Genomic DNA, 55,233 nt, shown 5'->3' on the forward strand with positions numbered 1-55,233 from the left:
AGTGGTGGGTGATGACGGGCTCGAACCGCCGACCCCCTCCGTGTAAAGGAGATGCTCTACCAACTGAGCTAATCACCCCCGCTGTGTGGAGTCGCATTATAGGGAACGCGCGAAATGAGTCAACGCTTTTTAAAAGGAAAACGCGCGTTCGTCTTAAATTTAAACAAGATGTTGCGATTCCAGGCGAAAGCCTCTACGGGCCGTCCGCTTTTACGGCAAAGGCGGCGCGAAAGCGGGGGATTGCCGTTGAGGATTCGCCTTCTGGTGATAGAATGTTGCCCACTTTCTTCTGAATTTATCAGAGCTTCCCGACTCTGAAAGCGTAAAAAGGCAGCTGTTAATGAAAATTAAAACCCGTTTCGCACCCAGCCCGACGGGCTACCTGCACGTCGGCGGCGCTCGCACCGCGCTCTATTCCTGGCTGTTCGCCCGTAGTCACGGCGGCGAATTCGTGCTGCGTATCGAAGATACGGATCTGGAACGCTCCACTCAGCAGGCTATCGACGCGATTATGGACGGCATGAACTGGCTGAGCCTGGACTGGGATGAAGGCCCGTACTATCAGACCAAACGTTTCGATCGCTATAACGCGGTGATCGATCAGATGCTGGAAGCGGGCACGGCTTATAAATGCTACTGCTCCAAAGAGCGTCTGGAAGCGCTGCGCGAAACGCAGATGGCGAACAACGAAAAGCCGCGCTACGACGGCCGCTGCCGCGACAGCGACGAGCATCACGCCGATGATGAACCCTGCGTGGTGCGTTTCCGCAATCCACAGGAAGGCTCGGTCATTTTTGATGACCAGATCCGCGGCCCGATTGAATTCAGCAATCAGGAGCTGGACGATCTGATCATTCGCCGTACCGACGGTGCGCCGACCTACAACTTCTGCGTGGTGATTGACGACTGGGATATGGAGATCACTCACGTTATCCGTGGTGAAGACCATATCAACAACACGCCGCGCCAGATTAACATCCTGAAAGCGATTGGCGCGCAGGTGCCGGTTTACGCGCACGTTTCCATGATCCTGGGCGATGACGGCAAGAAGCTCTCCAAGCGTCACGGCGCGGTGGGCGTGATGCAGTACCGCGATGATGGCTATCTGCCGGAAGCGCTGCTCAACTACCTGGTGCGTCTGGGCTGGTCGCATGGCGATCAGGAAATTTTCAGTATTGAAGAGATGAAGCAGCTGTTCGATCTGGACGCGGTCAGCAAATCCGCCAGCGCCTTTAACACCGAAAAGCTGCAGTGGCTGAATCACCATTACATCACCACGCTGGCGCCGGAATATGTGGCGACGCATTTGCAGTGGCATATCGAGCAGGAGAATATCGATACCCGCACCGGCCCTGAGCTGGCTAAGCTGGTGCGCCTGCTTGGCGAGCGCTGCAAAACGCTGAAGGAAATGGCCGCTTCCTGCCGCTATTTCTATGAAGATTTCGCGGAGTTCGATGCGGACGCGGCGAAAAAGCATCTGCGTCCTGTCGCCCGCCAGCCGCTGGAAGTGGTGCGCGATAAGCTCGCGGCCATCAGCGTATGGAACGCGGAAAACGTTCACCAGGCCATTCAGTCTACTGCTGAAGAGCTGGAAGTCGGTATGGGTAAAGTCGGTATGCCGCTGCGTGTCGCTGTTACCGGCGCGGGGCAGTCGCCGGCGCTGGACGTCACGGTAGAAGCCATCGGTCAGTCCCGCAGCGTAGCGCGTATTGAAAAAGCGCTGGCCTGGATCGCGACCCGCGAAGCTCAGGCTTAATCTTCTCCGCAGACAGAAAAGAACCGGCCCAGGCCGGTTCTTTTTTTCAACTTATGATTTCCTCGCGAAGAGCGGAAAACTACTTCTCAGCCTGAGAAATATCCAGCCGTTGCAACATGCCCTGAATCCCTTCACGTAACAACAACGCGTAAAGCTTTTCCTGCTCCTCGCTATTCATTTGCTGAATGGAAGTCATCAGCAGAGCGGGCAGGGAATTTTGCGTGACGCGATAGGTGGCAGTCGGCTCGGCGACGTGGCGGGTAGATTTTAGGAAGTTTCTTACATTCTCATCGATATGGATCATACGGGCCTTGCCGCCCTGTACGCCGGGCTTGGGCACGGTCGTCCACTGCTCTTTCTTTACCCACTTGTTGATAGTCTGACGGCTGAAACCTGTTTCCTGAGCCAGTTCTTCCGGGGTTAACCATTCCTTTTTCATTATGCAATATCCTTTTTGCGTTGATATGTAACGGACATATATTACAGGAATTTATTGTTCGAACAACTAACAGGCAATACTAATCTGACCAGATAATAAGCGGCGGGGAAAAAGCGGATTTCCCTCTGCCGTTCGGCAGAGGGAGAAGAGATTACTGCGGAGTAACAGCAGACTGAGTTTGCGGGCGATAAGCGATGTAGTAAGCGAGGCCGACAAACACCGCGCCGCCGACCGTATTGCCCAGGAATACCGCGATAAAGTTCGGCAGGTAGTCAGCCCAGGTCAGCTGGCCAGCGAAGATTGCCGCAGGCACGATAAACATGTTCGCCACCACGTGCTGGAAGCCGATAGCCACGAACGCCATGACCGGGAACCACATACCAAAGATCTTGCCAACCATGTCCTTGCTGGCGAAAGCCATCCAGGTCGCCAGGCAGACCAGCCAGTTACAGCCGATGCCGGAGATAAAAGAGTGCAGGAAATCGGCGTGAACTTTCGCAGAGGCGATAGCGACGGTCTTTTTCAGGTAGTCGCCTTCGGTCATGCCGAGCACGTGACCAAAGAACCAGGCTACGGCGATACTGCCGATAAAGTTGGCGATTGTTACCCAGAACCAGTTACGCACTACGCTAAAACCGCTGACCTGACGAGCAAAGAACGCGATCGGCATGGTCATCATATTGCCGGTCAGCAGCTCGCCGCCGGCCAGCACGGTCAGGATAATCCCTACCGGGAACACGGCGGCGCCGAGCAGGCCGCCGAATGAACCCCAGTCGGCAGGCAGTTGGTTAATCACATGCAGATCCAGCAAAAAGCCGGTGGCGATAAAAGCGCCGGCGATAAAGCCGAGGATCAGCAGAGTAGGGACAGAAGAACGACTTTTGGCGATACCAGCCTGAATAGCGACCGCCGCGATTTCTTTAGGTGAGTACAAGGACATAGTGGCTCTGATTCTGGTGTAGTGAAAGAAAGAATGGCCGAATCCGTCGCGTTATACGCGCGCATCCAGCGCTGAGAAGGGTTCGGCATTCGAAAACGCGGGAAGTTTTGCACGAGAATTTAACAAAAACAAGCGCAATTAAGCGTGCAATTAACGCTCTGTTTACAGGATTAAACCGCCGTGGTTGTGATTGCAGCGGGAACGTTGCCGGATTGCGTTCAGGACGCCATTTCATCGTTGGCTTAACGGCGATTAAGGCGATTTATGCTGGGGAAAAAAGCACAGGCGGCCTGTTTTTCATTGCTTTGGCCGCTTTTTCAGCGATCGATCGCAGAATGCTATTTTGCCGTTGACACCATCGGCCCGGTTTCATATTATGCCCGCCGTCAAGACGACAAAGGTTTTTCGGCTCGGGGGTATAGCTCAGCTGGGAGAGCGCTTGCATGGCATGCAAGAGGTCAGCGGTTCGATCCCGCTTATCTCCACCAAATCTTCACCAGACGATTTGGCCGCGAAAAACCGGTTTTTTGTTGTGGGGGTATAGCTCAGCTGGGAGAGCGCTTGCATGGCATGCAAGAGGTCAGCGGTTCGATCCCGCTTATCTCCACCAACTCTTTTCCCGTTCCGCCTTTCTGTTTACTTATCTTGTTTGCACTGCATAATCTGTTCACTCACTTTCTTTGCACTACCTCATCCCGATCGCTTTTTGCCTGCGTTGCCGACAGCCAGCAGACCCTCGGCAACGGAGTAAACTTTACTCGTCGCTAACGTTAAATTCGCCGCTGGCGATTAAAAAATCGATCAGCGCGGTCAGTTTTTGCAGGTCGGCGAGAGTGATATTGTGGAACAGCGCGATGCGTAACTGATTGCGACCCAGCGCGCGATAGCCCTCAATGCCGTACGCCAGCTGCTGCTCGTCCAGATAGCGCGTCAGCTTATCCACGCTGATAGCTTCCGCGACGTCGATTGCGGCGACCGTGGTTGAGCGCGCCGCAGGATCGGCGACAAAAGCGGAAAGATAAGGTTTTTCCTGCGCCCACTGATAAAGCCACTTCGCCTTCTCTGCGGCCTGACGCTCTACTTCCGCAAAGCCGATGGCATTCATTCGTTCAGCCTGGCGCGCGAACAAAAACAGCGTGACTACCGCAGGCGTATTATAGGTCTGCTGCTGCTCGCTGTTGCTCAGCGCCAGTCGCCAGTCGGCGAACACCGGAATATAGCGATCCAGCGCGGCGATCTCGGCAACGCGCGCTTTCGCTTTTGGCGAGAGAATGGCGACAAACAGGCCGCCTTCGCTGGCGAACACCTTCTGCGGCGAGAAGAAAAAAACATCCACGCGCGACAGGTCGCAGGCGATTTGCCCGGCGCCGCTGGTGGCGTCCACCGCCAACAGACAGGTATCGTCCACTTCCGGCAGGTTAATGTTCATCACGCCGGTCGAAGTTTCATTCAGCGTGCAGGCGACCACGTCAAACCCTTCGGTTAAAAAGGTCTGATTGGCCTGGCCATACCCGACCGTAGTTTTTTCCGCCTCAATCCAGGGAATGCGATCGGAGGCCTTAAACCATTTGTCTGAGAACTCGCCGCAGACGTGGTGCGCGATGCGCTGCCTGACCATACCGAGCCCGATCATATCGAACAACATGGTTGCGCCGCCGTTACCGAGCACGATGCTGTAATCTTCCGGCACCGACAAATAGTCCCGCAGGTGCTGCTGGATCTGTCGGCAAAGCGCACGTACCGGCTCTTTACGATGGCTGGTGCCCAACAGATGCGGGCCCTTTTCCTGCAGGCGACTTAAATCCTCCAGCTGGATAAGGGAAGGGCCGCAGCCGAAACGCGGATCGGACGGAATCAAATCTTGCGGAAGGGAAAGAGACACGGATTGCTCCTGAAGGGCCGCAGCGGCGGCATTGCGTTGAAAAATTACTATAAACCCGTTGGTAAAAGCAGCGCTATTGATTTTGCGGGGGAAAAAGCAAGGTTAATCTGAAAGATGCGGATAAAAAGGCGAAGGTTTACGCTTCGCCAGTGGAAGATTAAAGCGAGGCGGCGAATTCCAGCATTAGCCCGGCCAGCTTTTGCGGCGTTTGCAGCGGCATCAAATGGCCAGCGCCCGCGATGACCTCAAGGCGACCGCGAGGCAGATGCGCAAGCGTCAGCCGCTGCTGATCCTGCGGCGAAGGCACCTGATCGTCAACAGAACCGGCGATCAGCAGCGCAGGCACGTCAACCTTGCCAATCCGCGCAGACCAGTCTTCCCGACTGCCTGCTTCGGGCCACGCGCGCCACGCGTCAAGATTTGCGCGTTGAGCGTCGCGGATAGCGATTTCACGTACCACATCGGGCAAACGCTCGCTGGCTGCCGTATCAACAAACTGCCCGGCTTCTTCCCGGCTGCCGATGTAGTTTATCTGGCTTTGACGAGCTTCATCGCTCATCGGCTGTGGGCCAGGCGGCGAGGGCGCCACCAGAATCAGCCCTCGCAGATAGTCCGGCTGGCGCGACGCCAGCGCCAGCGCAACTTTGCCGGTCATCGAGTGGCCGACCAGGATGCAGTTGCTCAGCCGTAAATCACGAATGCTCTGGTCAAAGCGGGTCGCCATCGCCTCCACATCGTAGCCGTCCACCTCGGCAGCCGCGCCAAAGCCCGGCGTATCCAGCGTCACGCAGCGATGCTGCTCATCCAGCCAGCTGATGGTCGGATACCAGGTATGGCCGGAGCCGCCAAGATAATGCAGCAGCACGAAAACCGGGGCGTCGTTCTCTTTACCGTGTTGGGAATAAGGCAGCATCATGACTCCTGACGTAATTGATCTTTCACGTCGCCGAGAAGAGCGATCGTCTGCTCATCGTAGCCGCGCTGACGCAGCGGATTATTCACTTCGGCTTCCAGATCGGGTACATAGCCCACGAGAATTTCTCCCGGCGAGTTAAAGGTGACCTTGCCGAGCGTTGCGGGCAGCAGCAGCGTTTCCGCTTTTCCCAGCGTCCAGCTTTCGCCAGCCGCTTCAATCTGCAGCGGTTCGCCCAGGTTAGAGATAATGCGCGCGCGCCCGAAGCTATAGTCATAAGTGTCAGTCAGGCGCCAGCGCTCCAGCGCGAAATAAGGCCCGGCGCAGCAGAAGAGTCGGTTAACCTGCGCGTTCTCTTCCAGCGTTAATCCCTGATGCGGCCGGGTGGTCAGCTCAGGGCGCAGCTCCGCCAGCAGCGCGTCAATGTTCTTTTCCCGCTCCTGAGGCGAAATCGCGCTGCCGTCTTCCATTCGCCACGGCATCGCGTGCTGTTGGATATTGGAGGTTTGCTCAATTTCATAAATCAGCGTGTCCGGCCCGAAAGAGTGCAGCATCCCGCCAGGAATATAAAAGGTATCGCCGGTGTTAACCGGATGGCGCACCATCACCTCGTCATAGTTTTCGGCAAGCAGCGCAGCGCGCACCTGCTGCTGGCTGACGCCGGGCTTGATGCCTGCCAGGCAGGTAGCGCCGGGCGCGGCCCACAGAATATGCCAGGCCTCGCTTTTGCCGTTGGGCTGCTGCTCCAGGCGCTGCGCGGCTTCATCATCGGCGTGCAGGTGCACTGGCAGCATACCGGAGCCATCGATAAATTTACTCAGCAGCGGAAAATGCGGGCCGCGCCAGCCGGGCGCTACCAGCTCGTCGGGAAAGCGTTCGGTCAGCTCGTGCAGGCTCATCCCGGCGTAGTCGCCGTTTTTAACCGTGGCGCGCATACCTTCCACATCGCTGACTTCCCAGGTTTCCGCAATGCGGCCGTCGGGCAGATCGGCTTTGCCCAACCGGGTTTTAATCAGGTCGCCGCCAAACACGTGCGTGGCGATCGGTAGCGTCAGCCGTAGGGGAGAAGCTTTCATTTTCGCTCCTTAAAACAGAATCATAGCCTGAACAGCAGGCGTGAAAAAAACGCCCGCGTAACAGGTCTAAAAGAACGGATAAGAAGGCTATGGAGCCGAAGCCCCATAGCGCTGGCGATCAGATGATGGCGACGCCGCCGGTAACGGCAATAGTGGCGCCGGAGATGTAGCTGGCTTCGTCGCTGGCCAGCATCACATAGGCCGCTGCCAGCTCGGCAGGCTGACCTGCACGCTGCATCGGCACTTCGCTGCCGAAGTTTTTAACCTGCTCGGTTGGCATGGTCGTTGGGATCAGAGGCGTCCAGATTGGGCCAGGTGCGACCACGTTGGAACGGATGCCTTTCTCCGCCAGCAGCGCCGACAGGCCGCCGGAGAAGTTAACGATCGCCGCTTTCGTGGCGGAATAGGCAAGCAGTTTCGGCTTGGGCTGATCCGCGTTGATCGAGGCGGTATTGATAATAGAGCCGCCCGCAGGCATATGCGGCACGGCCGCTTTGCAGATGCGGAACATAGCGTAAATATTGGTTTTCATCGTGCGGTCAAACTCGTCGTCGTCGATCTCGTCCAGCGACTCGCGGGTCATCTGGAAAGCGGCGTTATTGACCACGATATTGATTTCGCCAAAGGCTTCCACCGCTTTAGCGACGATAGCTTTACACTGTTCGGCTTCGGTCACGTCTCCGGCAACCAGCACCGCTTTACGGCCCGCTTCTTCGATCAGGCGCGCGGTTTCTTTCGCGTCTTCATGCTCGTCCAGATAGGAGATCAGCACGTCCGCGCCTTCACGGGCATAGGCGATAGCGACGGCGCGGCCAATGCCCGAGTCGCCGCCGGTGATAATGGCTTTTTTGCCCTGCAGGCGGCCTGAGCCCTGATAGCTGGCTTCGCCATGATCGGGGACGGGCTGCATTGCGTTAGTTGCGCCTGGCCATGTTTGCTGTTGTTCTGGCAGTGGAGGTTGGGGGCGATTTGTCGTCGACATAAGCTCTCCTCTTGATACCAGCAAAAATGCCGGTGGTTAATGGATTGCGCCGCGTCGGAAACAGAGTGTCTGGCGACAACGGCGTGAATAATAATGAGTTTTACAACGGATTCGGTGATTTTTAACCGTTAAGGAATAAGCATAGTTAAAAAAAACGAAAGTGCTAAACCGATTCGGCGAACGAGGGAACCGCGCGGAAAGAAGCGGGAACGGGCCGCGTTGAAGCGGCCTCAGGCGATCAGGATTGTGGCGTCAGAACGTTAAAACCGTGAGTGCCGTCGCGCTCAAGCTGGGCGATCAGACCATATTCCCAGTCCAGATAAGCCTGCATCACGGCGGCTGAATTGTCGGTGCCTTCATAAGGGCGACGATAGCGATCGTTGCGGGGCTGCAGCAGCCGCGTTTCGCCCTGTTCCACTGGCAGCCCGGCCGCTCGCCAGGCCGCGTTGCCGCCTTTCAGCACCGTGACCGGGCAGGGCGTCAGCGTGGAAAGCTCTTCGACAGCATAGCGGGCCAGCAGGCTGCTGCCGCAGGTCACCACGTAACGCTTCGCTGCCGGCAGCGAAGCGCTGCCCATCAGCGTCAGCAAAGAACGCTGCAGCCAGGCCGCGCCGGGAATATGGCTGGCGACATAATTAGCGCTGGTGGTGAAATCCAGCACCAGGGTATCGCCTGCTTCCAGCCAGGCGGCCAGCTGCTCAGGCGTGGTTTCCGGCAGAGCGGGAAGAGAGGGAACGACGGGTTTCCAGTCGCCGCGTTGGGTCAGATCCACCGCGTTAAGCTCGTCCAGTACCGCGACATCCCAGCCCATCTGCGCCAGCCAGGAAGCGCTCATATCGGCGCGAACGCTCTTCTCATCGGCCAGCACGATCAGCGCGCCGCGCACGCTGGCGTAATGATCGGTTTCCTGCACCAGCTGACCGCCCGGAACGTGGCGGGCGCCCGGCAAATGACCGGCGGCATACTCTTCGGCGTCGCGCACGTCGAACAGATAAATTGTGCGCCGATCCTGCGCTTGTAAAGCGGCCAGCCCGGCAAGCGTAAGGCGTTGCACGCCAGCGCGATCGGCAACCTCTCTGGCAGCACGCGCCGCCTGTAGCTGCGCGGTTTCGTTTGTCTCGCCGTAGCGACGGTTCTGCTGATGCGCCAGCGTCAGTCCGGCCAGCGTCCAGCCGATGGTGCCGTTCCTCAGCGCATAAACCGGGTTGCGGACGCCCGCGTTAACCAGCGACTGCGTGCCGATAATGCTGCGCGTGCGGCCCGCGCAGTTGACGATAATTTTTGTCTCCGGCGAGGGCGCCAGATCTCTGGCCCGCAGCACCAGCTCCGCTCCCGGCACGCTGATGCCGCCGGGAATACTCATGGTCTGATATTCATCAAAGCGGCGGCTGTCCAGCACCACGACCGGCTCGTCGCTCTGCAGCAGCGCATTGACCTCCTGCGCAGCGAGCGAAGGCGTATGGGCCAGGCTTTCCACCAGCTCGCCAAAGGCTTTGCCCGGAGAGTTAACGTCGATAAAAAGTTCGCCGCCCGCTTCGCGCCAACCCTGCAGGCCGCCGGCCAGCAGCGCCACGTTGCGGTAACCCAGCGCAATCAGGCGCTCGGCGGCGATCTGCGCCAGGCCTTCACCGTTGTCATAGAGCGTCACTGGCGTGGTCAGGCGGGGGACGCGGTTCAGGATTTCCAGCTCCAGCTTCGATAACGGCACATTGGCGGCAAAGAGTGGATGACCTTCGGCGTAATACGCCTCTTCCCGTACATCCAGCAGCGCGATCTCCTGGCGCTGCAGCAGAGCGTAACGAATATCGCTGTAGTGCCGTAAAGGCAGTGCGTTTTTAGCCATGTGAAAGATCCCAAATATTCGGTAAAAAAGCGTTGTTATAACCGGAGATAAACGGCTTTTCGCTGCCGTCTTCCGCATAAACGGCGCGTTTCACCGCGCCGATATTGCCGCCATAAACGTGAATGCTGATTGAGGTGCGATCGGTAAAAGCGTTGCTGACGCGATGAATGTCGCCAACCTCAGGCGAAACGGCTTCCACATCGCCGGGATCGAGACGAACCGGCTCGCCCGCGGCGAAAAGCGCGCCCCGTGCGTCCCGCTCAAAATTCTGCGAAACCTCCGCGCCGCGTAACATGCCGATCAATCCCCAGACCCGATGATCGTGCACCGGCGTCGACTGCCCTGGCCCCCAGACAAAGCTCACCACCGAAAAGCGCTGCTGCGCGTCGGCGTGCAGCAAATATTGCTGATAGCGCTGCGGGCTGGGCTGCGTAAAGGGCTCGGCAAGCCAGTCGTCATGGCGGATCAGCTCTTTTAGCAGCTCACCGCCCTGTTGCAGAATCTTCTGCTCTGAAGGATTCGCCTCCAGCAGCTCAGCCAGGCCAGCGACAAAGGCGCGCAGACGATGATGTTGCGGTTCACTCATGGACTGACTCCTGCTTAGCAACGGATAGCGAGCTGGCGCTCTGCTGCGCGGCTTCGGCTACCTGATTAGCCTGGTCTGCCAGCTGATAATCAAAAGCCTGGCGGACATCCACCGCTTTCGGCAGCACCCGATAGCGATAGAAAAAATCGGCAGACTGCTGCAGCGTCGCCGCCAGCGCAGGCGTAAAGCTCACCGGGCGGATCTGCGCGTCGGCGATCCAGCGTTGGGTAATGGTTTGCGGCATTCCCAGCGATTTGCTCAGCGCGGCGGCGAACTCAGCCGGATGCTGAGCGGCCCAGATCTGCGCTCTGGCCAGGCGAGCCTGCAGATCGGCGATAGCCTGACGCTTGGCGGGATCGTTCAACGCCTCTTCACGGGCAAGGGCGTAAGAGTAGCCGGAGAGAATACCTTTGCCGCCGCCCTGAGGCACCAGCACCGCTTTATCCACGACCAGAGCCGAAGAGACATAGGGTTCCCAGGTCGCCCAGGCGTCAACCGCATGGCTGGCCAGCGCGGCGCGACCGTCGACCGGGCCGAGAAAGCGCAGCGTGACGTCGTCAGGCTTCAGTCCGGCGCGCTCAAGCAGTCCCAGCACCAGATAGTGGCCCCAGCCGCCGCGATTGACGGCAATCTTTTTGCCTTTTAACGCTTTCAGGCTGTAGATATTGCTGTCTGCTCGCGTCAGCAGCGCGATGCTGTCGGGATTGTTCTGCCAGGCGCCGACGGCTTTCACCGGCGCGCCAGCGGCGTAAACAAACAAAAAGGGCAGATCGCCGGTAAAGCCAACGTCCAGCGCGCCGGCGTTCAGCGCTTCCTGCACCGGCGCGCCTGATTCAAACGAGGTGAGTTTTAAATCGTAAGGCAAATTCTTCAGCTCGCCGGACTCGCGCAGGGAGATAAAGCGATCTCCCTTAACGTCGCCCAGGCGTAGCGTCACTTTCTCTGCGGTGGCGGCGGTAGCCATAATCGACAGCAGGATGGCGGCGACCAGACGCATCAGGCGCTCCTTGCGATACGGCGCGCCGCGACTTTTTCGCGCGTCAGCGGGATCAGCTCTTTGCCATACTCCAGCGCGTCGTTCAGCGGATCGAACCCGCGGATCAGCACGCTTTCAATGCCCAGATTGTAGTAATCCAGCAGCGCGTCGGAAACCTGATCCGGCGTGCCGACCAGCGAGGTGGAGTTATAGCCGCCGCCAACCAGCTTCGCGATGCCGGTCCATAAATTTTTATCCAGCCGATCGCCTTCATTGGCGGCGGCGAACAGGCGTTCTGCACCGACGCTCTGCGGCTTGGGCAGGCCGAAATCGTGCCCGGAAGCGAGCAGCTTTTTGCGGGCCGTTTCGCGAATATATTCCGCTTTTTCCCAGGCCTCTTTCTCCGTCGCGGCGATAATAGGGCGGAAAGAGATATTAAAGCCGATCTCTCTGCCGTGGCGCGCGGCGGCGCTACGTACGGTGCGCACGGTTTCGGCCGCGCCGGCCAGCGGCTCGCCCCACAGCGCGAAAACATCGGCGTGCTTAGCCGCAACGCTAATCGCCTCTGACGAAGAGCCGCCAAAATAGATCGGCAGCTGCGGCTGCACCGGCTTCACGGCGGAAAAAGCCTGCTCCGCCTGGTAGATGTCGCCATGATGATCGAAAGGCTCCTCGGCGGTCAGGCTGTTTCTCAGCACCTGTAAAAACTCGTCGGTGCGCGCGTAGCGCTCGGCTTTGTTGAGAAAATCGCCGTCGCGGCGCTGCTCGGCATCGTTGCCGCCGCTGATGATATGCACCGCCAGGCGACCCTCCGTCAGTTGATCCAGCGTCGCCAGCTTGCGCGCGGCCAGCGTCGGCGAGACAAAGCCGGGACGGTGCGCCAGCAGAAACTTCACTTTTGAGGTATGCGCCGCCGCGTGAGCCGTCACCAGAAAGCCGTCGGGTTGATCGGACCAGTAGCCCACCAGAACCCGATCGAAACCCGCCTCTTCATGGGCGCGGGCGAAGTCGGCGATATACTGCTTGTTAAACAGCGGGCCGCTGGGCGGAATGATTTCCGAGGCCAGGCGATGGCCGATCATGCCAAGAAACTGAATGCTCATGCTGAGTTCTCCGAAGTAAGGGCCTGAACAGGGCGCAGGAGAAAACCCTACTTTCAGAGACGTAAGCTGTGAAATTCCTATATCTGCTGAGCAAAGCTGAAAAACAGCTATGGCGGAAAAGATGTCTGGCGTAAATAGCGCGCAGGCGCGGATTTCAGGCTGCTGGCGAGACGACAGGCATAAAAAAAGCGAACCCGAAGGTTCGCCTTTATTCTGCTGTGCGGAAGAGGGAGGTTAACCCAGCACCAGTCCCGCGATGGAAGCGGAGAGCACGCTGACCAGCGTTGAACCGTACAGCAGTTTCAGACCAAAGCGCGAAACCACGTTGCCCTGTTCTTCGTGCAGACCTTTGATAGCGCCCGCCACGATGCCGATAGAGGAGAAGTTGGCAAAGGAGACCAGGAATACCGAGAGAATGCCTTCGCCGCGCGGCGACAGCGTTCCGGCGATTTTCTGCAGGTCGATCATCGCGACGAACTCATTGGAAACCAGCTTGGTCGCCATGATACTGCCGACCTGCAGCGCTTCGCCGGACGGCACGCCCATCATCCAGGCAAACGGATAGAACACGTAGCCCAGCACGCTCTGGAAGCTGATACCGAAAACGGTGTTAAACAGCGCGTTCACGGCGGAGATCAGCGCGATAAAACCAATCAGCATCGCGGCGACAATTACCGCCACTTTGAAACCGGCAAGGATATATTCGCCCAGCATTTCAAAGAAGCTCTGCCCCTGGTGCAGATCGTTCAGCTTCAGCTCTTCTTCCTGTTCAACGCGGTAAGGGTTAAGCAGCGAGAGCACGATAAAGGTGCTGAACATATTCAGCACCAGCGCGGCCACCACGTATTTGGGCTGCAGCATGGTCATATAGGCGCCGACGATAGACATGGAAACGGTCGACATCGCGGTAGCGGCCATGGTGTACATGCGGCGCTGCGACATTTTGCCGAGGATATCTTTATAGGCGATAAAGTTTTCTGACTGTCCCAAAATCAGCGAGCTTACCGCGTTAAAAGACTCCAGCTTGCCCATGCCGTTGACTTTCGACAGCACGGTGCCGATCGCCCGGATCACCACCGGCAGAATGCGGAAGTGCTGCAGGATGCCGATCAGCGCGGAGATAAAGACGATAGGGCAGAGCACGTTCAGCCAGAAAAACGCCAGGCCTTTATCGTTCATGCCGCCAAAGACAAAGCTGGTGCCCTGAGCGGCAAAGCCCAACAGCGTGTCGAAGAAACCGGCGAAGCCCTTAACGAAGCCCAGGCCGATCTCGGAGTTCAGGAAGAACCAGGCCAGCAGAACTTCAATCACCAGAAGCTGGACTATAAAACGGACGCGGATGTTTTTCCGATCGCTGCTGACCAGTAAGGCCAGTAGGGTTACCACCACCAACACCAAAGCAAAATGCAGAATGCGGGACATGAGTGCTCCAAATTTGAAGGCTGTTATAATTCGCTGCACATTCTATGTAACAAGTTGCAGAAAAACGAGACTAAAGCCTCAATATAATAAATTCATATCGCGTTAAATTGGCAATCTGCTTTCCTGTCACATCCTGATACTGTTTAAAAAACCACCCGGCAACTTGTAGGGGAATAATTTTTAACCTAGAGTAGAGATGTCGCTTACAAAACGATCACAAAAAGCCGTTTGTAGATATAGCAAAGGCTATACTTTTTAGCGTAGGCTATTACAGCGATAACTTTAACCACTTCAGGTGATGTTGATAATCATTATCATTTGAAAGAGAATACGCTCCTCGGGTGTATTAAGGGGTATGACGATGTTTGAAGGCCGCACCGCGGAGCAAACGGTCCGTAGTTCCCGTAAAATCAAATTTGCGCTGATGGGGCCAGCCTTTATTGCGGCGATCGGCTATATCGATCCCGGCAACTTTGCGACCAATATTCAGGCCGGCGCTTCCTACGGCTACAAGCTGCTGTGGGTAGCGGTCTGGGCCAATATCATGGCGATGGTCATTCAGCTGATGTCGGCCAAGCTCGGCATCGCGACCGGCAAAAACCTGGCCGAACATATCCGCGATCGCTTTCCACGTCCCGCCGTCTGGTTCTACTGGGTTCAGGCGGAGATTATCGCCATGGCTACCGACCTGGCGGAGTTTATCGGCGCGGCTATCGGTTTTAAGCTGCTGTTTGGCGTCAGCCTGCTGCAGGGCGCGGTGCTGACCGGCGTGGTGACCTTTCTGATCCTGATGCTGCAAAGCCGCGGGCAGAAACCGCTGGAACTGGTCATAGGCGGGCTGCTGCTGTTTGTGGCGGCTGCCTACGTGATCGAACTCTTTTTCTCACAGCCGAAAGTCGTGGATCTGCTGCAGGGAATGGCGCTGCCGACGCTGCCGACCGCAGACGCGGTGCTGCTGGCGGCGGGCGTGCTGGGTGCGACGATCATGCCGCATGTGATCTATCTGCACTCCTCTTTAACCCAGGGCTCCAATGGCAGTAGCCGTGCCGAGCGTTACTCCTCTACCAGGCTGGACGTAGCCATCGCGATGACCATCGCGGGATTCGTAAACCTGGCGATGATGGCGACCGCAGCAGCGGCTTTTCACTTTAGCGGCCATACCGGCATCGCCGAACTGGATCAGGCTTATCTGACACTCGATCCACTGCTGGGACGTGCGGCGGCGGTAGTTTTCGGCCTGAGCCTGCTGGCGGCCGGTCTTTCTTCTACCGTAGTGGGCACGATGGCGGGACAGGTAGTGATGCAGGGGTTTATCCACGTGCGCATTCCGCTGCTGGTGCGGCGCGTGATCACTATGCTGCCGTCGTTTATCGTTATCCTGGCGGGCTGGGAGCCGACGCGTATCCTGGTCATGAGCCAGGTGCTGCTTAGCTTCGGCATCGCGCTGGCGCTGATTCCGCTGCTCTCTTTTACCGGCAATCGCGAGCTGATGGGCGAGCTGGTGAACTCTCGCCTGATGCAGACGGCTGGCAAAATTATCGTCGTGATTGTGGTGGCGCTGAACGGCTATCTGCTGATATCAATGGCGAGAGGGCTGTAGGGCCGGAAAAAAGGGTGCTCATATGAGCACCCTTTTTTTATCTTACCAGCGGCCGTCGTGATGACGATCGCGCTCGTGACGCCATTCGCGCTGCCGTTCATGATCGCGCCAGCGCTGCTCACGCCGCCATTCGTGGCGATTACGCATCTCCTGATGGCGCCGCCACTGCTCGTGACGCCACCAGCGGCCCTCGTTGTAGCGGTAGTTGTTGTGCCACCAGCGTCCGTCGCGCCAGTGGCCGCCATCCCAGTAGCGTCCGTGGCGATCGCGGTCGCCGAAATGTAGCGAGACGCCCGGCGCTAACATAATGCGGGCGCTGTCGGCCTGAGCTGTGTGTATAGCCAACGGCGATAAATTTGCCAGCAAAGCGGCAATAAGCAATAAACGTTTCATTTTCTCTCCTTATCGGCGGCACGACTGCTCCGCCCTGATGCCAGTATTATAAAGAGAGCGCCGGGGTTTCGCCTGGCGAATTCCTAAAAACGTCATAAAAGTGTTAAAAGAAATGTCGGGGCGTAATGCCGCCGCAAAGCGCGGCGGCAAGGGGATCATGCGAGGATAGCTTCGATTTTATCCAGCTCCTGCTGGCTGAATTCACGCTGTTTTAACATATCTACGGCATCATCAATCTGGCTGGTCTTACTGGCGCCGATCAGCACAGAGGTCACGCGGCCGCCGCGCAGCACCCACGCCAGCGCCATTTGCGACAGCTTCTGCCCGCGCTGCTGCGCCAGCTCGTTAAGCTGCCGAACTTTCTCCATCTTTTCCGGCGTCAGCTGCTCGCTACTAAGGAATTTGCTGCCGCTGGCGGCACGCGAATCCTGCGGAATCCCCTGCAGATAACGATCGGTCAGTACGCCGCCGGCCAGCGGCGAAAAGGCGATGCAGCCGACGCCCTGCTGCTGCAGCACATCCAGCAGACCTTCTTCCGGCGCGCGTTCAAACATAGAGTACTTCGGCTGGTGGATCAGGCAGGGCGTGCCGAGCTGCCGGAGAATAGCGCACGCTTCCGCCGCCAGCCGCGCAGGATAGTTGGAAAGCGCGATATAGAGCGCCTTGCCCTGACGCACCAGATGATCCAGCGCGGTCATGGTTTCCTCCAGCGGCGTCTCCGGATCGGGGCGATGATGGTAAAAAATATCGACATACTCCAGCCCCATGCGTTTCAGGCTCTGGTCGAGGCTGGCGATAAGATATTTGCGCGAGCCCCAGTCGCCGTAAGGCCCGTCCCACATCGTATAGCCCGCTTTCGAAGAGATAATCAGCTCATCGCGCAGCGACGCGAAATCCTGGCGCAGAATGCGGCCAAAATTCTCTTCCGCCGAGCCGGGCGGCGGCCCGTAGTTATTGGCAAGATCGAAATGGGTGATCCCCTGATCGAAGGCGTGGCGCAGCAGCGCGCGGCTGTTTTCCACCAGGGTGCTGTCGCCGAAATTGTGCCACAGGCCGAGCGAGACGGCGGGCAGCTTTAGCCCGCTACGGCCGCAGCGGTGATAAGTCATTGTCTGATAACGTTTTGCATCGGGTTGATAAACCATACAAGTTCCTGTGCTCAGAGTAGAGGGCGAAACGAGCATAGCAGTGTATACGGTTACACCGAAACGGTACGCGCGGTGGATCGCATCTTGCGGCAAAGGCGTCAGCTTTGCTTGCCAGCGCACGAAGCGGCGGATTTGTTACGCTGCGCAAAGATTCAGCAATACTCATTACAACGCGTATAAAGGAGAAAACCATGCAAAGCGTTGGAGAGTATCTGTTGCTGCGCCTGCAGCAAATCGGCATCGGTCATCTGTTTGGCGTCCCGGGCGACTACAACCTGCAGTTTTTGGATCACGTTATCGCCAGCGAAAACATCGGCTGGACAGGCAGCAGTAACGAACTGAATGCGGCTTATGCCGCCGACGGCTATGCGCGCTGTCGCGGCGCAGCGGCGCTGTTAACCACCTTCGGCGTGGGCGAACTCAGCGCCCTGAACGGCATCGCCGGCAGCTATGCCGAATATCTGCCGGTCATTCATATCGTCGGCGCGCCTTCCAGCGCGGCGCAGGAGGAAAAACTGCTGCTGCACCATACGCTGGGCGACGGCGACTATGGCCATTTTCTGCGGATTGCGCGTGAGGTGACGGTAGCGCAGGCCGTGCTGACGAGGGAAAACGCCGCGGCGGAGATCGACAGGCTGCTGATAACCGCGCTGCGCGAGCATCGCCCCGTTTATCTGGTTATGCCGGTGGACGTGGCGGAGGCGATCGTTCCGTCGCCCGCTGGCACGCTAACTTTTCGGTCGGCATCGTCGCCAGCCAGCCTGGCAGATTTTAGCGCTGCGGCGGAAGCGATGCTGGCAGCGGCAACCAGCGTGTCGCTGCTGGCTGATTTCCTGGCCGATCGCGCCGGAGCGCGCGACGCGCTACGTGAGCTGGTGACGGAAACGCCTTTGCCTTTCGCTACGCTACTGATGGGCAAAAGCGTGCTGCCGGAGCAGCGGCCAGGATTTGTCGGTACTTATTCCGGCGCGGCCAGCGCGGGCGAAACGCAACAGCATATAGAGCATCGCGATGTCATCATTACTGCGGGTACGCTGTGGACGGATACCATTACCGCCGGCTTTACCCAGCAAATCGATCCGCTACGCAATATTGATATCGGCTTGTATCGCTGTCGGGTAGGGGGAAAAAAATTCAGCCAGATTGCCATGAAAGACGCTATCGCCGTGCTGCGGCAGCTGGCGACGCGCTATGGCGAGCGCTGGCGCGATAAACAAGCGCTGCCGCCGGCGCTATCGGAGAGCGACGCGGGCGCGCTGACCCAAAACGCCTTCTGGCGCATCATGCAGGATTTTTTACGTCCCGGTGATATCATCCTGGCCGATCAGGGCACGGCCGCGTTTGGCGCGGCGGCGCTACGTTTGCCCGACAACGTGACCTTTATCTGTCAGCCGCTCTGGGGATCGATCGGTTTTACGCTGCCCGCCGCGTGGGGCGCGCAGATCGCCTGTCCGCAGCGACGCGTGATCCTGCTTAGCGGCGACGGTTCGGCCCAGTTGACCATTCAGGAGTTGGGTTCCATGCTGCGTGACGGTCTTAAGCCGGTTATCTTTGTGCTTAATAATGACGGCTATACTGTTGAGCGAGCCATTCATGGCGAAGGGCAGCGCTACAACGATATCGCGCAGTGGAACTGGACGCAGTTGCCGCAGGCGCTGAGCATGAATAGCGAAGCGCAAAGCTGGCGTGTTGAAGAGACGGCTCAATTGCAGGAAGTGGTAAAAGTGATTGAACAAACCTCGCGTCTCTCGCTGGTGGAGGTTATGCTGCCGCAGCTGGACATGCCGCCGTTGCTGAAGGCGGTGACGGCGGCGCTGCACAAGCGCAACGCGTCCTGATGAATTCAGGACAGATTCAGATTGATGCCCGTGGGAAACTGCGGCCAGTGCAGGTAAGGTAGGCGGTCGCAGCGCGATTTCACGCTCGGCCGGCAGGGTCGGGCGTTGTTGTTTGAGTGGGGGAAATTTATAGTGTGTACAAATGACGTAAGCGGAGCAAAAAAATAATGACTAAGTATGCTTTGGTAGGTGATGTAGGCGGCACCAATGCACGCCTGGCGCTGTGTGAAGTTGAGAACGGCGCTATCTCACAGGCCAAAACGTTCTCCACAGCAGACTACGAGAGCCTTGAGGCGGTCATCCGTTTTTATCTTGCCGAGCAGCAGCAGGATGTCACGGATGGCTGCATCGCCATCGCCTGCCCGATCACCGATGACTGGGTCGATATGACCAATCACGACTGGGCCTTCTCCACCAGCAAAATGAAAGCGAATCTGGGCTTCGATCACCTGGAGATCATCAACGACTTCACCGCCGTGTCGATGGCTATTCCGATGCTGACCGAACAGGATGTTATGCAGTTCGGCGGCGGCGCGCCGGTAAAAGATAAACCGGTCGCGGTTTACGGTGCAGGAACCGGCCTGGGCGTGGCGCATCTGGTACACGTCGATAAGCGCTGGGTCAGCCTGCCGGGCGAGGGCGGTCACGTGGATTTCGCCGCTAACAGCGAAGAGGAAGATCTGATTCTGGAAGTGCTGCGCGCCGAGCTGGGCCACGTTTCCGCCGAGCGCGTGCTCTCCGGCGCCGGTCTGGTCAATCTTTATCGCGCTATTGTCAAAGCCGATAATCGCGTGCCGGAAGACCTGAAGCCGAAAGATGTTTCCCAGCGTGCGTTGGATGACAGCTGTACCGACTGCCGTCGTGCGCTGGCGATGTTCTGCGTGATCATGGGACGCTTCGGCGGCAACCTGGCGCTGACGATGGGCACCTTCGGCGGCGTTTATATCGCCGGTGGTATCGTGCCGCGCTTCCTGGAATTCTTTAAGGCTTCCGGTTTCCGCGCCGCCTTTGAAGACAAAGGGCGCTTTAAGGACTATGTGCAGAATATCCCGGTTTATCTGATCACCCATGATAAACCTGGCCTGCTGGGCGCGGGCGCGCATCTGCGCCAGACGCTGGGCAGCGTACTGTAATAACAAGGGCCGGTTTTCCGGCTCTGTTTTTTTATAGCCGCATTAGCTGGCGAAACTCTTTTACCTTGCTGCGGCTGACCGGCACCTGGAATTCCAGATCTCGCAGCTTCAGCATATAGGTATTATTAAACCATGGTTCGATCTCGCGGATTTTACTCAGGTTGACGCAATAAGACCGGTGGCAGCGAAAAAAAGCTTCTTCGGGCAGTCGGCTGCAAAACTCGGTAATATTCATCGACATCACGTACTCTTCCCGCCGCGTATAAACAAAGGTCATCTTTTCGTGCGCTTCGGCATAGTAAATATCGTTGATATCCGTCACGATAATCCGTTCGTCTTTGACCAGATTAATAGTATGTACCTGGCCGCGCGGGCTTTCCGTGCCGCCCGGCGCGCTCTGCTGCAGCGTGTTTTCCAGCTTGCGCAGCATGGTAATGATGCGCATCTCGTGATAGGGCTTCAAAATGTAGTCGAAAGCTTCCAGCTCGAAGGCTTCCACCGCGTGCTCTTTATAGGCGGTAATAAAAACTATCAGCGGCCGATGCGCGAACTTGCTGATATTCTGCGCCAGCAGCACGCCGTCCAGCGAGGGAATATTGATATCCAGAAAAATCACGTCCGGCTGGTGGTTCTGCAAATATTTCAGCACGTCCAGCCCATCGTCAAAGGTCGCCTCGATCTGCAGCTGGCTGTGCTGACGGATCAGCCAGCTCAGCTCCTGCTGCGCCAGAAACTCATCTTCCACAATAATCGCTTTCACATCGCTTCCCCGGTTAATGCGGCCCTAAGCCGTCAATGAAACACGTTCGGGCAGGTTCGCCCCTTTTTTAATATAAAAAGCGATCTCGGTGCCCGGATTGCGTCGGTGAATATGCAGCCCTTCGCCATAAAGCAGCCTGACGCGATGATGCACGTTCAGCAGGCCGATTTTATTGCCGGGCATCTCGTTGCGCTCCACGCGTTCCATCACCTCTTCGCTGATGCCGTTGCCCGTATCTCGTACCGCAATACGTATCCGCTCGCCCACATCCTGCACGCTGATAGTGACCACGCCTTTGCCGCGGCAGGGATGAATACCGTGGACAATGGCGTTTTCCACCAGCGGCTGGATCAGCAGGCTGGGCAGCGAGCAGCTAATCTCCTCGTCAATCTCATAAATCACCGTCAGCTTGTCGCCGAAGCGCGCCTGTTCGATGGCGATATAATCTTTGATTTGATAAAGCTCCTTGCGGATATCGATAATCTCGTCGTCGTTCAGCTCCAGGTTATAGCGCAGATAGCGCGAGAGATTGCTGATCAGCTGCCGTGCGGTATCGGGATTGATACGGATTGACGAAGAGATGGCGTTCAGCGCGTTAAACAGAAAATGCGGGTTGATTTTGCTCTGCAGCGCGCGCAGTTCAGCCCTGTTGGCCATTTCTCGCAGCTGTTCGGCGCGGGAAACCTCCAGCTGGGTAGAGATAATCTGCGACAGGCCGACAGCCATTTCGCGCAGCGACCAGGTAATGCGATGCGCGTGGCGGTAATAGATTTTCAGCGTGCCGGTGACTTCGCCCAGTTCGCGCAGCGGGATCACTATCATCGAGTGAATTTCCGGCGTGCGGTGCGCCTCATCATTATTACGAATAATGATCTCGCCCTTAGCGATAGCTCTGGCGGTGGTCGGGCTGATGCCGTCGTCGCCTTCGCGGTAGTTCTGCTCGCCGACGCCGACGTAGGCCAGAATCTGATTCTTGTTAGTGATAGCTACGGCGTCCGCGTTGATATCTTCCCGGATAATCTCGCAGACCTTGCGCAGCGAACGGCTGTTGACCTGACGAAACAGCGGCAGCGTTTTATTGGCGATATCCAGCGCCAGCTTGGCCTGGCGGGCGGCGATAGCCTCTTTTTCGCCTTCGACGCTCTGGATCAGCAGCACGATCAGGCCGATGCTGACCGCGCCCAGAATCATCGGCACGGCGATCTCTTCCACAATCGCCAGCCCCAGCGCCGCAGGTTTGGCCCACGCCAGGATCAGGATCATGGTCAGCGACTCACAGAGCATGCCGCCGATAATGCCGACGCTCCAGCGCCGCTCTTTGGCGACCCTGAGATTGATCCAGCCTGAAGCTATCCCGGCGATAATGCTGGTGATCAGACAGGGTACCGAGGTCACGCCGTGTATATCGATCAAAAAGCGGTGCAGGCCCGCCACGACGCCGGTGACGATGCCAACCCAGGGGCCAAACAGAATGCCGCCGGCCATAATGGCGATGGTGCGCACGTTCACCAGTGAGCCGTCAACGTTGATGCCGCTCCAGGTGCCGAAAAGCGCGAACAGTGAAAAAATAGCCGTTACCGCCACCAGCTCCTGACGCGAGTGCTCGTCTTTCTGCAGCAGCTGGCGAAAATGGCGGGTACGAGTCATAAAAAACAGGCAGATAAGCATCAGGGCAGCGCGATCTAAAACCGCAAGCAACATTTCGAACATCGAATGCATGGGCGCCTCGGCTGGCGGAGTAAAGTAGCGATATGATAAGGAAAGCGCACAGGATGCGCCAGGCGGGCACGCCTCACCGGATCAATTTTGTGGTAAATAATGCTGAAATGTAACGACAATAGCTAATCAAAAGCGCCGTTGGGAAAAAAGAGGAAACCCTGGTGGATAAAAGGGGATGTGGTTTTCCCGTCCCTGCGACGCTTTACTTCACCGGCTTACTGCCGGATATTTGGCCTGTCGTCGCGCGACGGCGATTGCACAGTCAGGATTCCTGTTTCGAGGCGTATATGCAACTAATCACCGAAAGACTGCTGCTGGCAAAGCTCCAGCCGGAGGACTGGTCGCTGTTTCATCAGGTTCATACCGATGCCGTCAGTATGCGCTTTATCAGCGCCGTACCGCAGCTGGCGGATATCCGCCAGCGCTTTCAGACGCGGCTGCAGCCCTGGCAAATCACCAGTCTGCATATGCTCTGTCTGACCGTGCGGCTGCGGGAAAGCGGCGAAGCGGTAGGACTGATCGGCGCCAACGCGGAGTGGTCGCCCTGGCGCCAGGCGGAGGTCGGCTACTCGCTGCTGAGCCAGCAAACCGGCAAAGGCTACGGCGGCGAAGCGCTTGGCGCGCTGGCGGATTACCTGTTTAAAGAGTGCCGCTTTCACAAGCTGAAAGCGCAGGTGGTGGAAGGCAACTGGCCGTCGCGGCGCATCCTTGAGAAAAACGGCTTCCGGCTGGAAGGCACGCTGCGGGAAAATTATCTGCTGCGTGGCGAATGGGTCAACGACTGGCTGTTTGGCAAGCTGGAATCAGATTAATTCGACTCGACAGCCTGGCAGACTCTGCGCTATGTTCATTCTTCGACCAGCTTCTGGTCAGCGTCGCTCGGACGGTTCCGGGCGCTAACGTATACAGAGGTTTCTATGGCTGATCTCAGCTCTGCCCGTCGTTTTTCCCGTATCGAACGTCTTCCGCCCTACGTTTTTAATATCACCGCCGAACTGAAGATGGCGGCGCGCCGTCGCGGTGAAGATATTATCGATCTCAGCATGGGCAACCCGGATGGGCCTACGCCGCCTCATATTGTCGAAAAGCTCTGCGCGGTGGCGCAAAGAGAAGATACGCACGGCTATTCGACCTCGCGCGGCATTCCGCGGCTGCGCCGCGCGATCTCTCGCTGGTATGCGGATCGCTATCAGGTAGAGATCGATCCAGAGTCGGAGGCGATCGTCACCATAGGCTCGAAAGAGGGGCTGGCGCACCTGATGCTGGCGACGCTCGATCATGGCGACACCGTGCTGGTGCCGAATCCCAGCTATCCGATCCACATCTACGGCGCGGTTATCGCCGGTGCGCAGGTGCGCTCCGTGCCGCTGGTGGAAGGCGTGGATTTCTTCAACGAACTGGAGCGCGCCATTCGGGAAAGCTATCCCAAACCTAAAATGATGATCCTCGGCTTTCCGTCTAATCCGACAGCGCAGTGCGTCGAGCTGGATTTCTTTGAGCGCGTGATCGCGCTGGCGAAGCAGTACAACGTGCTGGTTATTCACGATCTGGCCTATGCCGATATCGTTTACGACGGCTGGAAAGCGCCTTCGATCATGGAAGTGCCGGGCGCGCGCGACGTGGCGGTGGAGTTCTTCACGCTCTCCAAAAGCTACAACATGGCGGGCTGGCGCATCGGTTTTATGGTCGGCAACAAAGAGCTGGTGGCGGCGCTGGCGAGGATCAAAAGCTATCACGACTATGGCACCTTTACGCCGCTGCAGGTCGCTGCAATCGCCGCGCTGGAAGGCGATCAGCAGTGCGTGCGGGATATCGCGCAGCAGTATAAACGCCGTCGCGACGTGCTGGTGAAAGGGCTGCATGAGGCGGGCTGGATGGTCGAGATACCGAAGGCTTCGATGTACGTCTGGGCGAAAATTCCCGATCGCTACGCGCAGATGGGCTCGCTGGAGTTCGCCAAACATCTGCTGCAGGAGGCCAAAGTTTGCGTCTCGCCGGGCATTGGCTTCGGCGATTACGGCGACACTCACGTGCGCTTCGCGCTGATTGAAAACAGCGATCGTATTCGTCAGGCGGTCAGAGGCATCAAGGCAATGTTCCGTGCCGATGGTATTCTGCCGGCGACAACGAAAAGCGAGGAAGCCGCCGACCAGGCATAACGCTTCCTCTCTGTAACGCCTCAGCCCCTGACGCCGCGCCGTCCGGGGCTTTTTACTCTCCGCTATTCCCACGGCCCGCCAAAATTCTCTTGCCTTACAGAGTATTTTACGTTTATCTATTTAGGAAGCGATCGCTCAATAAATGGGGTAACAGATGACGGCAGGTGCACAACTTCGCGGGCGACCACGGCTTTTTGATGAGGAAAAGGTGCTGGATAAAGCCATCGAACTGTTCAGTTCGTCCGGTTATTCGGCGGTTGGCGTCAATGACCTGACGCGCGCAACCGGGCTTAAGGTCGGCAGCATTTATAAAGCTTACGAAAACAAAGAGAATTTTTTTGCCAAAGCGCTACAGCGTTATATCAGGCTGCGCGAAACGCAGATCGCCAGCTCTCTGGCGCAGCTCAGCCGCGGACGCGACCGCATCGCCCAACTTTTACATCTGTACGTGGCGCTGAGTCAGGGCAGGGAAGGGATTGCGGGCTGCCTGATGGTGGCCGGTATTACCGAGATGCAAAATTTTACCTTCGTGAATGACATCCTGCGTCAGCAGATAGCTGAACGCCGTCAGGTTATCGGCGATTTGGTCGCGTTAGGGCAGCGCGACGGCTCTGTAGGCAACGACGCGCCGCCTGCGCTAATCGCGGATATCTTAATCACGCTGCTGTACGGGATGCGAGTGCTGGGAAAAGCTCAATCTTTTATCAGCGAAGCAGACGCGGAAGCCTGGGTTTCGTCGGCGCTTAAAATTCTGGATTAATAGTCAGCCAATCCCACACACCATTTTGAGGACGTCCTTATGGAAAAAGCCGCTATGCCACCAGCACCGGCAGGATTTGAGCATCACTTTGCGCGCGTCAACGATTTAAGGCTTCACTATGTGGTTGGCGGCGCCGACGCGGCGGAAACTATTGTGCTTCTCGCCGGTTTTCCGGAATCCTGGTATGCGTGGCGCAACGTGATGCCAGCGCTCGGCGAACGCTATCGGGTGATGGCGATAGATCTGCCGGGGCAGGGCGACAGCGATAAACCGCTGGATGGCTATGATACGCAGACCGTGGCGGATCGGCTGCACGCTTTTCTCGCCGCTCTCGGCGTCGCGCGTTATCACCTTGTCGCGCACGATGTTGGCGCCTGGGTCGCGTTTCCTTACGCTCTGCTTTTTGGCAATGAAGTCAGCTCGCTGACATTGCTGGACGCGGGTATACCGGGCGTTACGCTGCCTGAGTTTCTTCCCACCTGTTCGGAAAATAGCTGGAAGACCTGGCACTTTGCCTTCAATGCGCTGCCGGATCTGCCGGAAGTCCTTTTACAGGGCCGCGAGCGTGACTATCTGGCCTGGTTTTTCCGGGAAAAAAGCGCCAGTCCTTACTGTTATTCGGAACAAACCCTTGATATCTATCTGCGTTATTTCACCGCGCCCGGCGGATTAAGAGCGGGACTGAGTTTTTATCGCGCGGCCGCACAATCCGCTCGCCAGAACAAGGCCTTGCTGGCGACCAACAAGCTGACCATGCCGGTATTGGGATTAAGCGCGGATAAGGGATCGATCGCCGATATGGCCGCTGCGATAAAGCCCTGGGCGACAGCGGTCAGCGGAGAGACGATTAAAAACTGCGGGCATTTTCAGCCGGAAGAGCAGCCGCAGGCGGTAGCGGGTGCGGTGCTTAAATTTATTGGTAAAGTCAAAGGCTTCTAGTTTGCACGCTGTCGTCAGTGCCCGAATCCGTTTTTATATTGCGTGCTGTTAGCCTGTATAAAGCGATAAGTTGCATCTCAGGACAGGGAATATCCGTTTTTTTTCCTGAAACCGATATCATGATAAAAAGGGATTTTTATTGTTTCCATTAAAGGGCTAATAGCGTTGATTGACTGCGACTGCAACAGTATCCGGTTCAGAAAAGAGGCTGACCGTTATCGTTTCTTTCGGGTCTTTTCCTTGCCAGCATACGGCTTCAATATGGCAATTTTCTTTTTTTCGATACCCTGTTGAACTCAGATAATTATCTATTTTCTCTGTGTTTTTTATGTTGTAAAACTTAATTGCGTAGACTTGAAACGCCTGACCTGAAATATTGGCATAATCGAAATCATAGCGACTGGATATTCTTGGCATGTTCTTAAGAATGTTAGGTGTATAATAACGGTACTCTCGCTGGTCCTGCTCTGTATAGCTGGCACTTTCCGCAAAGCCCATGACAATATATGGCCAGGCGTATACCAGGAGAGCTCCTGGTACGATGGCAATATAACCAAATAGTTTAAGAAACTTACGCATAGGGCAACGTACCTCCTTCTCCTTTATCCATATAAGAACCGTCAGCAGTGGCTATACAAACTTTTCCCGATCTGAAATCGCTCCATGGTCTGACGGTCTGCATGAAATCGGGTAATGGCCCTTTACGTGGCCTGGCATTGGGAAACCTCTTAGGGTCGGAAAAAAGGTTGGTGTAAAAACCAGAACTTAAAAGGCAGGAATTAGACCTGCCTTTTTCATGATTCATGCAGGCTACAGCATCAGATAAAAGGTGCCCAGCCAGGCCAGAAACAGAAATGAAATGCCCATCAATGCATATTTCACTGCAAACTCCTTTACGCGGTAGCAGACGAAGCCGTCGCGCTTTTCTAATCCGGACTGCCGCACTCTGTGGCAGATTCGCCCGCTAATTTACCCGCTACGCCTGACAAAATAAAGCCGACACGCCCAGGAATTATCTTTTTTTCAGCGACTTGCCTGGCGTATCGGCGCCTTTAGCGGGAAAGCTCCGGCACCACCGACATGCCTACCTTCAGACGAGCCAGCGCGGGCTGGCCCGGTTCCAGCAGAATTTTCACCGGCAGACGCTGCGCCACTTTGGTGAAGTTACCGGTAGCGTTATCGGCGGTGATAGCGGCGAAGGTAGAGCCGGTCGCCGGCGCTACGCTATCGATATGGCCGCGCAGCGTTACGCCGGGCAGCGCGTCGACGGTCATGGTCACCGCTTCGCCTGTCTGCACGTCAGCCAGCTGCGTTTCAAGGAAGTTTGCTACCACATAAGTTTGCTGTAGCGGCACCACGGCCATCAGGCGCGTGCCGGCGGAAACCCAGGCGCCCTGACGCGCGGCGCGTTGGCCAACGGCGCCGTCGATTGGCGCTTTGATCACGGTATAGGAGAGATTCAGGCGCGCCTGATCCACATTGGCTTTTGATGCGGCGATATCCGCCTGGGCCTGGCGCAGGCTGGCCTGCAGCACGCCAACTTCTTTGCGGGCAGCCAGCGCAGCGGCCTGACTCTGGCGCAGCTGCGCTGAAGCTTCCTGCATTGAGGCGCTGGTTTTCTGCTGCTCGTCCGCCGTCGCGGTGCCGCTTTTCAGCAGGCGGCGATAGCGATCGGCATTCTGTCCGGCATAGTTCAGCGTTGCCTGGCTGGCGGCAACGGCGGCGTCGCTTTGCGCGATAGTCGCCTGCTGCTGCTCCAGCTGTGCTTCGACGCTGGCCAGCTTCGCCTGGCTCACCGCCAGATTGGCCTCCGCCGTTTCCACCGCCACACGATAGTCGCGATCGTCGATGGTCGCCAGCGTCTCGCCCGCTTTAACCTGCTGGTTATCGCCGACGTTGACGGTACGAATATAACCGGAAACTTTCGGGGCGATAGCGGTGTAGTCGGCGGTCACGACAGCATCGTCGGTACGCGCCTGGTGGCGGCTCATCGCCGACCAGACGAAAAAGGCGATCGCCAGCAGTATCACCAGCAGCGTGGCCAGCGTCAGGGTTCTTTTTGCAGGTGTGAAGCTCATAGTTATCTCACGGCTTTAGTTATAAGGGTTTGCGGCGGCCAGACGCGTTTGGGTAGCCAGGCGGTCAGCAGCACCAGCAGCAGCGCGAAGCCAATCAGCAGCAGATAGGCGTCGCTGATGCTCAGAATCACCGCCTGGTGCTTTAACAGCGTGGCGAAATGACCGAGATTTTCCGCCGAGCTGGCCGAGCCGTCGGGCAACAGCGGCCTCATGGTTGAGGCAGCGGCGCTGTTCTCCGCGGTCATCAACCACGGACGATTGCCCAGCTGGTCGACCAGGCTGTGCGAATGAAATTTTTCCCGATGCGTCAGAAAATTCTCTACCAGACTACCGGCCGCCACGCTGGAAAAACCGCGTACGGTATTGAACATGGCGGAAGCGTAAGGCCCTTCTGGCGGCTGCACCACGCTGGTGGCGCTCATCAGCACCGGCAGGATCAGCATCGGCTGGCCAAACGCCTGCAGAATTTGAATCAGCCAGAAGTTCTGTCGCGCCCAGTCGTCAGTGAGCTGCATGCCCAGCACGCAGGAGAGACTCATCAACACCGCACCACAGGTCAGCATCCAGCGGCAATCGATCCAGCGAATATTCAGCAGGAAAGCCATTAAAGGAGCGATCAGCAGCTGCGGCAGGCCGATGGTCAGCGCCAGCGGCGCAAACTGCACCGTGCGGAACCCTTCGACCTGGCCAAAATAGGCGGATGGCAGCGCGGAGCCGGATAGCGCTACCAGCAGCACGCCGGCCAGCACCAGCAGACCGTGCGTCAGGTTTCGCCGCGCCAGCATCTGCAGCTTAAACAGCGGCAGCGGATGCGACCATTCATTAATAAAAAAGACCACCAGCAGCGCGACGGAGGCCAGCAACATGCCCGTAATCAGCGGTGAGTTCAGCCAGTCGAGCCGTTCTCCTTGCGACAGCGTCAGCACCATCAGCGCGATGCCGCTGCAGCCGGTCAACATGCCGAAAAGATCGATCTGCTTAAAGCGCTCCAGGCGCTGCGGATCCTGAGGCAGTCCCCAGGCGATCAGCAGGCTGGCGAGCAGGATCGGTGGCACAATCTGCCAGAACACGAACTGCCAGCCGACGGCGTCGGTCCAGAAAGCCGCCAGCGAAGCGGCGACGTTGGGGCCGAAAGTCGCGGTCAGCGCATAGGCGGAAAGGCCGTACAGCTTGATGCCGGGCGGCAGAAAACGCAGCGCCGCCGTCATCAGCAGCGGCGGCAGCGCACCGCCGAACAGGCCCTGAATAACGCGCAGGCCGATAAACAATGCGGGCGTCGTGGCAAAAGGCTGCAGCACGCCGGTCAACGCGAAGCCAAAGGCCACGGCCAGCGCGAAGCGGCGCAGTGAAAAAGTCACGGCGAACCAGGGCGCGATCATCATCGCCGCCACTTCGGCGGCCTGATAGGCCGAGGTAATCCAGGTTGCCCGATCGTAGCTGAAGCCGATAGCGGCGCGGACGTCAGCCAGCGCCAGATCGGTAACGCGATCGTTTAACCCCGATGTCAGCGCAGCGATCAGCACGCCCACCAGCCCCAGCGTCAGACGCAGGGTAAAAGGATGGGTTGCCGGCGCTGCGGGTTGGGCATTCATAGCAGGTGCTCCGCAGAGAAAATTGAATGATGCACTGTATTGCATGGTGATACAGGGGCGCTGATATTAACCTGTGATTAGCTGTATTGCAATGTGATACAGCCACAGAAAAGAGTGCTAAAGTATCGTCATCAACAAGGAAGGAGCCTTCATGTCTGAACCCACAGTTTTGCGCGACGAGGAGCGTACCGGCGGTATTCAGGTTATCTCGCGCGCGGCTAAAATTCTGAATGCGCTGGGCGACAGCCCCAACGGCATGAGCCTGGGCGAAATCGCGCAGGCCGTCGATCTGCCTCGCTCAACCGTACAGCGAATTGTTGGCGCGCTGGATTCAGTACAGCTGGTACGCAGTCAGGGCGCGCGCGGCGTACGCCTCGGCCCGGCGCTGCTGCGCCTGATCGCCAACGTGCATACCGACGTGGTGGCGATTGCGCAGCCCTGGCTACAGGCGCTGAGCGACGCCACGGGCGAAACGGTTTCGCTGGCCCGCGCCAGCGGCCTGCAGCTGGCTATCGTGCACTACGTGGTCGCCGACCGCGAGCTGCGCGTGGTGCCGCGCATCGGGCTGAATCTGCCGCTTTACAGCACTTCCGGCGGCAGGGCGCTGCTGGCGTTGGACAGCGACGAAGAGGCCAGAGCGCTGGTCGGTGACGCCTATGAGGCGATAACCGAGCTCACCGTCAAAGCTTTTCCCGATCTGACGGCCAGGCTGCAGGAGATACGCCGCACCGGTCTTTCTTACGATCGCGGCGAGACGCTGGAAGGGATCTCCACGATGGCGGTAGCGATAGATACCATACTGGGACGCTTTTCCATCAGCTTACTGGTTCCCTCAGCTCGTTTTCAGCAGCACGAATCGCTCTTCCGCGAAGAGATCCTGAAGTGCAAAGAGGCGCTGGTGGATGAGATTGGCAAAGCGGCCTTACGTGACTGACAGGAGCGGCAAATGAAAAAGCTTTTAGTAGCGGTAGATAACTCGGCGCTGGCGCGCAAAGTGGTTTCTCTGGCGACGGAGCAGGCGCGCGCGCTTGATGCGGATGTAGTGGTGCTTTGCTGTGTGGATGCCAGCTACGCCAGTACGACCGCAGATTACGTTATAGAAGCGGGCGAAGATCCCGGCGATTTCGGCAGCGCGCTGGATGAGCAAAATACCGCAGAGGCTGCTGTTCGCTACGCGCTGGCACAGCTGCAAAGCAATGGCGTACGCGCCACCGGGCGCGTGCTGGCGGGTGAATCCGCAGAAACCATAGTGGCGCATGCTAACGATATCGGCGCGGCGATGATTATCATGGGCCGTCGCCATCTCTCTTCCTTTAACCGCCTGCTTAAAGGGTCGGTCAGCGCTGCCGTGATAGAACGCGCCAGCTGCCCGGTACTGGTTGACGTCCGCTCAGACGCCGCTTAATAACGGCACTTCAGGTTAATTTCTCGCCGGGCGCGAGGGTTATAATAGCGCCCGCTTCTTAATCCAGTGCAAAAAAAAGCCCGCTCGCCGCGGGCATAACTACTTGTAATTATAAATAAAATTCCTGGTGTTACGCAGACATGTCGCTGTGTCTGGAATCATATTGGCATTCATTTTCGGCCCGCGCTACACGGTAGCCTGAATCGATTCAATCGGTAAAATATTGCAAAGCACGGTAAAAAAAGTGCAAAAGCGGGTTTATCCGATAGCGTCGCTCTATCGCTTCAGTAACATGCGGCGGCAAAGAAAGGAGTTAACATGAAAAAAATAATGACGGGCGTACTGACGCTTGCGGTATTACTGTCGACAGGCTGCACTTCTGGCAAGCCGGGCGCGTTTGAAAAAGTCGGTGAAGACCCTGCGGTAAATAGTGTGCTCTATCGCTTTGATCCTGAAACCGTAAACAAAACAGCGATGGAACAGGACGTAGAACATTATTGTGCGGAGCGCGGTTTTGATAAAGTGGAACCGATTAAACCGCAGGAGAGTCGACTGCCGGGATTAATGAAGGCCTGGTATCAATGTAATTACAGCATTAAAAGTTAAAAAAAGGGCGGATAACTATCCGCCCTGAAAACTGCATCTTATTTTTATATTGCTGTGTGCAGGCTCTGCCCGCTTCAGGATGAAATCACTTCACCCATTTATAATTTTTTTACCAGCCCCGGTGATGGCCATGATGATAGCCATGCCCGCCGTGGTGGCCGCCGCGATAGCCGTCATGAATAATACAGCCGCTCAGCATAGTTATTACGCCCAGAATAACAACGGATTTAATTAGTCTCATTATGTTCACTCCCTTCCTTTCCAATAGCTAACACTCTACAAAACAAAAGTGGAGGAATAATGCCGCTTTTGTAGAGTTATTAGAGTAAATATTTCTAAATAATTCATGCCTGCCATACTGCTTTTTATTTTTAAAGAAGGAAATAAGAGAAGGCTTAAAACAAACGCTTTTAACACAGAATGTTCTTAAATTAAATGAATTCTCCCGTCTGCGCTGAATTTGACTTAATAAAGGCAAAAAAGCATTTATACGATAGACTTAACACAGCTTTTCATTACAAGGACATGCTATGCGTTATCAGGTTAAAAATGTGCTGGCGGCACAGGCGGAGCTGGGCGAATGCCCGGTCTGGTCAGTTCGCGAACAAACGCTTTACTTTGTTGATATTCTGGCGCCGGCGCTGCACCGCTTCGATCCGCGAAGCGGCGAGCATAAAGTCATGCCGGTGCCCGAGCACATCGGCTGCTTCGGTCTGAACGAGCAGGGCGGCTTCGTGGCGGCGCTGCGCAGCGGCGTTTGCCTGCTGGATGAGGAAGGTAAAATCGTTCGCCGCGTGGCGGAAAACCCTGGCGAAGCGGCCTTAAGCCGTTTTAACGACGGACGCGTGGATCGACACGGACGCTTCTGGTGCGGCAGCCTGTGGGAGCCGCAGGATCGCAACGGCGGCAAGCTGTGTCGGCTGGATGAGCATCTGCGCCTGACCGTCGAGGCGGAAGATATCAAAATCTCCAACGGGCTGGCTTTTTCGCCCGACAATAAGTGGATGTACCACACCGACACGCCAAACGGCGTGCTCTATCGCTATCCGGTCGATGAGAAAGGCGATATCGGCCCGCGTGAAGTGCTGAAGCGTTTTGTGCAGGAAGAGGGCGGTTTGCCGGATGGCGCAGCGGTGGACAGCGAAGGCTTCTACTGGTCGGCGATGTTTGACGGTTCCCGCGTTATTCGGCTGAATCCGGCGACCGGCGAGATCGTCGACGAGATCCCGCTGCCGGTTCGCTGGCCGACCATGATCGCTTTCGGCGGCCCGGATCTCAAAACGCTCTACATCACCAGCTCGCGTGAGGATCGCAGCGCAGAGGAGCTGGCGGCTTATCCGCAGTCCGGTGACGTTTTCGCCGTAGAAGTGGACGTGGCTGGTCTGCCAGAGCCGCTTTATCGTATGACGTAACGGCAAAGGCCGGGCTTGCGGCCCGGCCTTTTACTGCTAAGGCTACCTGTTCACACGGAATGAGTTTGTCATCAACTCCGATCTTGTCTTCCTGCAAAGAACGACAAACTACAGCGTCTGCGCCTGCTGCATTGTTTCCTGCTCCTGCGCGTTCGGCAGGCGGATGGTCAGCGACATAATCAGCGACAGAACCAGCAGCGTCATAATCAGGCTGAAGGTCACCACAAAGCCGCCAAACAGCGAAGCGATCAAAGAGCCGAGCACGCTACCGATGCCGAAGCCCAGATAAATCAGGCCATAGTTTTTGGTCAGGTTGTTCAGGCCAAAAAAGTCGCTAACCAGTGAAGGATAAACGGTGATGGTGCCGCCGAAGCTGAAGGCGACGCAGGCCACGGAAATAAAGAACGTGCTTTCGCTCATATGGGTAAAGAGCAGAATGCTCATTCCTGTTAGCGACACCAGCTGCGCCAGGGTAATTACCCGAATACGCGCTACCCGGTCAGAAAGCACGCCCAGCACCAGACGACCGCTCAGGTTGGCGATGGCGATAACCGTCACGGCGCTGGCGGCGGTTTGCGTGGAAAGATGCACCAGGCCTTCGCCGATATCTTTAGCCACGCCTATCACATAGAGCCCGCTCATACAGGCGGTCAGAAACATGACCGCCAGCATCCAGTACTGCGGCTGGCGCACCGCCTGCGCCAGCGAAAAATCGCGGGCATTGTTGACGCTGCCGCTTGCGGCCTGCTGTTTCGGCGCATCCTTCATCAGCAGCGCGCCAGCGATAATCATCGTCATCGCGATGCCGCCCCAAATCAGGAAGGTGTTTTCAAGGCTGTTGACGCTCAGCAGATAGCTGCAGATAAACTTAAAGCCCAGGCTACCCAGCCCGTAAGCGCCGATAGCGCAGGCTGAAATCACGCCTTTGCGTTCGGGAAACCACTTCACGCAGTTGGAGAGGGTCATCAGATAGCCCGCGCCGTCGGCCAGCCCGACCAGCACGCCCGCGCTCAGATAGAGCATAAACAGGTTATCGGCGTGCGAGGTCAGGAAAAAGCCAAAGGCTAACAGCAGGCCCGCGCCAATAGTGACGTTACGCACGCCGAAACGTTCCTGAAGTTTGCCGGCCAGCGACGAAGCCACGGCCAGCCCGAGGCTCAGCAGGCCGAATGAGAAGGCGACCTGGCTGACCGAGGCTTCCAGCTTTTGGGAGAGCTGGCCGTTGAACAGGCTCCAGGTATAGACCGAGCCAAGCGCGAACTGCGTAATAATGGTGCCGGCCAGCGTGAGCCAGCGAACGCGGGAAGTAACGGGTTGTGTGCTCATGGGATGCTCCCGGAAAGATTAAGAAATTAAGCACAGAATAATGCGGGTTTTTCCGGCGCGGTTGCAGAAGGGCATGAACTGCCGTCATTCGGGAATGAAATGCCGCTAAGGCGGAATAAACGGCAGAGCGAAATGAGCTGCGGCAGCATCCAGCGCTCAAAAAGTCAGAGAGGAGAAGAGGCGGACGCGCGCAAGCGCCCGCCGAAAGGCTTAGTCCGTCGACTGAATACGCAGATTGCGCAGATCGTTGCCGGTCGGCGTCTGATGAACGCGCAGGCCGAACTCCGGCAGCACGGCGAAGATATGGTCAAAGATATCGGACTGGATCCTTTCATACTCCAGCCAGACCGTGGTGTTGGTGAACACGTAAATCTCCAGCGGCAGGCCGTCCGCGCCCGGTGCCAGCTGGCGTACCATCAGCGTCATGCCTTTGTGCGTCTGCGGATGCGCCTTCAGCCAGGCTTCCAGCCAGGCGCGAAAGGTGCCGATATTGGTCATGCGGCGGCCGTTCAGCGGCGTGCTGGTATCCAGACCGGCGTTATGCGCCGAGACTTCCTGCATTTTGCTTTCCAGATAGGGCGTCAGCAGCTGCGCGCGCTTCAGCTTCGCCATCTCCTCTTCGCTGAGAAAATGAATGCTGGTGGTATCGATATTAATGCTGCGTTTGATGCGGCGACCGCCCGATTCCGACATCGCGCGCCAGTTTTTAAACGAGTCGGAAATCAGCGCGTAGGTAGGAATAGTGGTGATGGTGTTATCCCAGTTGCGCACTTTCACCGTGGTCAGCGCGATATCGACCACGGAGCCGTCCGCGCCATATTTCGGCATATCCAGCCAGTCGCCCAGCTTGAGCATATTGTTGGCGGAGAGCTGTATACCGGCCACCAGCCCGAGAATAGGATCTTTAAACACCAGCATCAGCACCGCGGTCATTGCGCCGAGGCCGGTCAGCAGCACCAGCGGCGATTTGCCGATCAGCACGGAAATAATCATCAGCGCCACCAGCAGCGCGGCGATCAGCTTCAGGCTCTGAAAAATGCCGCGTAGCGGCATCTGCCGGGCGATAACGCTCTCTTCGGAGAGCTCCAGAAAAATATCCAGCAGCGAAAAGAACATCAGTAGGCCAAAGGTCATCACCCAGACTTCGCTGAGGATCATCAGCACGCTGTAGATCGGCTCATGACCGGCGAGAAAAAGCTCCAGCTGGATCTGTAAAAAAATACCCTGCATCAGCAGCGCAAAACGGCTGAAGAGCTTGTTGTCAATCAGCGACTTCGGCCACTGACGAGTCGAGTTATCCGCCATACGCCGCAGCAAAGGCAGCAGCACGCGATGCAGCACGCCGTGGGCGATAAGCGAGATCAGTAGAATGATGACTAACACAGCGAACAGCGCGATCGGCGGCGCGTAGGGCACCTTGAAGGCGTTGAGCTGCGCGAGAATAAAGTGGTGCATAGCGTTGAGTTCCCTTTAGTAAGGCTGGTCCGGAGTGGCGCAAAACGCAAAAATCGTGCGTTACGCTCGAAAAACAGGCGCTTTGCGCGGCGTCAGGGTAGCCTGGCCGCCGCGGCAAAATCAAATCGGATTTTCCTCAGAACTTTATGCTGCCGAAGACGCCGCTGGCAGCAGCGGCTCTGCTCAGGTTTTAGCCAGTCGTGCCGATAACCGCAGGAAGCGACGATATCAGTCGCTGATACCTATATCTGCTCGGTTCTGCCGCTGCTTTGACGTAAGGAATTTATTATGCCGGGGATACCAGTTCGTCTGTCAGGGAAATTGATCTTTGGCGGCATTTCGATGCTGCTGTTAACCATGCTATTGGTTTGGTTTGCCATTACCCTGCGCGGACAGCCGCGCGTTGTGGCCGCCAGCGACAGCATGATCCAGCAAACCGGCGAAAATATCGTAGGTCAGCTTAACCAGCAGCTGCTGCGCATAGAGGGCGAAGTGGTGAGCATGGCGCGCCTGGCGGAAGTGCTGCCGCATCAGGAAGCGCTGTTTAAAAGCGTGCTGCCGCAAATTATCGACAGCAAAGGCGATAAAAGCATTGCGGGCGGCGGCATCTGGCCTGAACCCAACGCCTTTAGCGAAGGCGTCGCCCGCCGCAGCTTTTTCTGGTCGCGCGGCGCGGATGGCGCGCTGGCTTACTCTGACGGCTACAACGAAGGCGGCGCTGGCTACCATAACGAAAGCTGGTACACCTCGGCCCGCGAAGCGCCGCGCAATAAATGCGACTGGTCGGAAGTATACCAGGACCCGGTTTCCCAGGTGAACATGGTGACCTGTAGCGTGCCTTATACTCAGGGCGACCGCTTCGCCGGCGTGGCGACTTTTGACGTCCTGCTGGATAACCTTTCCGGCTTTATGCAGAGCCACGGCAATCTTACCGGCGGCTACGCTTTCGCGCTGGACAGCGCGGGCAATGTACTCTTTTTCCCCGGCAGCAAAGATAAGGCGCTGAAAAAATTCAGCGCGCTGGCGGCCGAAAAACCCTGGCTGGCGCCGGTGCTAAAAGGCGTCGCGGAAAACAAAACCACCACCACGCTGAACCACATTCAGGACGGCGTGCTGAACCAGGACGCGCAGGTCACGCTGTTTAAAATGGCGGAGACCGGCTGGGTTATTGGTTTGGTGACGCCAGAGGCCAGAGTGACCGCGCTGGCGGATAATATCCTGCAGGATATCTTTATCGTGCTGATCCCGGCGCTGCTGATCCTGCTGCTGCTGGTCTGGCTGTTCGCCCGTCGTCTGGCGGCAAGGCTGGAGTCTACCCGCGCGGCGCTGGACGAAATCGCCAACGGCGACGGTGATTTAACCCGGCGGCTGGCGACGACCGGCAAAGATGAGCTGGCGGAAATTGCCGTGTCGTTTAACCAGTTTGTCGATAAAATTGCAGGCGTCATCACCAGCGTGCAGGCCAGCGGCGTTAACGTAGCCGCCAACGCCAGCTCGCTGGCGGAAAGCAACCAGGCGTTCTCCGCCAAAATTAGCGACCAGGCTGCGGCGCTGGAGCAGAGCGCGGCGGCAATGGAGCAGCTGAACGCCACGGTGCAGCTGAACGCGGAAAACACGCGACTGGCGGATTCCTTTACTGAACAGACGGCGCAGATTGCCCGCAGCAGCAGCGAAGTCATGAGCCAGGTTATCGCCACCATGTCCTCGATCAAGGCTTCTTCAGGTCGGGTAGGCGAAATCCTTAGCGTAATTGACGGCATCGCCTTTCAGACCAACATCCTCGCGCTGAACGCGGCGGTGGAGGCGGCGAGGGCTGGCGAGCAGGGGCGTGGTTTTGCCGTGGTCGCGTCGGAAGTGCGCGCGCTGGCGCAGCGCAGCGCCTCTGCGGCGCAGGAGATTAAAGCGCTGATCAGCGAATCCGATACCACGGTGCTGGCCGGCAGTCGGCTGGTGGAAGGCGCGGGCGAGCGGCTGGCGGGTCTGGTCAACGACGTGCTGAAAGTCAAAGAGGTCGTGGGCGAAATCCGCGTGGCGGGCGACGAGCAGAGTAAAGGCATTAGCGAGGTGACGCTGGCGGTATCGCAGATGGAGCGCAGCATTCAGCAGAACTTACTGCTGATCACGCAGACGGCAGAGAACACCGAGGCGCTGCGTACGGAAGCTTCGCAGCTGGCGCAGGATATATCCTCTTTCAGAGTCGCTTAAGCAGCCTGTAACAAACCCGGCGCAACGCCGGGTTTTCAGGGCTAAGCGCTTGAAACATAGCGCGGCTGATAAAGCAGCGACTGCATCCAGCCGTCAATGTCTTCCGGCTTCTTCACGCCCGCCAGATCGTGCTTAAACAAATAGCGCACCAGACCCGTAGCGATAGCCAGCTCCGTATTAACGATATCGGCCTGGGAAGGATAGAGCTTGCCTTTCTCCCGATCCGCCTTGCTGACCTGTTTTGCGCACAGGCGCGCCGCCTCGATAAACAGCCTGTCATCCACTCGCGTTGGCCTGGCCGCATAAATAGCCAGACTTACCGCCGGGAAAATATAGAAGTTATTCGCCTGGCCGGGATAGCGCGTTTCATTGCCGATCTTCTCTTCGCCAAACTGTACGCCTGCGGCAAACAGCGCTTTGCCATCGCTCCACTCGTAGGCCTGTTTAGCCGTACACTCCGCATTTTCCGTAGGATTAGAAAGCGCAAAAATAACGGGCCGCTCGTTGAGCTCACTCATCGCTTTCACTACGCCTTCGCTGAAAAGGCCGCCCTGAGTGCTGACGCCAATCAGCATGGTCGGTTTTACCTGTTCCACGACTTTTTGCAGATCCTTTTCCGACGACATCTTACGGGCATAAACCTGCTGTGACGGATTCAGGTCGTCGCGGTCGGCGGTAAGTAATCCCTCTTTATCAAACAGAGTAATAGCTTTCCGCGCCTCATCGCGATCGGCGCCTTCCTGCGTCATTGCCTCCTCCAACATATTAGCGATACCGGTGCCCGCCGAGCCCGCGCCGGCAAACAGTACGCGCTGATCGGCAAGCTCACCGCCGGTGGTTTCCAGCGCGGTCAGCAAACCCGCCAGCACGACGCTGGCGGTGCCCTGAATATCATCGTTATAAACCAGCGCCCGCTGCTGATAGCGCTGCAGATAGCGAATAGCATCGTTACCTTCCCAGTCTTCGAAATGAATACAGCAACCCGGGAAAACGTCTTCTACGGCGGCGACAAACTCATCGAGCAGCTCGTCCAGCTGCTGTTGCCCCAGCTTGGTTTCCCGCAGTCCGGTATAGAGCGGATCCTCCCTGAGCTTGTCATTGCCGGTGCCGATATCCAGATGAATTGGCAAAAGCCCCTGCGGCGGCACGGCGGCGCAGGCGGTATAGAGCTGGAGTTTGCCAACCGGAATGGGCGCGCCGTTGGCGCCGATATCGCCCAGGCCAAGAATACGTCCGCCAGATGAAACACAAATAAATCGCACCTCTTTTTGCGGCCAGTTACGTAAAACTTCCTTCAGGCGGCCCTTCATCTGCCGGGTCAGATACATGCCTTTCGGGCGGCGATAGAGGTGGCCATATTTCCGGCAGGCTTCGGCGATAGTGGGATCGTAAACCAGCGGAATAAAGGTAACGGGATCGGACATCAGCGTGGCGAAAAACAGCGTTTCGTTGCGGTCGGCCAGCTCCTGCAGATAGATATATTTTTCGATATCGTCAGGTTTATTGTCCAGATGCTCCAGCACGCGCTGCATCTGCGTTTCCAGCGAATCAACCGTCGGCGGCAGCAGTCCCTCCAGCCGCGCATCCGCTCTTTCCTGCTGGCTGAAAGCCGTATCTTTGTTTTGGGCGGCGGTGTTTAGCAGGCAATAGTTATTGGTCATCACATTTCTTTCCTGGTCAAAAAGCAAGTCGCATGACCCTAAGCCTGGTTGAAAGCGGACAAGGCTGCAGGAATGGAAATGTAACAAAATCAAAGGAAAGCAACGGCAAAACCTCGCCAGAGCGAGGTTTGAGGAAGCGGACAAATTTAACGTGGGCGCAAAGTGAGGCGAGAGAGCAACTGGCTTATTTGATATAGCTGCGAATCGCTTCCGCGATAGCTTTGTTCGGCCCGCGATGATCTTCGCGCTGTTCCGTATCGTCGGCTACTTTTTGCAGGTATTTATTCAGCTTGCCGCCGGTCGGCACATTGCCATAGGCAATCAGCATCTGCACGATTTGCCTGAGCGCGAGCAGCTCGACGGTAAGACGTTCTACAACAGGATCTTTCTCTGACATGCGGGGACTCCGGTACGGTTTTTCCAGTAAACTTTGCGCCCAGTTTACGCCGGGCGCGCAAAAACCAATCAGCGGAATACCGCAGCAGAAGGGCGTTAAATCCAGGCTGTATCGGCCTCAGGAGAGGTAAAGTACTGCGCCAGGCGCCAGCAGCAGGCTATAAATTTCCGTGGAGGAAGCGCCGTCGAGATCCAGCTGGCGCTGCTGCAGCGAACTGTAGCGCATAACGCGGATCCGCTGTAGCTGATGCCAGACCAGAATGGCGGAAACCGTCAGCGAGCAGGTGTTATCACTTTGTACGCAGAGCAGCGTGTAGTGCCACTCTTCGTCCAGCTCGTTAGAGAAAAACTGCACGCTTTCCGGCGGCAGCAGCGCTCGTAGATCCGGCAGCAGAAACTGGCTGACGTTACGGGTAAGACGTAAAGTAAATGTAGCTGGTCGCATAGAGCATTCCTTGTCGTTAGCCGAACGGTGGCAGGCACAGCGGTGAGAATGAGATCCAATCCTTTGGCGCCGATCGCTATCTTAGAGAATCGCCATTGAAGTTCAACGCTTTAAGCTAAGACATTGCCCTTAATTCATTGTTCTTTACCTGATACCAGGATGCAATCGGAGCCATCCGAACGGGAGTGATATGAGAAAGAGTATGCTGTTTATAGGCGTGTTACTGGCAACGGGATGCGCGCAAAATGCCGGTAAACCGGCGTCGCTGACCATGAAAAACCCGGCGACGGCGTACTGCGTGGCGCAGGGCGGTAAGACTGAAATAGTGACAACATCCAAAGGGCAGGCAGGTTACTGCACGCTGCCTTCTGGCGAGCGTATTGATGAGTGGACGCTCTACCGGCGCGATCACAAAAAATCCTGAGGCTGCCGCAGCGTCATTTACATTCTCAGCCTGGAGTGATGACGCTGATTATCGCAGTGCCGCGCGGTTTTATTGCCCTGCAATATTCCCGGGATGACCTGCTTTAGCCGTGAAAATAAAGCGCACCATTCCCATAAGGGAAAAGCTGTACACCCACAGGACTTTTCAGCAGGCCTGGTGGCATCAATTTTCTTCACTGTGCGCGTGTGGGCATAAATCCTGAGCGATTTGAGGATATGCCCATAACAGGGCGATGTAATCAATCAATGCCGGGTAATGTTGGATAACACCATTTTGCGTAGAGGCCGCGCGATTGCTGGCTTTTGGTAACGTGGGGTAATTCGGGGAAGAGTAAAAATGGTGTCCCCTGCAGGAATCGAACCTGCAACTAGCCCTTAGGAGGGGCTCGTTATATCCATTTAACTAAGGAGACAGCACCAGGATAAACGCTGGCCGTTTATCGTGCTGCGTATGTTACCGTAAGTGGGGCTGTGCCTCAAGGTCTTCATTTCTGAACGGGTTTTTTATTCATCAATGGTTTTTGATTCCCATTCGGTACTGGCTAAATAGTGTCCTTTCCATTAGCAGAAAGAGGGGAGCGGTTGTCTGAGAGCATGTAGGCGATTTCACTACTGTTTAAAAACCGGCCAGAACTGGCCGGCCCAGGCACAGGCTTCACATACAAGGTTCGCCGACGTCGGCGGAAGAGAGCATAGCCAATGATTCCTGAATGACTTTATCTGTCTCAAATGGCAGAGTCGTGCGGTTCACAATAATTTGTTTAACATCTTTCCCTATGGGTTTGAAAATAGTATTGCTTTGCAACGCATCATTGTAATTAATATTGGTTGAATAAAAAATGCTGACCAATTTTTTATTCAACGCGCAGGCAACGTGAACGATAGCCGTTTCCACCGAAATCACCAAATCGGCGTTATTGACCAGGGCGATGGTATGCCATAGTGAGTCGAAATCGCATATAAATACGTTATCTGTATCGCTTACCAGGCTGGCAAGCTTGTGTTTTTCACCGGTAATAAACAGATTAACCCCATCCTGCTGCCGTAATTTAGCAATAAGCTCTTCAAGCTGCGGCAGCGTCATAGATCTTTCCCCGACGCTGGCGAAAGGACTTATTACCACTCTCTTTCTTTCGCCGCTTTTATGTAAGTACTTCGCGATAAATTCGTTGCTGGCCGCCGGTGGTTTTAACCGGTAATGTAGATCGGAAACGGGATGCCCCAGCTTTGTTAACAGCAGCTTCTGCGGAACGGTAATATGAAAATTATCAGGCAGATCCAGCGTCATATGGTAAGGCTTTTTTAGCCATCCGCCGATGTTGATAGCATAGCTATAGTCGATTCTGGATAATAATTCGGTTTCCAGCAGCTCTTTACGCTGCATCCAGGAGTACAGACTGACCACAATATCCGTTTTAATTCTCTCAAGACGGTCGATATTATCGATGTCGACGATAAAAATCTCGTCGATAAAATCCAGACCTCTGAAGAAAACCTCGCTTCGACTCTCTGAGATAATTTGTACGCTATATCCCACCTCTTTTAATTTCCGCCAGAGACCGGTATGGCAAACGGCGTCGCCTATTCCCAGATTAACGAAAGGAAAAAGAATTTTTCGCATCCCTTCAGGAAATCTTTCACTCTTTTGCGCGGTAGGGAGAGGCCTGGCAAGGTATACCAGCCTGGCCCTTCTTTTCAGTTCGTGAAAGTACCGATTACGTTTTCTGTTAAGTTTTTTTAATCTATAAAGCAAACCAGGTGAAGATGACTTCATTCGTACGGACACTCTTGGTAATTGTCAGGCTTATCTTCTTCGGTAAAATACCTGATTATAATAAATCCAATAGCAAGCCAGGTTAAAATAAAATAAGTGGCATACATCTGTTTTACATCCTTACTGATAATTTTTTGCAGATTGCTATGGTAGCAGGTAATAATATCGCCACAAGAATCAAGGCCTGTATTAAGAGAAGGAATAGATGTGCTGTATTGGTGCGGTTTATGTTTGTTCTTTTTGTTGGAATGGAATAATAAAAAGTTGTGAGTAATATTTTTATTATTGATATTTGTTGAGGTTGTTCTTTATAAATTTATTTTTATAGGTTAACAATAAGATGCATGTAAAATTCTAATTGGGGTTAACAAATATAAAACCTGCTAACCCAACCATAAGCAGGCGGGAACCACGTTACCGATCAAAATTCATCCTGTGCGTGAAATCAGAGATAGTTGCGCTGGATCAATAACGGCGTTTTTGGACAGGCGTAATGTAGCGCAGATGCAAGTAAAGTTGCTTTTTTGTTTATGGCTATCAACGAGGTCGCTATGTCTCTGAAACTCTCCCTGACGCTTATCCTGCTGGTGTGGCTGGGCTATGTGGCTTTTGCCAGTAACTTCTATATGCAGACTTTCGCGCTTTTTAATTAAGGGTCTGCGCCAGTAACGGCAGCCTCCGCCAACAGGCTGCCGTTTAGTGTTAAGAGCAAATCTGCCTACTCTTCCGCCGCCGCTTTCTCCTTGTTTTTGCGCTTTTTCTTCGCTTCCGCTTCTGCTTTAGCGCGCGTAGTCATATCGTTGCGGATTTGCGCATGGCTTATCAGCGCGAAGATAAAGGTACCACCGATAATATTGCCCGCCAGCGTCGGCAGCGCGAAGGGCCAGAGAAATTCCTGCCAGCCGATCAGGCCGTTAAAAACCAGATAGAGCACCTCTACCGATCCCACCACGATATGCGCTAAATCGCCCAGCGCTACCAGCCAGGTCATCAGGATAATCACCCAGATCTTCGCGTTGCCTGCCGAGGGAAACATCCAGACCATCGTGGCGATAATCCAGCCGGAGATAACCGCGTTGGCGAACATTTCGCCCGGCGTGTTCTCCATCACTTTCTGGCTGATAGCCACAAAGGCGCTCCGCGTCGCATCGTCGAAAATCGGCATATGGGTAAAGGCCAGCGAGGCCAGCGCCGTGCCGATCAGATTGCCGAGCAGCACTACCGCCCAAAGCCTCAGCAGCAGAACCAGATTGCTGCCGGTCGGTTTGTGCATCACCGGCAGTACGGCGGTGACGGTGTTTTCCGTAAACAGCTGCTGGCGCGCCATAATGACAATAATAAAGCCAAAGGTGTAACCAAGATTCTCCAGCAGAAAAGCGCCGGGCACGCCCTCCAGATGCGCCTGAAAAATCCCTTTCGCCATCAGCGAGGCGCCCATCGACAGCCCGGCGGCAATGGCGGAAAACAGCAGCGCCAGGCCGTCGCGTTCCAGCTCTTTCTCGCCGTCCTGTCGGATCTCTTCATGGATGGCCGCCGCGCGTGATGGCAGCGCTTCTTCATCCACTTCTATCTCTTCTCCCTCTTTTTCTTCACTCTCAACTTCTATCTCTTCTTTTTCTTCACGCCTGACTTCTGGCTCCTCTTCCTTTCCTTTACTCTCGACTTCCCCGTTATCTTTTCTCATTTTTCCTGCTCCCGTTATCAGCACCCAGCCTAAGCGTAGCGGGTTTTAACGTTGCTGAAATGTAACTGTATTTCCGCATAAGAGTAACAAGGGTTTAACGAAGCGGCTTTTTTTCGCGGCAGACGGTGGGAACAGGGCATAATATCGTCGACTTAAGCACAGAGTATTATGCGGCAGGCTGCGATACCATTATCAGCTGTGGTACTATTTCACGCATTATTAACAAGCACGATGTCACCAGATGCTCCAGGCCCACAATCTGACCTGCGTTCGCGATGAACGTACGCTGTTCAGCGAACTCAATTTTACCGTTTCCCCGGGCGATATCGTTCAGATCGAAGGCGCCAATGGCGCGGGAAAAACCTCGCTGTTGCGCATTCTGGCGGGCTTAAGCCGCGCGGAACAGGGCGACGTGCTGTGGCAACAGCGGCCCATTCGCAAACAGCGTGAGGCCTGGCACAGCGCGCTTCTCTATCTGGGACACCAGCCGGGCGTTAAAGCGGTATTGAGCGCGAGGGAAAATCTGCGCTTTTTTCACCCTTCCGAGCCGGAAGAAAGGCTGTGGCAGGCGCTGGAAGAGGTCGATCTGACGGGCTATGAAGAAGTGCCGGTGGCGCAGCTTTCTGCCGGACAGCAGCGGCGGGTCGCGCTGGCCAGACTCTGGCTAAGCCGTGCTCCGCTTTGGATCCTTGATGAACCGCTGACCGCCATTGATAAATCGGGCGTGATCAAGCTGATGGCGCTGTTCGGCCGTCATGCCGATAATGGCGGCTCGGTCATTCTGACCACTCATCAGGATCTGCCTGATTCCGTGCGCCAGCTGCGAAAAATTCGGCTGGTGGAGGCGGAGCAATGATCGGACGCATTATTCAGCGCGAGCTGCGCGTGGCTTTTCGCAGCGGCGCAGAAATCGTTAATCCGCTGTGGTTTTTTCTGATTGTGATTACGCTGTTTCCGCTGGGTATCGGGCCAGAGCCGCAGCTGCTGGCGCGCATCGCGCCGGGCATCGTCTGGGTCGCCGCGTTACTCTCTTCGCTGCTGGCGCTGGAGAGGCTGTTTCGCGACGACTTTATCGACGGATCGCTGGAACAACTGCTGCTGCTGCCGACGCCGCTGCCGATAACGGTACTGGGCAAGGTTATCGCGCACTGGCTGGTAACGGGTCTGCCGCTGCTGCTGCTTTCGCCGCTGGCGGCGCTGCTGCTGTCGCTGGATTTCGTCACCTGGCGCGCTATGGCGCTTTCGCTGCTGCTGGGCACGCCGACGCTGAGTTTTCTGGGCGCCATCGGCGTAGGACTGACCGTTGGGCTGCGTCGCGGCGGCGTGCTGCTGAGCCTGCTGGTGCTGCCGCTGGCGGTACCGGTGCTGATTTTCGCCTCGGCGGCCATCGACGCAGCCGGCATGGGGCTGGCGATAAATGGCCAGCTTGCTATCCTCGGCGCGCTGCTGGTAGCCAGCGCTACCCTTGCGCCTTTCGCTACGGCAGCGGCATTGCGGGTTAGCGTACACTAACAATAACAGAACAAACGCTTTTCTTTTTTATATGAGCACTTGAACTATGTGGAAATGGTTACACCAGTTAGCGAAGCCGGACCGGCTTTATCGACTCTGCGGTCGGCTACTGCCCTGGTTTGCAACGGCGGCCGCTGTCGCGCTCGCCACCGGATGGATTTGGGGATTTGGCTTCGCGCCGGCGGACTATCAGCAGGGCGACAGCTATCGCATTATCTATATTCACGTTCCCGCCGCGATGTGGTCGATGGGCATCTATGCCGCTATGGCGGTCGCCGCTTTTACCGGTCTGGTCTGGCAGTGGAAAACAGCCGATCTCGCCGCTGCCGCGATGGCGCCGGTCGGCGCGGTTTTTGCCTTTATCGCGCTGGTAACCGGCTCTGCCTGGGGCAAGCCGATGTGGGGAACCTGGTGGATTTGGGACGCGCGTCTGACGTCGGAACTGGTGCTGCTGTTTCTCTACATGGGCGTCATCGCGCTCTATAACGCCTTTGACGATCGCCGCATGGCGGGCCGCGCGGCCGGGATTTTAATCCTGGTTGGCGTGGTTAATCTGCCAATCATTCACTATTCGGTACAGTGGTGGAACACGCTGCATCAGGGATCGTCCGGTATGCTGCAACAGGCTATCGCGCCTTCGATGCGCACGCCGCTGCGCTGGGCGATAGCGGGCTTCTGGCTGCTGTTTATCTCGCTGACGCTAATGCGCCTGCGTAACCTGCTGCTGTTCAGCGAGCGTCATCGTCCCTGGGTAAAAGAAGTGGCGGAAAAAGGAGCGCGCTCATGACGGCTTTCTCATCCTGGCAGGCCTTTTGGGCAATGGGCGGCTACGCCTTCTACGTCTGGCTTGCCGTCGGCTGCACGCTGATCGCGCTGGGCGCGCTGATTGGGCATACGATCGTCACCCGTTATCGGCTGCTGGCCGATATCCGTCAGCGCGAGTCGCGGGAACGCCGCATTACCGCGGCCAAATTGAAAAAACAGGGAGCTGTTAAGTGAATACCCGTCGCAGAAATCGTCTGCTTGTGGCGATTACGATTCTGGCCGGCCTGGGGCTGGCGACCGCGCTGGTAATGTACGCGCTGCGTTCCAACATCGATCTGTTTTATACCCCCAGCGAAATCCTGAACGGCAAAGGCGAAACTCTGGAAAAACCGACGCCGGGCCAGCGTCTGCGCGTTGGCGGCATGGTGATGCCCGGCAGCGTCAAACGCGATCCCAATACGTTACAGGTTTCCTTTAAGCTCTACGACGCCAACGGCGTAGTGAGCGTCAGCTATCTCGGCATCCTGCCGGATCTGTTCCGGGAAGGGCAGGGCGTGGTGGCGCAGGGCGTGCTGCAGCCGGGCAACCTGATAGAAGCTAAAGAAGTCCTGGCAAAGCATGACGAAAAATATACGCCGCCAGAAATTGAGGATGCGATGAAGAAGAATCATAAAATGGCGGTAAACCAGCCATGATGCCGGAAATTGGCAGTTTTCTGCTTGCTCTGGGCGTGGCGCTGGCGCTGCTGCTGAGCATCTATCCGCTATGGGGCGCGGCGCGTCAGGACACGCGGCTGATGGGGCTGGCCAGACCGCTGAGCTATGCGCTGTTTGCCTGCGTGCTGGCCGCTTTCGCCGTGTTGGTTCACGCTTTTGTCGTTAACGACTTCAGCGTCGCTTATGTGGCAACCAACTCCAACACCTTGCTGCCGGTCTACTACCGCATTGCGGCAACCTGGGGCGCGCATGAAGGATCGCTGCTGCTGTGGCTGCTGCTGCTCAGCACCTGGACGCTGGCAGTGGCGCTGTTCAGCCGCGCGATGCCGCTGGATTCCGTGGCCCGCGTGCTGGCGGTAATGGGTATGATTAACCTGGGCTTCCTGCTGTTTATCACTCTGACCTCGAACCCCTTTACGCGCACGCTGCCCGATTTCCCCATCGACGGCAGCGATCTCAACCCGATGCTGCAGGATATCGGCCTGATTTTCCATCCGCCGCTGCTCTACATGGGCTATGTCGGCTTCTCCGTGGCCTTCGCCTTTGCCATCGCCTCGCTGATGACCGGTCGGCTGGACACCGCCTGGGCGCGCTGGTCGCGTCCCTGGACCACGGCGGCCTGGGTATTTCTGACCATCGGCATCGTGCTGGGCTCGGCCTGGGCCTACTATGAGCTTGGCTGGGGCGGCTGGTGGTTCTGGGATCCGGTGGAAAACGCCTCCTTTATGCCGTGGCTGGCGGGCACGGCGCTGATCCACTCACTGGCGGTGACGGAAAAGCGCGGCACCTTTAAAGCCTGGACGGTGCTGCTGGCGATAACCGCGTTTTCACTCAGCCTGCTCGGCACTTTCCTGGTGCGTTCGGGCGTGTTGATTTCGGTGCACTCTTTCGCCTCCGATCCGGCGCGCGGCATGTTTATCCTGGCCTTCCTGGTGATCGTTATCGGCAGCTCGCTGCTGCTTTACGCCATCAAAGGCAGCAAGGTGCGTGGCCGCGTACAGAACGAACTCTGGTCGCGCGAATCCTTTCTGCTCGGCAATAACATTCTATTGATTGCCGCCATGCTGGTGGTGCTGCTGGGCACGCTGCTGCCGCTGGTGCATAAGCAGCTTGGCCTGGGCAGCATCTCTATCGGCGAGCCTTTCTTCAACACGCTGTTCACCTGGCTGATGGCGCCGATGGCGCTGCTGCTGGGTATCGGCCCGCTGGTACGCTGGCGCCGCGACGAGCCGCAAAAGCTCTGGAAGCGTCTGGGCGTGGCGCTGATCGTCACGCTGGCGCTCTCTGTTCTGCTGCCGTGGCTGATGCAGGATCGCATCGAAGCGATGACGGTGGTCGGCTTGCTGATGTCGCTGTGGGTAATCTTCCTGACGCTGATGGAGCTGCACGAGCGCGCCACCCATCGCCATCGCTTTTTCGCCGGTCTGCGCCATCTCTCGCGCAGCCACTGGGGCATGGTGCTGGGCCATCTTGGCGTCGCCGTCACCGTGATCGGCATCGCCTTTAGCCAGAATTACAGCGTGGAGCGCGACGTGCGTATGCGCGCGGGCGACACGGTCGATATCCATAACTATCACTTTATTTTCCGCGACGTGCGCAACCTTGAGGGCGCCAACTACTCGGGCGGCGTCGGCATTATTGACGTAACGCGTAACGGCAAACATGAAGCGACGCTGCGCGCCGAAAAGCGCTACTACAGCGTGGCGCACACCATGATGACCGAAGCGGCGATCGACGGCGGCTTCACGCGCGACCTTTACGCGGCGCTGGGCGAACAGCTGGACAACGACTCCTGGGCCGTGCGCATCTACTACAAACCTTTTGTCCGCTGGATCTGGTTCGGCGGCGTCTTTATGGCGGTTGGCGGCATTTTGTGCCTGCTCGACCCGCGCTATCGTTCGCGTAAAAAAGCGCAGAAGGAGCCCGCATGAAAAAAACGCTCTATCTTCCGCTGGCGCTGTTTCTGCTGCTGGCCGCCGCGCTGATGTGGCAGCTGACCCGCAACGCTAACGGCGACGATCCCACAAAGCTGGAGTCGGCGCTGGTCGGCAAACCGGTGCCGGTGTTTAGGCTGGAATCGCTGGAAAGGCCCGGCAAAATCTACGACCAGTCGGTACTGCGCGACGGTAAACCGATCCTGCTGAACGTCTGGGCGACCTGGTGTCCGACCTGCCGTGCCGAGCATCAGTATCTCAACTCACTGGCGGTACAGGGCATTCGCGTCGTGGGGCTGAACTATAAAGATGATCGCGCCAAAGCCGTCAACTGGCTCAATTCGCTGGGCAATCCTTACGCGTTGAGTCTCTATGATGGCGACGGTATGCTGGGGCTGGATTTGGGCGTCTATGGCGCACCGGAAACTTTTTTAATCGATGGCAAAGGGATTATTCGCTATCGCCACGCCGGGGATATGAACGACCGGGTATGGAACAGCGAAGTGAAGCCATTATGGGATAAATACAGCAAGGAGGCAGGCACATGAAATGGATTTTATTACTCGCCACGATGATCTTCTCTTTCGGCGCGCTGGCGGACAACATCGACACTTATAAATTCTCTTCGGTGGCGCAGGAGCAGCAGTATCGCCACCTGACGGAATCGCTGCGCTGTCCCAAGTGTCAGAACAACAGTATCGCCGACTCCAACGCGATGATCGCTGCCGATATGCGCCTGAAGGTTTATGAGCTGCTGCAGAGCGGCCAGACGCCGCAGCAGATCAAAGCCTGGATGGTGGCGCGCTACGGCAATTTTGTCACCTATGAACCGCCGGTCATGGCCTCCACGCTGATTTTATGGGCTGGCCCGGTGCTGTTCGTGGTGGCAGGCGCGCTGGTGATTATCCTGCGCAGCAGAAAACGCACCGGCGCCACGCTGGATGCGGAGCAGCAGGCGCGGCTTGACGCGCTGTTAAACAACAGGAAGCAACCATGAGTGAATTCTGGCTCACCGTTCTGGCGCTGCTGGTTGCCGCCAGCGCGCTGCTGCTGATAGCGGGAGGCCGCGGCCGTGCTTTGCCAGCGGCGGATCGCGATACGCTGAACAAAACGTTTTACCAGCAGCGGCTGGAGGAACTGCAGCAGGATGAAGAGCAGGGCGTAGTGGCGGAGCGAGCGGAAATGATCCGCGAACTGCAGCAGACGCTGCTGCTGGATATTCCGCCGCAGGAGCCGAGCCGCGAACGCGCCGTCAGCCGCTGGGTGCTGTTGCCCGGCGTGCTGGCGCTGATTCTGGTCAGTCTGGGGCTCTATTTTAAAACCGGCGGTTTTGCGCAGGTGCTCGCCTGGCAGCAGGTAAATAATGAACTGCCGGCGCTGCGCGCGCAGCTGATGGACCCGCAGGCGAAGCCGCTGACCATCGAGCAGCTTGCCCGGCTTGGGCTGGGCGTTCGCACCTCGCTGCAAAGCGATCCGCGTAACGTGAGCGACTGGCTGATGCTGGGACGCATCGGTATGGTGCTGAACAACGGCGCCACCGCGACCCAGGCTTTCCGCCGCGCCATGCAGCTTTCCCCGCAGGATCCGGAAGTAAAGCTAAGCTATGCTGATGCCCTGACGCGATCGCAGGATCCGCAGGACAATCGCCAGGCCACGGCGATGCTTAATGAAATGATCAAAAACGATGGCGATAATATCCGCATCCTTAGCCTGTTGGCATTTAATGCTTTTAGCCAGCAGCGCTATGCGGAGGCCACAGCGACCTGGCAAAAGATGTTACAATTGTTACCAGCCGACGATAAGCGGGTGGAGATGATCCGCCGCAGCATCGAGCAGGCTAAAACCGAGTCGGGCGGGCAAACCAGCCGTCTGGCGCTGACGGTAACGCTGGCGCAAAGTGCGGAGAAACAGCTCTCCGCAGGCGGCGTGCTCTATATTTCCGTTTCCGACGGCGTCTCTAAGGTGCCGGTAGCGGTGAAAAGAGTGCCGCTGAGCCATTTTCCGCTTTCGCTGACGCTGGATGACAGCAACGCTATGATGCCGGAACGTCTGCTTTCCGCGCAGCATCAGCTGCAGGTGCGCGTGCGCATCTCCCGCGACGGCAGCGCTAACCCGCAGAGCGGCGACTGGTTCGGCGTCAGCCCGGTCACGCCTTTTAATGGTCAACAGCAGCTGGCCGTTGAGATTAACCAACAGCAGCCGTAGTCGGCTTTATTTAACAGGGAGAGAGAGATGAACTACCGCATAACGGGCGTGGCGCTGGCCAGCGTTCTGCTGATTGGCTGCGCCAGTTCACCGACGGCGGATGAACCTCAGGGGCGCTCCGATCCGCTGGAAGGCTTCAACCGCACCATGTTCGATTTTAATTACAACGTGCTGGATCCTTATGTCATTCGCCCTGTGGCCGTCGCCTGGCGCGACTATGTGCCGGTGCCCGCGCGCAGCGGTCTGAGCAACTTCCTCGGCAACCTGAGCGAGCCTTCGACGATGGTGAACTATTTCATCGAGGGCAAGCCTTATAAAGCGATGATCCACTTTAACCGCTTCTTCCTGAACACCATTCTGGGGCTGGGCGGCTTTATCGACGTGGCCGGCATGGCGAATCCAACGCTGGCAAAGGAAGAGCCGCGCCGCTTCGGCAGCACGCTCGGCAACTATGGCGTTGGCTACGGCACCTACGTGCAGCTACCGGGCTACGGCAGCTTTACGCCGCGTGAAGATGTGGGCGGCATGGTCGACAACCTTTATGCGCCGCTGAGCTGGCTGACCTGGTGGATGACCGCCGGCAAATGGGCGCTGGAAGGCGTGGAAACTCGCGCGCAGCTGCTGGATTCCGACGCTATTCTGCGCAACTCCAAAGATCCTTACGCCTTTATGCGTGCGGCCTATTTCCAGCGCCACGATTTTCTTGCCAGCGACGGCAAGTTAATTCCGCAGGAAAACCCGAACGCCGCCGCTATTCAGGGCGACCTGGACGACATCGACGCGGAGTAATTTCCGACAGCGCCGTCGACAAGACGTAAAAAAAGGCCCGAAACGGGCCTTTTTGCTTTTTGGCGTTAAATCAGAACTTATAGTTAAAGTTCGCGCCGTAAAGCCAGGCTTTGCCGGTGGAGCGGAAAGTATAAGGGCCTTCTTCAATGGTCACGTGCTGGCCATGCATATAAGAAAGTCCGAGGTCTACCGAAGCATCCTGATTAAAGGCGTAAGTTGCGCCGGTGCTCAGCCACAGACGATCCTGATCGGGGATCGAAATCGAGCGCTTGTCGGCCGGAACCGGGCTGTCGTCAAACGCGATACCGGCGCGGAAAGTCCAGCTGTCGTCATAGAAGTAAGAGGTGCCGAGCGCGATACGGTACGCGTCTTTATAGCTCTCGTCCTTATAGAACAGCGTCTGGCCATTGCTGCCGGTCGCTTTCAGCTCCTGGAACTGGCTCCAGCTGGTGTAGGTCATGCTGTAGTGCACGGCCCACTGCGGCGCGACCTTATGATAACCAGAAATTTCCCACATCTCCGGCAGATTCAGCGTCAGCGCGCCCGGAATGGTTGACCCGCTGGTGCCGTAAGGCAGGCCGAGGTTACGAGCCTGATTAATCGGGTTGATATAGCCCGGAACGCTGCTCTTATAGTCGCCGTCAAAATCGACTTTCACTTCCGAACGATAGGTAAAGCCGAAGCGGTTGTTCTGATCCACTTCATACAGAATGCCGGCGTTCCAGCCATAGCCCCATTCATCGCCTTTCAGATGGGCAATTTGCGTGTCGGCCGGAAAGCCGAGCGCGCTGCCCGCTTCGCCAGCGTAGCGTTCAATTTTCGCCCGCGCGTAAACGGCATCGAAACCAAGGCCGAAGCTAAAGTGCTGGTTCAGACGATAAGCCGTACTCAGGTTGAAATTCGCGGTTTGCAGATCGGTTTTACCGGCATAAGGGCCGGCAACATAATTATTATTAAATTCCGTCGCCAGTCCGTAATTAGAGGTGGCGGAAGCGCCGAGCCACCATTGATCGTTCAGCGGCTGCACATAATGAATATTGGGAACCCACTGCGTAGGCGCAATATTATCGGCATTCAGGCTGCGGCCACTGAGGCTGCTGGTGCCGTCGATGCTCACGCCAGGATCGATAAACACCGCGCCGACAGAGAACATCGGGCGATCCATCAGCGCCATCGTCGCCGGGTTGCGGCTGGCGGAGGCGGCGGTATCACCCATTGCGCCCTCGCCGGAGTAGGCGCGGCCCAGACCGGCGGCGGAAAACTCATTCAGTTGAAAGCCAGCTGCGAAAGCATGGGAAGAAACAATGGCCACTGCGCCTGCGAGAGCAGACTTTGCCAACAGGTTTTTATGGTTCATGACCATAACCTCTTTATCTGATTTTTATCAAAACCGCTACTCAGGTAACGGCCGGACGCTACAGAGGGGCTGAAAGAGAGCTAACTAATCAGACCAGTGGCCCCAGTATAGGTCCGCATTCTGTTTTTGTTGCAATATTGTTTTACTGATATTTCTAAATTGATCAATAAAAAGCGATCTGCTTAACAAAATCCTGTGTATAGCGTTAGATCGCACTGAGTCTAGCCTGTTTTAGATCAAATTTACCGTAGATTTTCGCTGCCTGACGGCGCTTATTCACTGAATTGTCGGACAGGAAAACAGGGCAGGCGTAAAATAAAAATGTCACCTTGAGCCCGTGCCCTTAGCGGCCGTTAACCGGAGGATCTTATGACTCATGCCATTAATAAATGCAGCGCCAGCGAAACCGCAGCCTGCTGCTGTGTGGATGTCGGCACCATCATGGACAATACCGATTGCACCGCCACCTGGCGTCATCTGTATGAAAATCGCCAGCAGGCAGAGGCCGCGCTGCAGCAGCTGATCGAAAAAGCCCGTCAGGTGGAATCGGAGCCGTGCGATATCATCGGCCGTTTCGAAGAGAAGCCGGACGGCGTGCAGCTGGACGCGGACTTCACCTTTAGCTGCCAGGCGGAAACCCTGATTTTCCAGCTGGGGCTGCGCTAATCGCCCACCAGCCACGCCGGGTTTTGCTAAAAATGAGTGGGCCAGGCCCGCTCATGGTTCCCGGAATCGTGGCTCTCCTCGCAAATTTCTTTTCCGCATTATGCAAAATGTAAAAATCTGGTTAACAATAAACAGGTCAGACCTCTTTTGGCAATGAAGCCGCCGATTTTTACAGGTGAATAATGAAACCCCTACTGACGCCTCAGGGTCAACGCATAGCGATAACGCACGGCTTACGTACGCCTTTCGCCCGCCAGGCCACGGCGCTACAGGAGATCCCGGCGCTTGAGCTGGGCCGGATGCTGGTCAGCGAGCTGCTGATACGCAGCGATATTCCACCGGAAAGCATCGAACAGCTGGTGTTTGGTCAGGTTATCCAGATGCCCGAAGCGCCTAATATTGCGCGCGAAATCGTACTGGGCACCGCCCTGAGCGTGCG

General features: G+C 56.8%; 55 protein-coding genes and 4 tRNA genes (1 of these 59 only partly in view). 29 read left to right on the plus strand and 30 right to left on the minus strand.

The features are described from left to right. Positions 1-2 precede the first annotated feature (2 nt). Positions 3-78: transfer RNA gene (locus MKZ79_RS00005), tRNA-Val, on the minus strand. Between the two features lie 262 nt (positions 79-340). On the opposite strand from MKZ79_RS00005, the gene gltX reads away from it, so the two are divergent. Beyond that, positions 341-1,756, plus strand: coding sequence for a glutamate--tRNA ligase (gltX, locus tag MKZ79_RS00010; RefSeq protein WP_336139052.1), 1,416 nt, complete (start codon positions 341-343; stop codon positions 1,754-1,756). A 79-nt stretch (positions 1,757-1,835) separates the two neighbouring features. Here gltX and MKZ79_RS00015 read toward each other — a convergent pair whose 3' ends face one another. Continuing rightward, positions 1,836-2,195: a YfeC-like transcriptional regulator gene (locus tag MKZ79_RS00015; RefSeq protein WP_336139053.1), complete on the minus strand. Its 360-nt coding sequence runs from the start codon at positions 2,193-2,195 to the stop codon at positions 1,836-1,838. Between the two features lie 151 nt (positions 2,196-2,346). After that, positions 2,347-3,135, minus strand: coding sequence for a formate/nitrite transporter family protein (locus tag MKZ79_RS00020; protein ID WP_336139055.1), 789 nt, complete (start codon positions 3,133-3,135; stop codon positions 2,347-2,349). A 107-nt stretch (positions 3,136-3,242) separates the two neighbouring features. Between MKZ79_RS00020 and MKZ79_RS00025 the strand changes: the two genes are divergently transcribed. The 3 genes from MKZ79_RS00025 (at position 3,243) to MKZ79_RS00035 (ending at position 3,745) form a co-directional block, all read left to right on the plus strand. Beyond that, the gene (locus MKZ79_RS00025; protein ID WP_336139056.1) at positions 3,243-3,488 is read left to right on the plus strand and encodes a hypothetical protein; all 246 of its coding nucleotides are present in this window, start codon (positions 3,243-3,245) and stop codon (positions 3,486-3,488) included. 59 nt (positions 3,489-3,547) lie between these two features. Further along, a tRNA-Ala gene (locus tag MKZ79_RS00030) sits at positions 3,548-3,623 on the plus strand. 46 nt (positions 3,624-3,669) lie between these two features. Then, a tRNA-Ala gene (locus tag MKZ79_RS00035) sits at positions 3,670-3,745 on the plus strand. Positions 3,746-3,889: 144 nt separating this feature from the next. On the opposite strand, the gene MKZ79_RS00040 is transcribed toward MKZ79_RS00035, so the two are convergent. From MKZ79_RS00040 to MKZ79_RS00080, 9 genes are all read right to left on the minus strand, one after another. Continuing rightward, on the minus strand, positions 3,890-5,017 hold the full coding sequence (locus MKZ79_RS00040; protein WP_336139057.1) for an aminotransferase class V-fold PLP-dependent enzyme: 1,128 nt from the start codon (positions 5,015-5,017) through the stop codon (positions 3,890-3,892). Positions 5,018-5,174: 157 nt separating this feature from the next. Next, the gene (locus tag MKZ79_RS00045) at positions 5,175-5,930 is read right to left on the minus strand and encodes an alpha/beta fold hydrolase (RefSeq protein WP_336139058.1); all 756 of its coding nucleotides are present in this window, start codon (positions 5,928-5,930) and stop codon (positions 5,175-5,177) included. Beyond that, the gene (locus MKZ79_RS00050) at positions 5,930-7,006 is read right to left on the minus strand and encodes a class I mannose-6-phosphate isomerase (protein ID WP_336139059.1); all 1,077 of its coding nucleotides are present in this window, start codon (positions 7,004-7,006) and stop codon (positions 5,930-5,932) included. The genes MKZ79_RS00045 and MKZ79_RS00050 overlap by 1 nt, the downstream gene beginning before the upstream one ends. Before the next feature lie 118 nt (positions 7,007-7,124). Beyond that, a complete protein-coding gene (locus MKZ79_RS00055; protein ID WP_336139060.1) occupies positions 7,125-7,988 on the minus strand; it encodes a glucose 1-dehydrogenase in 864 nt (287 codons plus the stop codon). Between the two features lie 238 nt (positions 7,989-8,226). Then, complete coding sequence (locus MKZ79_RS00060) at positions 8,227-9,831, minus strand: rhodanese homology domain-containing protein (RefSeq protein ID WP_336139061.1); 1,605 nt, start codon at positions 9,829-9,831, stop codon at positions 8,227-8,229. Continuing rightward, positions 9,824-10,417 (minus strand): cysteine dioxygenase, encoded by a 594-nt coding sequence (locus MKZ79_RS00065; RefSeq protein ID WP_336139062.1) that lies wholly within the window; start codon positions 10,415-10,417, stop codon positions 9,824-9,826. Before MKZ79_RS00065 ends, MKZ79_RS00060 begins: the two co-directional genes overlap by 8 nt. Further along, a complete protein-coding gene (locus tag MKZ79_RS00070) occupies positions 10,410-11,414 on the minus strand; it encodes an ABC transporter substrate-binding protein (RefSeq protein ID WP_336139063.1) in 1,005 nt (334 codons plus the stop codon). Before MKZ79_RS00070 ends, MKZ79_RS00065 begins: the two co-directional genes overlap by 8 nt. After that, complete coding sequence (locus MKZ79_RS00075; protein WP_336139064.1) at positions 11,414-12,496, minus strand: LLM class flavin-dependent oxidoreductase; 1,083 nt, start codon at positions 12,494-12,496, stop codon at positions 11,414-11,416. Before MKZ79_RS00075 ends, MKZ79_RS00070 begins: the two co-directional genes overlap by 1 nt. Before the next feature lie 234 nt (positions 12,497-12,730). Continuing rightward, on the minus strand, positions 12,731-13,918 hold the full coding sequence (locus MKZ79_RS00080) for a NupC/NupG family nucleoside CNT transporter (protein ID WP_336139065.1): 1,188 nt from the start codon (positions 13,916-13,918) through the stop codon (positions 12,731-12,733). Between the two features lie 361 nt (positions 13,919-14,279). Between MKZ79_RS00080 and MKZ79_RS00085 the strand changes: the two genes are divergently transcribed. Continuing rightward, entirely contained in the window at positions 14,280-15,518 is a 1,239-nt protein-coding gene (locus MKZ79_RS00085) for an Nramp family divalent metal transporter (RefSeq protein ID WP_336139067.1), read from the plus strand. Positions 15,519-15,560: 42 nt separating this feature from the next. Here MKZ79_RS00085 and MKZ79_RS00090 read toward each other — a convergent pair whose 3' ends face one another. Continuing rightward, positions 15,561-15,911 (minus strand): DUF2502 domain-containing protein, encoded by a 351-nt coding sequence (locus tag MKZ79_RS00090; protein ID WP_336139068.1) that lies wholly within the window; start codon positions 15,909-15,911, stop codon positions 15,561-15,563. Positions 15,912-16,066: 155 nt separating this feature from the next. Then, complete coding sequence (gene mgrA, locus MKZ79_RS00095) at positions 16,067-17,056, minus strand: L-glyceraldehyde 3-phosphate reductase (protein ID WP_336139069.1); 990 nt, start codon at positions 17,054-17,056, stop codon at positions 16,067-16,069. Between the two features lie 194 nt (positions 17,057-17,250). On the opposite strand from mgrA, the gene MKZ79_RS00100 reads away from it, so the two are divergent. Next, the gene (locus tag MKZ79_RS00100; RefSeq protein ID WP_336139070.1) at positions 17,251-18,897 is read left to right on the plus strand and encodes an alpha-keto acid decarboxylase family protein; all 1,647 of its coding nucleotides are present in this window, start codon (positions 17,251-17,253) and stop codon (positions 18,895-18,897) included. Positions 18,898-19,064: 167 nt separating this feature from the next. Then, a complete protein-coding gene (gene glk, locus MKZ79_RS00105) occupies positions 19,065-20,030 on the plus strand; it encodes a glucokinase (protein ID WP_336139071.1) in 966 nt (321 codons plus the stop codon). 31 nt (positions 20,031-20,061) lie between these two features. Here the strand turns inward: glk and MKZ79_RS00110 are convergent, their stop codons facing one another. Beyond that, a complete protein-coding gene (locus tag MKZ79_RS00110; protein WP_336139072.1) occupies positions 20,062-20,790 on the minus strand; it encodes a LytR/AlgR family response regulator transcription factor in 729 nt (242 codons plus the stop codon). Positions 20,791-20,814: 24 nt separating this feature from the next. After that, a complete protein-coding gene (locus MKZ79_RS00115; RefSeq protein WP_336141307.1) occupies positions 20,815-22,491 on the minus strand; it encodes a sensor histidine kinase in 1,677 nt (558 codons plus the stop codon). Between the two features lie 305 nt (positions 22,492-22,796). Here MKZ79_RS00115 and MKZ79_RS00120 point away from each other — a divergent pair, with 305 nt between their 5' ends. From MKZ79_RS00120 to MKZ79_RS00135, 4 genes are all read left to right on the plus strand, one after another. Beyond that, positions 22,797-23,321: a GNAT family N-acetyltransferase gene (locus MKZ79_RS00120; protein ID WP_336139073.1), complete on the plus strand. Its 525-nt coding sequence runs from the start codon at positions 22,797-22,799 to the stop codon at positions 23,319-23,321. Positions 23,322-23,426: 105 nt separating this feature from the next. Next, positions 23,427-24,668, plus strand: a complete 1,242-nt coding sequence (alaC, locus tag MKZ79_RS00125) for an alanine transaminase (RefSeq protein ID WP_336139074.1) — start codon at positions 23,427-23,429, stop codon at positions 24,666-24,668. Between the two features lie 154 nt (positions 24,669-24,822). Beyond that, entirely contained in the window at positions 24,823-25,428 is a 606-nt protein-coding gene (locus MKZ79_RS00130) for a TetR/AcrR family transcriptional regulator (protein WP_336139075.1), read from the plus strand. Between the two features lie 39 nt (positions 25,429-25,467). Then, a complete protein-coding gene (locus MKZ79_RS00135; RefSeq protein WP_336139076.1) occupies positions 25,468-26,367 on the plus strand; it encodes an alpha/beta fold hydrolase in 900 nt (299 codons plus the stop codon). A gap of 156 nt (positions 26,368-26,523) precedes the next feature. On the opposite strand, the gene MKZ79_RS00140 is transcribed toward MKZ79_RS00135, so the two are convergent. The 4 genes from MKZ79_RS00140 to MKZ79_RS00150 form a co-directional block, all read right to left on the minus strand. Then, the gene (locus tag MKZ79_RS00140) at positions 26,524-26,946 is read right to left on the minus strand and encodes a hypothetical protein (RefSeq protein ID WP_336139077.1); all 423 of its coding nucleotides are present in this window, start codon (positions 26,944-26,946) and stop codon (positions 26,524-26,526) included. A 231-nt stretch (positions 26,947-27,177) separates the two neighbouring features. Continuing rightward, positions 27,178-27,312 (minus strand): membrane protein YpdK, encoded by a 135-nt coding sequence (gene ypdK / locus MKZ79_RS21205; RefSeq protein WP_442897111.1) that lies wholly within the window; start codon positions 27,310-27,312, stop codon positions 27,178-27,180. Between the two features lie 107 nt (positions 27,313-27,419). Next, positions 27,420-28,445: an HlyD family secretion protein gene (locus tag MKZ79_RS00145; RefSeq protein ID WP_336139078.1), complete on the minus strand. Its 1,026-nt coding sequence runs from the start codon at positions 28,443-28,445 to the stop codon at positions 27,420-27,422. Between the two features lie 2 nt (positions 28,446-28,447). Further along, on the minus strand, positions 28,448-30,037 hold the full coding sequence (locus MKZ79_RS00150) for an MFS transporter (protein WP_336139079.1): 1,590 nt from the start codon (positions 30,035-30,037) through the stop codon (positions 28,448-28,450). Positions 30,038-30,188: 151 nt separating this feature from the next. On the opposite strand from MKZ79_RS00150, the gene MKZ79_RS00155 reads away from it, so the two are divergent. The 3 genes from MKZ79_RS00155 (at position 30,189) to MKZ79_RS00165 (ending at position 32,048) form a co-directional block, all read left to right on the plus strand. After that, positions 30,189-30,971: an IclR family transcriptional regulator gene (locus tag MKZ79_RS00155; protein WP_336139080.1), complete on the plus strand. Its 783-nt coding sequence runs from the start codon at positions 30,189-30,191 to the stop codon at positions 30,969-30,971. Positions 30,972-30,983: 12 nt separating this feature from the next. Further along, entirely contained in the window at positions 30,984-31,442 is a 459-nt protein-coding gene (locus MKZ79_RS00160) for a universal stress protein (RefSeq protein WP_336139081.1), read from the plus strand. Positions 31,443-31,760: 318 nt separating this feature from the next. Beyond that, the gene (locus tag MKZ79_RS00165; protein ID WP_336139082.1) at positions 31,761-32,048 is read left to right on the plus strand and encodes a hypothetical protein; all 288 of its coding nucleotides are present in this window, start codon (positions 31,761-31,763) and stop codon (positions 32,046-32,048) included. A gap of 109 nt (positions 32,049-32,157) precedes the next feature. On the opposite strand, the gene MKZ79_RS00170 is transcribed toward MKZ79_RS00165, so the two are convergent. Further along, a complete protein-coding gene (locus MKZ79_RS00170) occupies positions 32,158-32,289 on the minus strand; it encodes a hypothetical protein (protein WP_336139083.1) in 132 nt (43 codons plus the stop codon). A 289-nt stretch (positions 32,290-32,578) separates the two neighbouring features. On the opposite strand from MKZ79_RS00170, the gene MKZ79_RS00175 reads away from it, so the two are divergent. Next, entirely contained in the window at positions 32,579-33,460 is an 882-nt protein-coding gene (locus MKZ79_RS00175; protein WP_336139084.1) for an SMP-30/gluconolactonase/LRE family protein, read from the plus strand. Positions 33,461-33,568: 108 nt separating this feature from the next. Here MKZ79_RS00175 and MKZ79_RS00180 read toward each other — a convergent pair whose 3' ends face one another. Together MKZ79_RS00180 and MKZ79_RS00185 are read right to left on the minus strand one after the other, a co-directional pair. Next, positions 33,569-34,786, minus strand: coding sequence for an L-lactate MFS transporter (locus tag MKZ79_RS00180; protein ID WP_336139085.1), 1,218 nt, complete (start codon positions 34,784-34,786; stop codon positions 33,569-33,571). A gap of 210 nt (positions 34,787-34,996) precedes the next feature. Continuing rightward, entirely contained in the window at positions 34,997-36,241 is a 1,245-nt protein-coding gene (locus tag MKZ79_RS00185; RefSeq protein ID WP_336139086.1) for a mechanosensitive ion channel family protein, read from the minus strand. A gap of 288 nt (positions 36,242-36,529) precedes the next feature. Here MKZ79_RS00185 and MKZ79_RS00190 point away from each other — a divergent pair, with 288 nt between their 5' ends. Next, complete coding sequence (locus MKZ79_RS00190; RefSeq protein ID WP_336139087.1) at positions 36,530-38,446, plus strand: methyl-accepting chemotaxis protein; 1,917 nt, start codon at positions 36,530-36,532, stop codon at positions 38,444-38,446. A 41-nt stretch (positions 38,447-38,487) separates the two neighbouring features. On the opposite strand, the gene MKZ79_RS00195 is transcribed toward MKZ79_RS00190, so the two are convergent. From MKZ79_RS00195 to MKZ79_RS00205, 3 genes are all read right to left on the minus strand, one after another. Beyond that, complete coding sequence (locus tag MKZ79_RS00195) at positions 38,488-40,107, minus strand: NAD-dependent malic enzyme (protein ID WP_336139088.1); 1,620 nt, start codon at positions 40,105-40,107, stop codon at positions 38,488-38,490. Between the two features lie 184 nt (positions 40,108-40,291). Beyond that, positions 40,292-40,504, minus strand: a complete 213-nt coding sequence (locus tag MKZ79_RS00200; protein ID WP_336139089.1) for a hypothetical protein — start codon at positions 40,502-40,504, stop codon at positions 40,292-40,294. A gap of 117 nt (positions 40,505-40,621) precedes the next feature. Beyond that, positions 40,622-40,948 carry a hypothetical protein gene (locus tag MKZ79_RS00205; RefSeq protein WP_336139090.1) on the minus strand — a complete coding sequence of 109 codons (327 nt, stop codon included), beginning with the start codon at positions 40,946-40,948 and terminating at the stop codon, positions 40,622-40,624. A 190-nt stretch (positions 40,949-41,138) separates the two neighbouring features. Between MKZ79_RS00205 and MKZ79_RS00210 the strand changes: the two genes are divergently transcribed. After that, on the plus strand, positions 41,139-41,372 hold the full coding sequence (locus MKZ79_RS00210) for a putative hemolysin (protein WP_336139091.1): 234 nt from the start codon (positions 41,139-41,141) through the stop codon (positions 41,370-41,372). Between the two features lie 358 nt (positions 41,373-41,730). Here MKZ79_RS00210 and MKZ79_RS00215 read toward each other — a convergent pair. The 3 genes from MKZ79_RS00215 to MKZ79_RS00225 form a co-directional block, all read right to left on the minus strand. Next, positions 41,731-41,805: transfer RNA gene (locus MKZ79_RS00215), tRNA-Arg, on the minus strand. Positions 41,806-42,047: 242 nt separating this feature from the next. After that, complete coding sequence (locus MKZ79_RS00220) at positions 42,048-43,166, minus strand: glycosyltransferase family 9 protein (protein WP_336139092.1); 1,119 nt, start codon at positions 43,164-43,166, stop codon at positions 42,048-42,050. Between the two features lie 718 nt (positions 43,167-43,884). Beyond that, complete coding sequence (locus MKZ79_RS00225) at positions 43,885-44,850, minus strand: formate/nitrite transporter family protein (protein ID WP_336139093.1); 966 nt, start codon at positions 44,848-44,850, stop codon at positions 43,885-43,887. 241 nt (positions 44,851-45,091) lie between these two features. On the opposite strand from MKZ79_RS00225, the gene ccmA reads away from it, so the two are divergent. Genes ccmA through mlaA form a run of 10 tightly spaced genes read left to right on the plus strand, consistent with a single transcriptional unit; the run spans position 45,092 to position 52,771 of the window. After that, the gene (gene ccmA, locus MKZ79_RS00230) at positions 45,092-45,706 is read left to right on the plus strand and encodes a cytochrome c biogenesis heme-transporting ATPase CcmA (protein ID WP_336139094.1); all 615 of its coding nucleotides are present in this window, start codon (positions 45,092-45,094) and stop codon (positions 45,704-45,706) included. Beyond that, positions 45,703-46,362 (plus strand): heme exporter protein CcmB, encoded by a 660-nt coding sequence (gene ccmB / locus MKZ79_RS00235; RefSeq protein WP_336139095.1) that lies wholly within the window; start codon positions 45,703-45,705, stop codon positions 46,360-46,362. Before ccmA ends, ccmB begins: the two co-directional genes overlap by 4 nt. Positions 46,363-46,408: 46 nt before the next feature. Further along, complete coding sequence (locus MKZ79_RS00240; protein WP_336139096.1) at positions 46,409-47,149, plus strand: heme ABC transporter permease; 741 nt, start codon at positions 46,409-46,411, stop codon at positions 47,147-47,149. Next, the gene (gene ccmD, locus MKZ79_RS00245; RefSeq protein WP_336139098.1) at positions 47,146-47,361 is read left to right on the plus strand and encodes a heme exporter protein CcmD; all 216 of its coding nucleotides are present in this window, start codon (positions 47,146-47,148) and stop codon (positions 47,359-47,361) included. The genes MKZ79_RS00240 and ccmD overlap by 4 nt, the downstream gene beginning before the upstream one ends. Beyond that, the gene (gene ccmE / locus MKZ79_RS00250; protein ID WP_336139101.1) at positions 47,358-47,822 is read left to right on the plus strand and encodes a cytochrome c maturation protein CcmE; all 465 of its coding nucleotides are present in this window, start codon (positions 47,358-47,360) and stop codon (positions 47,820-47,822) included. The genes ccmD and ccmE overlap by 4 nt, the downstream gene beginning before the upstream one ends. Then, positions 47,819-49,774: a heme lyase CcmF/NrfE family subunit gene (locus MKZ79_RS00255; RefSeq protein WP_336139102.1), complete on the plus strand. Its 1,956-nt coding sequence runs from the start codon at positions 47,819-47,821 to the stop codon at positions 49,772-49,774. The genes ccmE and MKZ79_RS00255 overlap by 4 nt, the downstream gene beginning before the upstream one ends. Then, on the plus strand, positions 49,771-50,325 hold the full coding sequence (locus MKZ79_RS00260) for a DsbE family thiol:disulfide interchange protein (RefSeq protein WP_336139105.1): 555 nt from the start codon (positions 49,771-49,773) through the stop codon (positions 50,323-50,325). The genes MKZ79_RS00255 and MKZ79_RS00260 overlap by 4 nt, the downstream gene beginning before the upstream one ends. Then, positions 50,322-50,774 (plus strand): cytochrome c-type biogenesis protein, encoded by a 453-nt coding sequence (locus MKZ79_RS00265; protein WP_336139106.1) that lies wholly within the window; start codon positions 50,322-50,324, stop codon positions 50,772-50,774. Before MKZ79_RS00260 ends, MKZ79_RS00265 begins: the two co-directional genes overlap by 4 nt. Beyond that, positions 50,771-51,982, plus strand: coding sequence for a c-type cytochrome biogenesis protein CcmI (gene ccmI, locus MKZ79_RS00270; RefSeq protein WP_336139108.1), 1,212 nt, complete (start codon positions 50,771-50,773; stop codon positions 51,980-51,982). Before MKZ79_RS00265 ends, ccmI begins: the two co-directional genes overlap by 4 nt. 27 nt (positions 51,983-52,009) lie before the next feature. After that, positions 52,010-52,771, plus strand: a complete 762-nt coding sequence (gene mlaA / locus MKZ79_RS00275) for a phospholipid-binding lipoprotein MlaA (protein WP_336139109.1) — start codon at positions 52,010-52,012, stop codon at positions 52,769-52,771. A gap of 70 nt (positions 52,772-52,841) precedes the next feature. Here mlaA and fadL read toward each other — a convergent pair whose 3' ends face one another. Beyond that, the gene (gene fadL / locus MKZ79_RS00280; RefSeq protein WP_336139110.1) at positions 52,842-54,128 is read right to left on the minus strand and encodes a long-chain fatty acid transporter FadL; all 1,287 of its coding nucleotides are present in this window, start codon (positions 54,126-54,128) and stop codon (positions 52,842-52,844) included. A 369-nt stretch (positions 54,129-54,497) separates the two neighbouring features. Between fadL and MKZ79_RS00285 the strand changes: the two genes are divergently transcribed. Both MKZ79_RS00285 and fadI read left to right on the plus strand, forming a co-directional pair. Continuing rightward, complete coding sequence (locus MKZ79_RS00285; RefSeq protein WP_336139111.1) at positions 54,498-54,794, plus strand: YfcZ/YiiS family protein; 297 nt, start codon at positions 54,498-54,500, stop codon at positions 54,792-54,794. Between the two features lie 182 nt (positions 54,795-54,976). Then, positions 54,977-55,233 carry the start of an acetyl-CoA C-acyltransferase FadI gene (gene fadI / locus MKZ79_RS00290; RefSeq protein WP_336139112.1) on the plus strand. The gene runs 1,045 nt beyond the window's last position, so the window shows 257 of its 1,302 coding nt (coding positions 1-257); its start codon is at positions 54,977-54,979; the stop codon falls past the right edge of the window.

Source organism: Erwinia sp. CGal63, from assembly GCF_037026505.1.
Taxonomy (GTDB): Bacteria; Pseudomonadota; Gammaproteobacteria; order Enterobacterales; family Enterobacteriaceae; genus Erwinia.

Coding starts and splice junctions, on each gene's coding strand:
- MKZ79_RS00100 (WP_336139070.1), top strand. CDS start 17,251: ATGCAAAGCGTTGGAGAGTATCTGTTGCTGCGCCTGCAGCAAATCGGC.
- MKZ79_RS00260 (WP_336139105.1), top strand. CDS start 49,771: ATGAAAAAAACGCTCTATCTTCCGCTGGCGCTGTTTCTGCTGCTGGCC.
- MKZ79_RS00265 (WP_336139106.1), top strand. CDS start 50,322: ATGAAATGGATTTTATTACTCGCCACGATGATCTTCTCTTTCGGCGCG.
- MKZ79_RS00075 (WP_336139064.1), bottom strand. CDS start 12,496: ATGAGCATTCAGTTTCTTGGCATGATCGGCCATCGCCTGGCCTCGGAA.
- MKZ79_RS00140 (WP_336139077.1), bottom strand. CDS start 26,946: ATGCGTAAGTTTCTTAAACTATTTGGTTATATTGCCATCGTACCAGGA.
- MKZ79_RS00195 (WP_336139088.1), bottom strand. CDS start 40,107: ATGACCAATAACTATTGCCTGCTAAACACCGCCGCCCAAAACAAAGAT.
- MKZ79_RS00170 (WP_336139083.1), bottom strand. CDS start 32,289: ATGAGACTAATTAAATCCGTTGTTATTCTGGGCGTAATAACTATGCTG.
- MKZ79_RS00185 (WP_336139086.1), bottom strand. CDS start 36,241: ATGCACCACTTTATTCTCGCGCAGCTCAACGCCTTCAAGGTGCCCTAC.
- MKZ79_RS00240 (WP_336139096.1), top strand. CDS start 46,409: ATGTGGAAATGGTTACACCAGTTAGCGAAGCCGGACCGGCTTTATCGA.
- fadL (WP_336139110.1), bottom strand. CDS start 54,128: ATGAACCATAAAAACCTGTTGGCAAAGTCTGCTCTCGCAGGCGCAGTG.
- MKZ79_RS00045 (WP_336139058.1), bottom strand. CDS start 5,930: ATGCTGCCTTATTCCCAACACGGTAAAGAGAACGACGCCCCGGTTTTC.
- ccmI (WP_336139108.1), top strand. CDS start 50,771: ATGAGTGAATTCTGGCTCACCGTTCTGGCGCTGCTGGTTGCCGCCAGC.
- MKZ79_RS00155 (WP_336139080.1), top strand. CDS start 30,189: ATGTCTGAACCCACAGTTTTGCGCGACGAGGAGCGTACCGGCGGTATT.
- MKZ79_RS00020 (WP_336139055.1), bottom strand. CDS start 3,135: ATGTCCTTGTACTCACCTAAAGAAATCGCGGCGGTCGCTATTCAGGCT.
- MKZ79_RS00055 (WP_336139060.1), bottom strand. CDS start 7,988: ATGTCGACGACAAATCGCCCCCAACCTCCACTGCCAGAACAACAGCAA.
- MKZ79_RS00135 (WP_336139076.1), top strand. CDS start 25,468: ATGGAAAAAGCCGCTATGCCACCAGCACCGGCAGGATTTGAGCATCAC.
- MKZ79_RS00065 (WP_336139062.1), bottom strand. CDS start 10,417: ATGAGTGAACCGCAACATCATCGTCTGCGCGCCTTTGTCGCTGGCCTG.
- MKZ79_RS00180 (WP_336139085.1), bottom strand. CDS start 34,786: ATGAGCACACAACCCGTTACTTCCCGCGTTCGCTGGCTCACGCTGGCC.
- MKZ79_RS00190 (WP_336139087.1), top strand. CDS start 36,530: ATGCCGGGGATACCAGTTCGTCTGTCAGGGAAATTGATCTTTGGCGGC.
- MKZ79_RS00225 (WP_336139093.1), bottom strand. CDS start 44,850: ATGAGAAAAGATAACGGGGAAGTCGAGAGTAAAGGAAAGGAAGAGGAG.
- MKZ79_RS00085 (WP_336139067.1), top strand. CDS start 14,280: ATGTTTGAAGGCCGCACCGCGGAGCAAACGGTCCGTAGTTCCCGTAAA.
- MKZ79_RS00150 (WP_336139079.1), bottom strand. CDS start 30,037: ATGAATGCCCAACCCGCAGCGCCGGCAACCCATCCTTTTACCCTGCGT.
- MKZ79_RS00175 (WP_336139084.1), top strand. CDS start 32,579: ATGCGTTATCAGGTTAAAAATGTGCTGGCGGCACAGGCGGAGCTGGGC.
- ccmD (WP_336139098.1), top strand. CDS start 47,146: ATGACGGCTTTCTCATCCTGGCAGGCCTTTTGGGCAATGGGCGGCTAC.
- MKZ79_RS00200 (WP_336139089.1), bottom strand. CDS start 40,504: ATGTCAGAGAAAGATCCTGTTGTAGAACGTCTTACCGTCGAGCTGCTC.
- MKZ79_RS00070 (WP_336139063.1), bottom strand. CDS start 11,414: ATGCGTCTGGTCGCCGCCATCCTGCTGTCGATTATGGCTACCGCCGCC.
- ccmA (WP_336139094.1), top strand. CDS start 45,092: ATGCTCCAGGCCCACAATCTGACCTGCGTTCGCGATGAACGTACGCTG.
- MKZ79_RS00165 (WP_336139082.1), top strand. CDS start 31,761: ATGAAAAAAATAATGACGGGCGTACTGACGCTTGCGGTATTACTGTCG.
- MKZ79_RS00285 (WP_336139111.1), top strand. CDS start 54,498: ATGACTCATGCCATTAATAAATGCAGCGCCAGCGAAACCGCAGCCTGC.
- MKZ79_RS00220 (WP_336139092.1), bottom strand. CDS start 43,166: ATGAAGTCATCTTCACCTGGTTTGCTTTATAGATTAAAAAAACTTAAC.
- glk (WP_336139071.1), top strand. CDS start 19,065: ATGACTAAGTATGCTTTGGTAGGTGATGTAGGCGGCACCAATGCACGC.
- MKZ79_RS00060 (WP_336139061.1), bottom strand. CDS start 9,831: ATGGCTAAAAACGCACTGCCTTTACGGCACTACAGCGATATTCGTTAC.
- alaC (WP_336139074.1), top strand. CDS start 23,427: ATGGCTGATCTCAGCTCTGCCCGTCGTTTTTCCCGTATCGAACGTCTT.
- MKZ79_RS00210 (WP_336139091.1), top strand. CDS start 41,139: ATGAGAAAGAGTATGCTGTTTATAGGCGTGTTACTGGCAACGGGATGC.
- MKZ79_RS00145 (WP_336139078.1), bottom strand. CDS start 28,445: ATGAGCTTCACACCTGCAAAAAGAACCCTGACGCTGGCCACGCTGCTG.
- MKZ79_RS00115 (WP_336141307.1), bottom strand. CDS start 22,491: ATGTTGCTTGCGGTTTTAGATCGCGCTGCCCTGATGCTTATCTGCCTG.
- mgrA (WP_336139069.1), bottom strand. CDS start 17,056: ATGGTTTATCAACCCGATGCAAAACGTTATCAGACAATGACTTATCAC.
- MKZ79_RS00050 (WP_336139059.1), bottom strand. CDS start 7,006: ATGAAAGCTTCTCCCCTACGGCTGACGCTACCGATCGCCACGCACGTG.
- MKZ79_RS00160 (WP_336139081.1), top strand. CDS start 30,984: ATGAAAAAGCTTTTAGTAGCGGTAGATAACTCGGCGCTGGCGCGCAAA.
- MKZ79_RS00080 (WP_336139065.1), bottom strand. CDS start 13,918: ATGTCCCGCATTCTGCATTTTGCTTTGGTGTTGGTGGTGGTAACCCTA.
- ccmB (WP_336139095.1), top strand. CDS start 45,703: ATGATCGGACGCATTATTCAGCGCGAGCTGCGCGTGGCTTTTCGCAGC.
- MKZ79_RS00205 (WP_336139090.1), bottom strand. CDS start 40,948: ATGCGACCAGCTACATTTACTTTACGTCTTACCCGTAACGTCAGCCAG.
- gltX (WP_336139052.1), top strand. CDS start 341: ATGAAAATTAAAACCCGTTTCGCACCCAGCCCGACGGGCTACCTGCAC.
- MKZ79_RS00015 (WP_336139053.1), bottom strand. CDS start 2,195: ATGAAAAAGGAATGGTTAACCCCGGAAGAACTGGCTCAGGAAACAGGT.
- MKZ79_RS00090 (WP_336139068.1), bottom strand. CDS start 15,911: ATGAAACGTTTATTGCTTATTGCCGCTTTGCTGGCAAATTTATCGCCG.
- MKZ79_RS00120 (WP_336139073.1), top strand. CDS start 22,797: ATGCAACTAATCACCGAAAGACTGCTGCTGGCAAAGCTCCAGCCGGAG.
- MKZ79_RS00130 (WP_336139075.1), top strand. CDS start 24,823: ATGACGGCAGGTGCACAACTTCGCGGGCGACCACGGCTTTTTGATGAG.
- mlaA (WP_336139109.1), top strand. CDS start 52,010: ATGAACTACCGCATAACGGGCGTGGCGCTGGCCAGCGTTCTGCTGATT.
- MKZ79_RS00255 (WP_336139102.1), top strand. CDS start 47,819: ATGATGCCGGAAATTGGCAGTTTTCTGCTTGCTCTGGGCGTGGCGCTG.